At 70.3% G+C, this 56,084-nt stretch carries 52 protein-coding genes and 1 tRNA gene (1 of these 53 only partly in view); 33 read left to right on the top strand and 20 right to left on the bottom strand.

The annotated features are described in order from the left end of the window. The 19 genes from LPC10_RS07585 to LPC10_RS07495 form a co-directional block, all read left to right on the top strand. Window positions 1-498, top strand: the 3' portion of a protein-coding gene (locus LPC10_RS07585) for a DUF2460 domain-containing protein (RefSeq protein ID WP_231346143.1). Its footprint begins 144 nt before the window's first position; 498 of the gene's 642 nt are visible here — the last part of the coding sequence; its start codon lies off the left edge, out of view; its stop codon occupies window positions 496-498. 11 nt (window positions 499-509) lie between these two features. Then, the gene (locus LPC10_RS07580) at window positions 510-1,403 is read left to right on the top strand and encodes a DUF2163 domain-containing protein (protein WP_231346142.1); all 894 of its coding nucleotides are present in this window, start codon (window positions 510-512) and stop codon (window positions 1,401-1,403) included. A 7-nt stretch (window positions 1,404-1,410) separates the two neighbouring features. Further along, window positions 1,411-1,875: an NlpC/P60 family protein gene (locus LPC10_RS07575; protein WP_231346141.1), complete on the top strand. Its 465-nt coding sequence runs from the start codon at window positions 1,411-1,413 to the stop codon at window positions 1,873-1,875. Window positions 1,876-1,903: 28 nt separating this feature from the next. Then, the gene (locus tag LPC10_RS07570) at window positions 1,904-5,812 is read left to right on the top strand and encodes a glycoside hydrolase/phage tail family protein (protein WP_231346140.1); all 3,909 of its coding nucleotides are present in this window, start codon (window positions 1,904-1,906) and stop codon (window positions 5,810-5,812) included. A 31-nt stretch (window positions 5,813-5,843) separates the two neighbouring features. Continuing rightward, a complete protein-coding gene (locus LPC10_RS07565; protein ID WP_231346139.1) occupies window positions 5,844-6,926 on the top strand; it encodes a DUF2793 domain-containing protein in 1,083 nt (360 codons plus the stop codon). A gap of 47 nt (window positions 6,927-6,973) precedes the next feature. Then, window positions 6,974-7,534: a lysozyme gene (locus LPC10_RS07560; protein WP_231346138.1), complete on the top strand. Its 561-nt coding sequence runs from the start codon at window positions 6,974-6,976 to the stop codon at window positions 7,532-7,534. Between the two features lie 50 nt (window positions 7,535-7,584). Further along, the gene (locus LPC10_RS07555; protein WP_231346137.1) at window positions 7,585-8,157 is read left to right on the top strand and encodes a hypothetical protein; all 573 of its coding nucleotides are present in this window, start codon (window positions 7,585-7,587) and stop codon (window positions 8,155-8,157) included. A gap of 62 nt (window positions 8,158-8,219) precedes the next feature. Then, a complete protein-coding gene (locus tag LPC10_RS07550) occupies window positions 8,220-8,573 on the top strand; it encodes a hypothetical protein (protein WP_231346136.1) in 354 nt (117 codons plus the stop codon). Window positions 8,574-8,593: 20 nt separating this feature from the next. Beyond that, window positions 8,594-8,821, top strand: coding sequence for a hypothetical protein (locus LPC10_RS07545; protein ID WP_231346135.1), 228 nt, complete (start codon window positions 8,594-8,596; stop codon window positions 8,819-8,821). 195 nt (window positions 8,822-9,016) lie between these two features. Further along, a complete protein-coding gene (locus LPC10_RS07540; RefSeq protein ID WP_231346134.1) occupies window positions 9,017-9,388 on the top strand; it encodes a PepSY domain-containing protein in 372 nt (123 codons plus the stop codon). 49 nt (window positions 9,389-9,437) lie between these two features. Continuing rightward, complete coding sequence (locus LPC10_RS07535) at window positions 9,438-10,115, top strand: response regulator transcription factor (RefSeq protein WP_231346133.1); 678 nt, start codon at window positions 9,438-9,440, stop codon at window positions 10,113-10,115. Window positions 10,116-10,191: 76 nt separating this feature from the next. Continuing rightward, on the top strand, window positions 10,192-11,607 hold the full coding sequence (locus tag LPC10_RS07530; RefSeq protein ID WP_133087882.1) for an ATP-binding protein: 1,416 nt from the start codon (window positions 10,192-10,194) through the stop codon (window positions 11,605-11,607). Between the two features lie 147 nt (window positions 11,608-11,754). Beyond that, entirely contained in the window at window positions 11,755-13,305 is a 1,551-nt protein-coding gene (gene ccmI, locus LPC10_RS07525) for a c-type cytochrome biogenesis protein CcmI (protein WP_231346987.1), read from the top strand. A gap of 160 nt (window positions 13,306-13,465) precedes the next feature. After that, the gene (ccmE, locus tag LPC10_RS07520) at window positions 13,466-13,975 is read left to right on the top strand and encodes a cytochrome c maturation protein CcmE (protein ID WP_231346132.1); all 510 of its coding nucleotides are present in this window, start codon (window positions 13,466-13,468) and stop codon (window positions 13,973-13,975) included. 58 nt (window positions 13,976-14,033) lie between these two features. Further along, window positions 14,034-16,034 carry a heme lyase CcmF/NrfE family subunit gene (locus LPC10_RS07515; RefSeq protein ID WP_231346131.1) on the top strand — a complete coding sequence of 667 codons (2,001 nt, stop codon included), beginning with the start codon at window positions 14,034-14,036 and terminating at the stop codon, window positions 16,032-16,034. After that, complete coding sequence (locus tag LPC10_RS07510; protein ID WP_108939403.1) at window positions 16,031-16,489, top strand: cytochrome c-type biogenesis protein; 459 nt, start codon at window positions 16,031-16,033, stop codon at window positions 16,487-16,489. The genes LPC10_RS07515 and LPC10_RS07510 overlap by 4 nt, the downstream gene beginning before the upstream one ends. 230 nt (window positions 16,490-16,719) lie before the next feature. Further along, entirely contained in the window at window positions 16,720-17,385 is a 666-nt protein-coding gene (locus LPC10_RS07505; RefSeq protein WP_231346130.1) for a DUF1007 family protein, read from the top strand. Beyond that, the gene (locus LPC10_RS07500) at window positions 17,376-18,389 is read left to right on the top strand and encodes a nickel/cobalt transporter (protein ID WP_231346129.1); all 1,014 of its coding nucleotides are present in this window, start codon (window positions 17,376-17,378) and stop codon (window positions 18,387-18,389) included. Before LPC10_RS07505 ends, LPC10_RS07500 begins: the two co-directional genes overlap by 10 nt. Before the next feature lie 64 nt (window positions 18,390-18,453). Beyond that, window positions 18,454-19,176 (top strand): hypothetical protein, encoded by a 723-nt coding sequence (locus LPC10_RS07495; RefSeq protein ID WP_231346128.1) that lies wholly within the window; start codon window positions 18,454-18,456, stop codon window positions 19,174-19,176. Here the strand turns inward: LPC10_RS07495 and LPC10_RS07490 are convergent. After that, a complete protein-coding gene (locus tag LPC10_RS07490; protein ID WP_231346127.1) occupies window positions 19,167-19,775 on the bottom strand; it encodes a histidine phosphatase family protein in 609 nt (202 codons plus the stop codon). The two genes, LPC10_RS07495 and LPC10_RS07490, sit on opposite strands and share 10 nt — an antisense overlap. 244 nt (window positions 19,776-20,019) lie before the next feature. Between LPC10_RS07490 and LPC10_RS07485 the strand changes: the two genes are divergently transcribed. Together LPC10_RS07485 and LPC10_RS07480 are read left to right on the top strand one after the other, a co-directional pair. Further along, window positions 20,020-22,191, top strand: coding sequence for a marine proteobacterial sortase target protein (locus tag LPC10_RS07485; protein WP_231346126.1), 2,172 nt, complete (start codon window positions 20,020-20,022; stop codon window positions 22,189-22,191). Further along, window positions 22,188-22,835 carry a class GN sortase gene (locus LPC10_RS07480; protein ID WP_231346125.1) on the top strand — a complete coding sequence of 216 codons (648 nt, stop codon included), beginning with the start codon at window positions 22,188-22,190 and terminating at the stop codon, window positions 22,833-22,835. Before LPC10_RS07485 ends, LPC10_RS07480 begins: the two co-directional genes overlap by 4 nt. Window positions 22,836-22,967: 132 nt before the next feature. Here the strand turns inward: LPC10_RS07480 and LPC10_RS07475 are convergent, their stop codons facing one another. Then, window positions 22,968-23,360: a hypothetical protein gene (locus tag LPC10_RS07475; protein ID WP_370644673.1), complete on the bottom strand. Its 393-nt coding sequence runs from the start codon at window positions 23,358-23,360 to the stop codon at window positions 22,968-22,970. 538 nt (window positions 23,361-23,898) lie between these two features. Here LPC10_RS07475 and LPC10_RS07470 point away from each other — a divergent pair. Continuing rightward, on the top strand, window positions 23,899-24,690 hold the full coding sequence (locus LPC10_RS07470) for a helix-turn-helix transcriptional regulator (RefSeq protein WP_231346124.1): 792 nt from the start codon (window positions 23,899-23,901) through the stop codon (window positions 24,688-24,690). A 9-nt stretch (window positions 24,691-24,699) separates the two neighbouring features. On the opposite strand, the gene sugE is transcribed toward LPC10_RS07470, so the two are convergent. The 3 genes from sugE to LPC10_RS07455 form a co-directional block, all read right to left on the bottom strand. Then, window positions 24,700-25,020 (bottom strand): quaternary ammonium compound efflux SMR transporter SugE, encoded by a 321-nt coding sequence (gene sugE / locus LPC10_RS07465; RefSeq protein WP_231346123.1) that lies wholly within the window; start codon window positions 25,018-25,020, stop codon window positions 24,700-24,702. 153 nt (window positions 25,021-25,173) lie between these two features. After that, on the bottom strand, window positions 25,174-27,375 hold the full coding sequence (gene pbpC, locus LPC10_RS07460) for a penicillin-binding protein 1C (protein ID WP_231346122.1): 2,202 nt from the start codon (window positions 27,373-27,375) through the stop codon (window positions 25,174-25,176). Window positions 27,376-27,379: 4 nt separating this feature from the next. Further along, window positions 27,380-32,704, bottom strand: coding sequence for an alpha-2-macroglobulin (locus LPC10_RS07455; RefSeq protein ID WP_231346121.1), 5,325 nt, complete (start codon window positions 32,702-32,704; stop codon window positions 27,380-27,382). A gap of 223 nt (window positions 32,705-32,927) precedes the next feature. Between LPC10_RS07455 and LPC10_RS07450 the strand changes: the two genes are divergently transcribed. Then, a complete protein-coding gene (locus LPC10_RS07450; protein WP_231346120.1) occupies window positions 32,928-34,397 on the top strand; it encodes a serine protease in 1,470 nt (489 codons plus the stop codon). Window positions 34,398-34,415: 18 nt separating this feature from the next. On the opposite strand, the gene LPC10_RS07445 is transcribed toward LPC10_RS07450, so the two are convergent. The 3 genes from LPC10_RS07445 to LPC10_RS07435 all read right to left on the bottom strand — a co-directional run bounded on the left by LPC10_RS07445 (window position 34,416) and on the right by LPC10_RS07435 (window position 36,020). Next, window positions 34,416-34,568, bottom strand: coding sequence for a DUF3309 family protein (locus LPC10_RS07445; protein WP_012453303.1), 153 nt, complete (start codon window positions 34,566-34,568; stop codon window positions 34,416-34,418). Window positions 34,569-34,674: 106 nt separating this feature from the next. Next, window positions 34,675-35,721, bottom strand: coding sequence for a cysteine synthase A (locus LPC10_RS07440; RefSeq protein ID WP_231346119.1), 1,047 nt, complete (start codon window positions 35,719-35,721; stop codon window positions 34,675-34,677). Between the two features lie 68 nt (window positions 35,722-35,789). Then, a complete protein-coding gene (locus LPC10_RS07435) occupies window positions 35,790-36,020 on the bottom strand; it encodes a hypothetical protein (RefSeq protein ID WP_231346118.1) in 231 nt (76 codons plus the stop codon). Window positions 36,021-36,233: 213 nt separating this feature from the next. Between LPC10_RS07435 and LPC10_RS07430 the strand changes: the two genes are divergently transcribed. Next, window positions 36,234-36,443 carry a hypothetical protein gene (locus LPC10_RS07430; RefSeq protein ID WP_231346117.1) on the top strand — a complete coding sequence of 70 codons (210 nt, stop codon included), beginning with the start codon at window positions 36,234-36,236 and terminating at the stop codon, window positions 36,441-36,443. Between the two features lie 96 nt (window positions 36,444-36,539). On the opposite strand, the gene LPC10_RS07425 is transcribed toward LPC10_RS07430, so the two are convergent. The 4 genes from LPC10_RS07425 to dctP all read right to left on the bottom strand — a co-directional run bounded on the left by LPC10_RS07425 (window position 36,540) and on the right by dctP (window position 40,062). Continuing rightward, window positions 36,540-36,728: a hypothetical protein gene (locus tag LPC10_RS07425; RefSeq protein ID WP_231346116.1), complete on the bottom strand. Its 189-nt coding sequence runs from the start codon at window positions 36,726-36,728 to the stop codon at window positions 36,540-36,542. Between the two features lie 240 nt (window positions 36,729-36,968). Further along, window positions 36,969-38,321 carry a TRAP transporter large permease gene (locus tag LPC10_RS07420; RefSeq protein WP_231346115.1) on the bottom strand — a complete coding sequence of 451 codons (1,353 nt, stop codon included), beginning with the start codon at window positions 38,319-38,321 and terminating at the stop codon, window positions 36,969-36,971. Then, on the bottom strand, window positions 38,318-39,043 hold the full coding sequence (locus LPC10_RS07415; RefSeq protein WP_231346114.1) for a TRAP transporter small permease: 726 nt from the start codon (window positions 39,041-39,043) through the stop codon (window positions 38,318-38,320). Before LPC10_RS07415 ends, LPC10_RS07420 begins: the two co-directional genes overlap by 4 nt. After that, window positions 39,040-40,062: a TRAP transporter substrate-binding protein DctP gene (gene dctP, locus LPC10_RS07410; protein ID WP_231346113.1), complete on the bottom strand. Its 1,023-nt coding sequence runs from the start codon at window positions 40,060-40,062 to the stop codon at window positions 39,040-39,042. Before dctP ends, LPC10_RS07415 begins: the two co-directional genes overlap by 4 nt. 177 nt (window positions 40,063-40,239) lie before the next feature. On the opposite strand from dctP, the gene LPC10_RS07405 reads away from it, so the two are divergent. Beyond that, window positions 40,240-40,899: a GntR family transcriptional regulator gene (locus LPC10_RS07405; RefSeq protein WP_231346112.1), complete on the top strand. Its 660-nt coding sequence runs from the start codon at window positions 40,240-40,242 to the stop codon at window positions 40,897-40,899. A gap of 149 nt (window positions 40,900-41,048) precedes the next feature. Continuing rightward, a complete protein-coding gene (locus LPC10_RS07400) occupies window positions 41,049-42,521 on the top strand; it encodes a carbohydrate porin (RefSeq protein ID WP_231346111.1) in 1,473 nt (490 codons plus the stop codon). Between the two features lie 126 nt (window positions 42,522-42,647). On the opposite strand, the gene LPC10_RS07395 is transcribed toward LPC10_RS07400, so the two are convergent. The 3 genes from LPC10_RS07395 to LPC10_RS07385 form a co-directional block, all read right to left on the bottom strand. Then, a complete protein-coding gene (locus LPC10_RS07395) occupies window positions 42,648-44,495 on the bottom strand; it encodes a caspase family protein (RefSeq protein ID WP_231346110.1) in 1,848 nt (615 codons plus the stop codon). Window positions 44,496-44,801: 306 nt separating this feature from the next. Further along, a complete protein-coding gene (locus LPC10_RS07390; protein WP_231346109.1) occupies window positions 44,802-46,976 on the bottom strand; it encodes a TonB-dependent receptor in 2,175 nt (724 codons plus the stop codon). Window positions 46,977-47,018: 42 nt separating this feature from the next. Continuing rightward, on the bottom strand, window positions 47,019-47,369 hold the full coding sequence (locus LPC10_RS07385; protein ID WP_231346108.1) for a hypothetical protein: 351 nt from the start codon (window positions 47,367-47,369) through the stop codon (window positions 47,019-47,021). Window positions 47,370-47,646: 277 nt separating this feature from the next. Here LPC10_RS07385 and LPC10_RS07380 point away from each other — a divergent pair, with 277 nt between their 5' ends. Further along, a complete protein-coding gene (locus LPC10_RS07380) occupies window positions 47,647-47,919 on the top strand; it encodes a hypothetical protein (RefSeq protein ID WP_231346107.1) in 273 nt (90 codons plus the stop codon). After that, window positions 47,906-48,502 (top strand): hypothetical protein, encoded by a 597-nt coding sequence (locus LPC10_RS07375; RefSeq protein ID WP_231346106.1) that lies wholly within the window; start codon window positions 47,906-47,908, stop codon window positions 48,500-48,502. Before LPC10_RS07380 ends, LPC10_RS07375 begins: the two co-directional genes overlap by 14 nt. Window positions 48,503-48,693: 191 nt before the next feature. Here LPC10_RS07375 and LPC10_RS07370 read toward each other — a convergent pair whose 3' ends face one another. The 4 genes from LPC10_RS07370 to LPC10_RS07355 all read right to left on the bottom strand — a co-directional run bounded on the left by LPC10_RS07370 (window position 48,694) and on the right by LPC10_RS07355 (window position 51,523). Further along, window positions 48,694-49,338, bottom strand: a complete 645-nt coding sequence (locus LPC10_RS07370) for an SCO family protein (protein ID WP_231346105.1) — start codon at window positions 49,336-49,338, stop codon at window positions 48,694-48,696. Beyond that, window positions 49,328-49,861 (bottom strand): copper chaperone PCu(A)C, encoded by a 534-nt coding sequence (locus tag LPC10_RS07365; RefSeq protein ID WP_231346104.1) that lies wholly within the window; start codon window positions 49,859-49,861, stop codon window positions 49,328-49,330. The genes LPC10_RS07370 and LPC10_RS07365 overlap by 11 nt, the downstream gene beginning before the upstream one ends. A gap of 188 nt (window positions 49,862-50,049) precedes the next feature. Continuing rightward, entirely contained in the window at window positions 50,050-51,075 is a 1,026-nt protein-coding gene (locus LPC10_RS07360; RefSeq protein WP_231346103.1) for a DUF1775 domain-containing protein, read from the bottom strand. 49 nt (window positions 51,076-51,124) lie between these two features. Further along, complete coding sequence (locus LPC10_RS07355; protein ID WP_231346102.1) at window positions 51,125-51,523, bottom strand: hypothetical protein; 399 nt, start codon at window positions 51,521-51,523, stop codon at window positions 51,125-51,127. A gap of 342 nt (window positions 51,524-51,865) precedes the next feature. Between LPC10_RS07355 and LPC10_RS07350 the strand changes: the two genes are divergently transcribed. The 5 genes from LPC10_RS07350 to LPC10_RS07330 all read left to right on the top strand — a co-directional run bounded on the left by LPC10_RS07350 (window position 51,866) and on the right by LPC10_RS07330 (window position 55,686). After that, on the top strand, window positions 51,866-53,170 hold the full coding sequence (locus LPC10_RS07350) for a murein L,D-transpeptidase (protein ID WP_231346101.1): 1,305 nt from the start codon (window positions 51,866-51,868) through the stop codon (window positions 53,168-53,170). Window positions 53,171-53,405: 235 nt separating this feature from the next. Beyond that, window positions 53,406-53,981: a sigma-70 family RNA polymerase sigma factor gene (locus LPC10_RS07345; RefSeq protein WP_231346100.1), complete on the top strand. Its 576-nt coding sequence runs from the start codon at window positions 53,406-53,408 to the stop codon at window positions 53,979-53,981. An 81-nt stretch (window positions 53,982-54,062) separates the two neighbouring features. After that, window positions 54,063-54,833: an anti-sigma factor gene (locus tag LPC10_RS07340; protein ID WP_231346099.1), complete on the top strand. Its 771-nt coding sequence runs from the start codon at window positions 54,063-54,065 to the stop codon at window positions 54,831-54,833. Between the two features lie 296 nt (window positions 54,834-55,129). Beyond that, window positions 55,130-55,417 carry a hypothetical protein gene (locus LPC10_RS07335; protein ID WP_231346098.1) on the top strand — a complete coding sequence of 96 codons (288 nt, stop codon included), beginning with the start codon at window positions 55,130-55,132 and terminating at the stop codon, window positions 55,415-55,417. A gap of 53 nt (window positions 55,418-55,470) precedes the next feature. Continuing rightward, window positions 55,471-55,686: a hypothetical protein gene (locus LPC10_RS07330; protein ID WP_231346097.1), complete on the top strand. Its 216-nt coding sequence runs from the start codon at window positions 55,471-55,473 to the stop codon at window positions 55,684-55,686. A 73-nt stretch (window positions 55,687-55,759) separates the two neighbouring features. Here LPC10_RS07330 and LPC10_RS07325 read toward each other — a convergent pair. Continuing rightward, window positions 55,760-55,836 (bottom strand) — tRNA-Arg (locus LPC10_RS07325). Window positions 55,837-56,084 lie beyond the last annotated feature (248 nt).

The following is a 56,084-nucleotide window of genomic DNA, read 5'->3' as shown; positions in this document are numbered from 1 at the left end:
TACGATGCCGGGCTCGGCATCCGCACCCTCGACGCGCTGCATGCGGTGCTCGGCTTCTTCGAGGAGCGGCGCGGGCGGCTCTACGGGTTCCGCTACCGCGACCGGGTCGATCACCGCTCCGACCCGCCCTCGCGGACGCCGACACCGACCGACCAGCGGATCGGCACCGGCGACGGCACGACCCGCGTCTTCGGGCTCACCAAGACCTACGGAAGCGGGCCGGAGGCCTACCGCCGGACGATTGCCAAGCCGGTGGCCGGCAGCGTGCGCGTGGCCGTGAACGGCGTCGAGGTGGCCGCCAGGACGGTTTCCGTCAATCCGGCGACGGGGCAGCTCACCTTCGCCGTGGACGCGGTGCCGCCGGTGGGCGCCGCCGTCACGGCCGGCTTCGAGTTCGACGTGCCCGTCCGCTTCGACACCGACGAACTCACCGTCGATCTCGCCGCCTTCACCGCCGGCGAGGTGCCGCGGATCCCGCTGATCGAAATCGTGCCTTGAAGGGAAAGCCGATGCGCGCCGTCCCGCCCCGCCTCGCCGCCCGCCTGGAGGGCGGCGCCACGACGCTCTGCCGCTGTTGGGCCCTGCGTCGCCGCGACGGCCTCGTCCTCGGCTTCACCGACCACGACCGCGATCTCATCCTCGGCGGTGTGACCTACGCTGCCCGCAGCGGGCTGGAGGCGGCCGAGGCGAGCGCGGAACTCGGCTTTGCCGTCGGCGGCGGCGAGGTGGCCGGCGCCCTGACCTCGGCCGGGATCACCGAGGCCGACGTGGCGGCCGGGCTCTATGACGGGGCCAGGGTCGAGACCTGGCTGGTCGATTGGGCCGAGCCCGAGGCGCGCCTGCTCCTCGACGTGGCGACCTTGGGCGAGATCCGCCGGGAGGGCGGCGCTTTCGTGGCCGAGCTGCGCGGGCTGATGCACCGCCTCGATGTCACGGTGGGGCGCAGCTACCGCGCCGCCTGTGACGCCGATCTCGGCGACGCCCGCTGCCGTGTCGATCTGAGCGATCCGCGCTTCCGCACCGCCGGCACGGTGCGGGCCGTACCCGAGCCCGGCCGGCTCGCCGTCGCGCTGAGCGGGAGCTTTCCCACGGGCTGGTTCTCCGGCGGGCGCCTCACATGGGAGACGGGCGCCCATGCCGGACAGGCCGCCGACCTCCGCTTCCACCACCGCGACGGAGAGAGCGTGAGCCTCGACCTGTGGGACCCGCCGCCGCGTCCGAGCGCACCGGGCGACGCCTTCACCCTCGTCGCCGGTTGCGACAAGAGCTTCGCCGCCTGCCGCGGGAAGTTCGCCAACACCCTCAACTTCCAAGGGTTTCCCCACATGCCCGGCAACGATTTCGTGCTGCGCGCCGGTCCCGAGACCGGAGCCCGCCTCGACGGCTCCAGCTTGTTCCGGTGAGGCGGTCATGGATGAGGATGCATCCTCGCTGCCCGAGCGGATCGTGGCGGAGGCCCGCGCCTGGGCCGGAACACCGTATCGGCATCAAGCCTCGCTGAAAGGCGTCGGCTGCGACTGCCTCGGCCTGTTGCGTGGGGTCTGGCGCGGGGTACTCGGCCCCGAACCGGAAAAGGCCCCGCCCTACGCCGCCTCTTGGGCCGAATCGGTACTTGCCGGCAGCGACCCGCTGCTCGACGCGGCGCGCCGGCACCTCGTGTCGATCGCGGAACCGCTGACGGCCTATCGGCCGCACGCCGGGGACCTCCTACTCTTCGCCTTCCGCGCACATTTGCCGGCAAAGCACTGTGCGATCGCCACGGGCCCGGAGGCGATGATCCATGCCCATGACGGGGCATCGGTAACCGAAGTTGCACTGACGCCCTGGTGGCGGCGCCACCTCGCCCACGCCTTCCGCTTTCCTGATCCGCCCTAATGATTCTCGCGCCTGCCGGAGGCCCGCCATGACCACGCTCGTCCTGCAAACCGCCGGCGAGGCGGTCGGCAACGCGCTCGGCGGTCCCATTGGCGGGATGATCGGGCGCGTGGCCGGCGCGGCCGGGGGCGCGGCGCTCGACGATGCCCTGTTCGGCACCGGCACGAGCCCGCGCTTCGTCGAGGGGCCGCGGCTCTCCGAGCTCGGCGGCCTCGCCTCCACCGAGGGCGCGCCGGTACCCCGCGTCTACGGCCGCGCCCGCATCGGCGGCACCCTGATCTGGGCGACGCGTCCGCTCGAGGTCGCTAACACCAAAGTGGAGCGCTCCACCTCCGGCTCGAAAGGGGGATCGGGCGGGCAGAAGACGGTGCGCACCACCTACAGCACCTTCATCAATCTCGCGGTCGGGCTCTGCGTCGGCGAGATCGCCCTCGTGCGCCGGGTCTGGGCCGATGGCAGCGAGCTCGACCTGACGACGCTCAACGTCCGGGTTCATACCGGCTCGGCGATGCAGGCGCCCGACCCGCTCATCGTCGCCAAGGAGGGCGCGGACAACGCGCCGGCCTATCGGGGGCTCGCCTACATCGTGTTCGAGCGGCTGCCGCTCGCCGCCTTCGGCAACCGCATCCCGCAATTCGCCTTCGAAGTGATCCGCCCGGTCGCGGGGCTGGCCGCTAAGATCCGCGCGGTCTGCCTGATCCCCGGCTCCACCGAGTTCGGCCTCGACCCCCTCGCCGTCAGCGAGGATGCGGGGTTCGGCGCTACAAAGCTGGCTAATCGGATCCAGTTCCAGGGAGCGAGCGACGTCATCGCCTCTCTCGACGCGCTCCAGGCCCTGTGCCCGCGGCTCGAACGGGTCTCGGTGGTGACGAGCTGGTTCGGCGACGATCTGCGCGCCGGGCATTGCACCGTGACCCCGCGGGTCGATTCGACGGCAAAGGCGACGACCGGCGAACCATGGTCCGTCGCCGGGCTGAGCCGCGCCGCGGCGCGGGCCGTCTCACAGGACAGCGGCACGGCGGCCTATGGCGGCACGCCGTCCGATGCCGGGCTCGGGCGGCTGGTGGCGGAGCTGACCCGCCGTGGACTCGCGGTGGTGCTCTATCCCTTCGTGATGATGGATGTGCCGGCGGGCAATGCCCTGCCGGACCCGTACCGGCCCGGCGAGACGCAAGCTGCCTATCCCTGGCGCGGGCGCATCACCTGCGACCCCGCCCCCGACCGGCCCGGCAGCCCGGACAGCACCGCCGCCGCGGTCGATCAGGTGGCGTCCTTCTTCGAGGGACCGCAGGGCTACCGGGCGATGATCCTGCACTATGCCGGCCTTGCCACCGGCTGGGCAGCGGCGGGAGCGCCGCTCGCCGGCTTCATCCTCGGCAGCGAGTTCGTCGGCCTCACGCGGGTGCGCGGACCGGGCAGCACCTACCCGGCGGTCGCGGGGTTTCGCCGCCTCGCCGCCGAGGTTCGCGCCCGCCTCGGCGAGGGCGTGAGCCTCGTCTACGCCGCCGACTGGACCGAGTACGGCGCTCATGTCCGCGAGGGCGGCGCCTCGGTGCGCTTTCCCCTCGATCCGCTCTTCGCCGACCCGGCGGTCGCGGCGGTCGGCATCGACTACTACCCGCCGCTCTCGGACTGGCGCGACGGCCCGGACCACCGCGACGCGGCCGAGGCCACGAGCCTCTACGACCGCGCCTATCTCAAATCCCGCCTCGGCGCGGGCGAGGCCTTCGACTGGTATTATGCGAGCCCCGAGGACCGTCTCGCGCAGCGCCGCACGCCGATCACCGACGGCGCCCACGGTCAGCCGTGGATCTACCGCGCCAAGGATCTCGTCGCGTGGTGGTCGAACCCGCATGTCGAGCGCGAGGGGAGCGTCGAGACCGGGCCGACCGCCTGGGTGCCGAAGGGGAAGCCGATCTGGCTCACAGAGATCGGCATTCCGGCGGTCGACCGCGGCACCAACGGACCGAACGTCTTCCCCGATCCGAAATCGTCGGAGGACGCCCGCCCGCCCTTCTCCCGTGGCACCCGCGACGACCTGATCCAAACCCGCGGCCTCGACGCGATCCTGACACGCTTCGATGCCGCGGCGGAGGGTTTTGAGCCGGCTCACAATCCGATTTCGTCGGTCTATGGCGCCGGGATGATCCCGGCCAACGGCATCTCTGTCTGGGCCTGGGATGCGCGGCCCTTTCCGGCCTTCCCCGACTTCACCACTGTGTGGGCGGATGGCGACAACTGGGCGCTCGGCCACTGGATCACCGGCCGGATCGAGGGGGTCGAACTCGATCGGCTGATCGCGGCGATCCTCACCGATCTCGGCATCGACGCGAGCCTCGACATCGACGCCGCCGGTTTCCTCGACGGCGCCGTGCTCGACAGGCCGCTGTCCGCCCGCGAGGCGCTGGAACCGCTCGCCCGGTTGTTCGGCCTCGACGTCGCGGTCTCGGCCGGCACGTTGCGGATCCGCGACGGGCGCATGAGCGCTCCCGTCCCGCTGGAGGCGGGCGAGTTGGTTCTCGGCGAGGGCGAGGCGGCCTCCCTGCGCCGGGTGCGGGGGCAGGAGAGCGAGCTGCCGCGTTCCGTCGCGGTCGGCTTCTCCGACGGCGAGAGTCCGGATTATCGCCGCGCCACCGTGTCAGCTGCGCGCCCGGCCGGAGCGCGGCGGCAGGAGGCGCGCGTCGAGGCGGCCGTCGTCACCCGGCGCGAGGCCGCGCAGGCGCTGGCGGAAGCCGTCCTCGACGCGGCGCTCGCGGGCCGCGACACGGCCACCTTCAACGTGAGCCCGCGCCGGATCGATCTGGAGCCCGGAGACCTCGTGGCCCTGCCGGGTGAGACCCGCGACGCGCTCCACCGGATCACCCGTATCGACGATGTCCCCTCGGGGCGCCGGATCGAGAGCCGGGCCGTGCCGCTGCCCCGGCCCGATCCCGCACCGCCCGCGCCGGTTGCGCGGGCCGGCCGGACACCGCCGGCGGTGCCGGGGCCGGTCTTCGCCGTGCCGCTGGTCCTGCCGGTGGAGCGGGGCGATCCGGTGCCGCTCTCCTATCTCGCAGTCTCCGCCGATCCCTGGCCCGGCGCGGTCGCGGTCTGGCGCGCGGCCGGCGAGGGGGCGCCGTTTGCGCTCCACCGCACCCTCGACCATCCGGCCTGTCTCGGCCGCACGCTGACCTCGCTGGCGCCGGGCCCGCTCTGGCGCTTCGACCGCACCGCCCGCCTCGATGTCACCCTGCGCCACGCGGAGGGTTTGAGCGCGATCGGCGAAGCGGCGGCGCTGGCGGGCGGAAACCTGTTCGCCGTGACCGGCGCCGACGGGGCGGTCGAGATCCTGTCCGCGGCGCGAGCCGAGCTGATCGGAGCCGCAACATGGCGGCTCTCCGGCCTGCTCCGGGAACTGGCTGGCAGCGAGGCGGCCGCGGGCCGGCCGGCAGGGGCGGGCAGCCTGATCGTGCGCCTCGACGACGGGGCCGTCCGGCCGCTGGTCGACCGGCTCGACGAGGCCGGCCGCCGCTTCCTCTACCGCGTCGGCCCGGCCGAGCGCGACCCGGCCGACCCCGCCTTCGTCGGCTTCGCCGCCACGGCCGATCTGACCGCCTTCGTGCCGTTGAGCCCGGTCCATCTGCGGGGCCGGCGCATGGCCGAGGGCATCCGCTTCGACTGGGCCCAACGGGCGCGGCGTGACGCCGATGCCTGGGAGCCGGCCGACGTGCCGCTCGGCGAGGAGAGGGAGGCCTACCGCCTCGACATCCTCGCCGAGGATGGACGCACCCTGCGCAGCCTGAGCGCCGCCACGACGAGCGTCCTCTACGCGAGCGCCGACGAGATCGCGGATTTCGGCACGCGCCGCACCGAGATCGATGCCGCGGTGGCGCAGATCGGCACGCTGGCCGGCCCCGGTCCCGCCCGCCGGGCGCGGGTGAGCCTGCGCATGGTCTGACACGTGATCCTCGCACGCGACGGAGTGGCCCATGGCCGACACGACCCCGAGTCTCGCCCTGCCGCTGATCGCGGGAGGGCAGGCGCAGAAGCACGTCACCCATAACGAGGCGCTGGCCCTGCTCGACGCGCTGGTGCAGCTCGCCGTCCTCGACAAGGACCGCACTGCGCCTCCCGCGAGCCCCACCGAGGGTGACCGCTACCTGATCGCCGCGAACGACCCGAGCGGGGCCTGGACCGGCTGGGCCGGCCGCATCGTCCGGTTTCAGGACGGGGCGTGGCTGTCCCTGACGCCGCAGGCGGGCTGGACCGCCTTCGTCGCCGACGAGACCGAACTTTATACCTTCACCGGCTCGGCTTGGCGGCCGTTCCGCGCGACGCTCACCGCGCTCGACGGTCTGACCCGTCTCGGGATCGGCACGGGGGCGGATGCGGACAATCCCTTTGCGGCCAAGCTCAACAAGGCGCTCTGGACCGCGCTGACGAGCGTCGAGGGCGGCAGCGGGGATCTGCGCTACACCCTCAACAAGCAGGCGGCCGGCAACGTCCTCTCCCTGCTGATGCAGACCGGCTTCTCCGCCCGCGCCGAGATCGGGCTGACCGGCGACGACGACCTCCGCGTCAAGGTTTCCCCGAACGGCGGCACATGGTTCGAGGCGCTGCGGATCGACCGCGCGACGGGGCAGGTCGCCTTTCCCGGCCGCGTCACGGTCGCCAACGTGCCGGTGCTGACCGCACAGGTGATCGCGGGCAACAGCGGGCCGGGGACCGTGACGGCCGGCGCGACGCGGTACTTCACCAACGCTCTCGTCGGCAGTCATCAGAGCGAGGTCTGCGCCGCCGCCGGCCGGCGCGGGCGCTTCCGGCATCTGCGCATCGTGACACAGAGCGCGCCGGGCGCCGGCCAGAGCTGGACCTTCACGCTCCAGAAACTCTTCACCGACACGGCCCTGACCTGCTCGATCTCGGGGACCGGCTCCAATCAGGCGGCCGACCTCGTCAACAGCGTGGTCTTCGAGAGTTCGGACCGCTGGTGCCTCAAGATCGTGTCGAGCGGCGGGGCGGCGGCCACGACCAACATCCTGTTCTCGCTGCTGTTCGAGGGCTTGGATTAGGCCGCTCGTCCCTCACGCCCCAACCCCCTCGACATCGGAGAACGACGATGGACCTCAGCGCCGTCGGCCGCACCGTGCTGATCGCCCGGGAGGGGCGGCGGCTGGAGGCCTATCGCGACAGCGTGGGCATCTGGACCATCGGCGTCGGCCACACCGCCGCCGCCGGACCGCCGGTGCCGCGGGCGGGCCTGCGCATCGGCGCGGCGGAGGCGGACACGATCTTCGCCCGCGACGTGGCGGCCTTCGTCCGCGCGGTGGCCGAGGCGATCCCCGAGCCGCTGCCGCAGCACGCCTTCGACGCGCTGGTCTCACTCTGCTTCAACATCGGCCCAGCGGCTTTCCGGCGCTCCACGGTGCTGCGGCGCCTGCGGGCTGGCGACCGGGCGGGCGCGAGCGAGGCGATCCTGATGTGGAACCGCCCGGCGGCGATCATCGCCCGCCGCCAGGGCGAGTTCGACCAGTTCCTTACCCCCTACGAGACCGCCCTGCCGCGGGCCCGGCGCGGTGATGCGCGGCCGGTCTCGGCGCCCGTCGCCCCGGCCTCGCCGGTCGCGGCCCGATCTGGCTGGCGCGCCCGCCTGCGGGACTGGCTGCGCGCTGCCCGCTGAACGCTTCCCTTGAACGCGTCCCTTGCCGCCCTCTGAAAAGGACCACAGTCATGGCGCCCACCCTCGTCTTCGCCCGAACCGCCGCCAGGGTCTTTCTCCTCAGGCCGGTCCTGCCGCCGCTTCTCCTGCTCGGCTGCTGCGCACCCGCGCACGCGACGCCGCTCCCTGCCGACGCCGCCGCGTTCGTCCTGCCCTGGGGCGATGCCGTGCTGGCGCTCGTCCAGGGTGCGACCGCGCTGCTGACACCGGTGCTCGTCGCGGCGCTTGCGGCGGCGCTCGCCCGCTTCAGCGGCCCCTTGCGCCTTCTCGTCACCGACGCGCTGGTCGAGCGCCTCGTGCGCAACGCCACGGATTACGCCCTGAACGCGGTGGCCGGCGCCGTCCATGGGCGCCGGCTCACCGTCTCCGTCGGCTCGGCGGTGATTGCCCGCGCCGTGCAGCGGGCCCTCGATCAGGCGCCGGGCTGGCTGCTCCGGGCGGCCGGCGGGGGCGAGGGGGTCGCGGAGAAGGTGTTCCGGTCCTTGCCTCTCGAGGCGGCGGCGACGACCGGAAACACCCTCGCGCCGGCTCTGGAGCACGCCCTGGGGCACCGGCCCGCGCGCGGGGCCCGCGAGACGGCCTGACCCTCCGGTGTCGCACACCACCGGACGCGATGATCCGGGTGTTCGTGCCGGGAGTGGGACCCATGGACAAGATCGCCGCAGAAGCCGCGCGCCTCCTCTTCGCCGATGGAGGCGCCGGTTGGATCGTCGCGGTGTTGCTGGGGGTGGCTTGCCTCCACCTTTACCGCGACGGCCTGCGGGTGCTGGAGGCGCGCATCGCCGAGACGGGGGCCACCGCCGCCGCCCTGGAGCGCGCGTCCCAGACCAACGCCGCGGTGGCCGCCGCCCTGGAGAGCCGCACCCGCGTGCTGGAGGATCTGGTCCGGCTCACAGGCGAGACCGCCCGCGCCGTCGCGCGCAGCGACGAGCGCGCGCGGGAACGGTTCGAGGATCTCCTGCGGCGCATCGGTGAGCTGCAGAACCGGCCAAGCCTCTGAGCTGTCAAAGGAAGTCTCCCATGTTTGCTCCCGCTCCCGCCGCCGGCCCGGACCGGCCCGCACGGTGGTCCTCGCGCCGAAGCCGGTCCCGTGCCGCCGTCGGACGCCTGGCGGCGGCCCGCCACGGCTTCGAGCGCTCGCTGATCGCCCTGCGCCGGGCCGCGCTCGACGCCGTCGACAGCGGGGATCTCGCGTGCCTCGCCCTGCGCGTCTGCGGCGAGCGGCGCCTTCGCGCGAGCGCCGAGTGAGCACTCGATACGGATGGGCCGCGCGCTCCCGACGGGGAACCCCAGGGCCGATCCCGCCTTGTCCTCGGCAACATCGCCGACCCGGACATGCCCCTCGACCGTAAGACAGAATTCGCGCCGAGCGCATCACCGAGAGCGTCTGCGCTCGCGAACATTCAGGGCGCATTCAGTGCACTGGCGCAACAGTCACTCCCGATGCGCCAAGCTCTCGCCCTGTTGATCGTCGTCTCGACCGCCGCGGTTCTCGCGGCGGGGGCGGTCGGCCCGCTCGCCGAGGAGACCGGGGCGCTTGCGCCCGCGCCGGTGCGTCAGGAGCCCCTGAACCGCGGCGATGATTGCCTTTCGCCCGCCGATCTGCGCGAGGCGGTGGCGGAGAAGCGCGTCGTGCCGCCCATCGCCGCGATCCGCGCGGCGCGCCAGATCATCCCCCGTGCCGAGATCCAGCGGGCGAGCCTGTGCCGGCACGAGGCGGGGCTCGTCTACCTGCTGACGGCCTTGCGCCGGGACGGGCAATTCATGCACGTCATGGTCGATGCCCAGTCGGGGCAAGTGAGCGGGCAATGGTAAGGTGGTCGGTCAGGGCGCCCTTCGCCGCCCCGGATAAGGAGTAGCGACCGTGCGTCTGCTCGTGGTCGAGGATGACCGTGACATCAACCGACAGGTCGTCGCCGCGCTGGAGGAGGCCGGCTACGTCGCCGACAAGGCGTTCGACGGCGAGGAGGGCGGCTATCTCGGCGAGAACGAGCCCTACGACGCCATCATCCTCGACATGGGCCTGCCTAAGGCCGACGGCGTCACCGTGCTTCAGAACTGGCGCCGGGCCGGGGTGAAGACTCCCGTCATCATTCTCACCGCCCGTGACCGCTGGTCCGACAAGGTCGACGGCTTCGATGCGGGCGCCGACGATTACGTCACCAAGCCCTTCCACATGGAGGAGCTGATGGCCCGCGTGCGCGCGATTCTTCGGCGCGCGGCCGGTCACGCCAGCAGTCAGATCTCGTGCGGGCCCGTCACCCTCGACACCCGCTCGGGTCGCGTCTTCGTCGACGGCGCCCCGATCAAGCTGACGAGCCACGAGTACCGCTTGCTCTCCTACCTGATGCACCATACCGGCCGCGTCGTCTCCCGCGCCGAGCTGACCGAGCACCTCTACGACCAGGATTTCGACCGCGATTCCAACACCATCGAGGTGTTCGTCGGGCGGCTTCGCAAGAAGCTCGCCGTCGATCTGATCCAGACGGTGCGGGGCCTGGGCTACCTGATCGATCCGAACCAGCCGCCCGCGCGGGGGTGAGGACTGCAAAGCTGGCGAACTCAGCGCTAAGCGCCTTGGCAGAGGCAAACGCCCATCTCCAGACGAAACCTCGCCGATGACCGACCGCCTCGCCTGGCTCCCCTTGCGCCGCCGCTCCATCGCGGTGCGGCTCGCGGTCTCCTCGTTCCTGTCGAGCACCGCGATCCTCGTCATCGCGGCCTTCATCCTCACCACGCTCTACCGCGAGAACACCGAGCGCGCCTTCGACAGCCGCCTGCTCGTCTTCGCCAACAACCTCGCCACCGATCTCGTCTCCCCGAGCGAGCCCGAGACCCGCTCCTTCTCGCTCGGCGACCCGCGCTTCGATCTGCCCTTGTCGGGCTGGTACTGGCAGGTCGGACGCGCCGACGCCAAGCCGCGGGATCTGCGCACCTCGCGCTCGCTCGTCGGCGTGCCGCTGAAAGGGCCCGATCAGGCCGGTACCGCCACCATCGGCCAGATCCGCCAGGGCTACGGCCGCGGCCAGGACGACCGGACGCTGCGCATCGTCGAGCGCGACGTCGATGTCGGGGCCGACGGCCGCTACACGGTGCGGGTGGCGGGCCCCGCCGACGAGATCGTCAACGACGTCGAGCGCTTCCGCTTCTCGCTGTTCATGACCTTCGGCCTGCTCGGCTTCTCGCTCGCGGCCACCGCGCTGCTGCAGATCCGCTTCGGCCTCGCCCCCTTGCGCAAGCTGCGTACCGCGCTCGGCTCGATTCGCCGCGGCGAGGCCGACCGGATCGACGGCGAGTATCCCCGCGACATCGCCCCGCTGGCGGGCGAGATCAACCTCTTGATCGAGACCAACCGCGAGATCCTGGAACGCGCCCGCACCCAGGTCGGCAACCTCGCCCACGCCCTGAAGACCCCGCTCTCGATCATCGTCAACGAGGCCGGCGGCAGCGACGCCCCGCCCGAGTTGTCCGAGAAGATCCGCGAGCAGGCGGCGGTGATGCGCGATCAGGTGAACTATCACCTCGATCGCGCCCGCGCCGCGGCGCTGGCCGGCACGCTCGGCACCTCCACCGAGGTCGAGCCGGCGCTGGCCGGCTTGGTCCGGACCTTCGGAAAGATCTACCGCGACAAGGACATCGCCTACGAGGTCCACGTGCCGCCGGGCCTGCGCTTCCGCGGTGAGAAGCAGGATTTCGAGGAGATGATCGGCAATCTCGTCGACAACGCCTCGAAATGGGCGACCGGCCGGGTCTCGATCTCCGCCGCGCCGACGGGCGAGCACGATTATCCCCACCTGCTGGTGGCGGTGGAGGATGACGGACCCGGTCTGCCGGAGGAGGACCGCGCCGCGGTGCTCAAACGCGGCCGGCGTCTCGACGAGACCAAGCCCGGCTCCGGCCTCGGCCTGTCCATCGTCGCCGATCTCGCCGCACTCTATCGCGGCCGCTTCCGGCTTGAGGCAGCGGCGTTGGGGGGGCTGCGCGCCGTGATCGAGGTGCCGGGCGACGCGCCCGCCGGGGCGGGGCAACGTTGAGTGGCGGCGGACCGGCGAAGGTTACGCCGCATCCCGCCTGTGTTATGGCCCTGCTTCGCCCCCGCGTGACGACGTGTCACCCGGAATCGATGTCGTGCGGGCCCCGCTCGGGCTCTACACGGGGCCGAGCTTAAATTTTTGGGTCTGATGACGGCGATCTGGTTCATCCTGGCGGCCATGACCGGCGCAGCCGTGTTCGCGCTGCTCTGGCCGATGTCGCGCCGCCGCCGGCACGGTGCCGCGCCCGAGGCGGAAGGCAGCGACGGCCTCGCCACCGAAACCGGCTTCTACGAGGATCAACTTGCCGAGATCGAGCGCGATCTCGGCCGCGGCCTCATCGCTCCGGCCGAGGCCGAGGCGGCGCGCGCCGAGGCCGCGCGCCGGCTGCTGCGCGCGAGCCGCGAGGAGCGGGCCGAGGCGTCGGGCGCCGCGCCGATCGCCGAGCCGCATCTGCGCCAGCGCCGGGCAGCCTCCGCCTTCGCGCTCTCAACGATCCCCCTCGTCGCGCTCGTCGTCTACGGCCTCTACGGCTCGCCGAACCTCCCCTCGCAGACCGACGCCGACCGCAAGGCGACGCGGGCCGGCGCGCAGGATCTGATGACCGCCATCGGCCAGATCGAGGCGCGGCTCGCCAACCACCCGGACGATGCCCGCGGCTGGAGCGTGCTCGGACCGGTCTACATGCGGCTCGGGCGCTTCGACGACGCGGCCCGCGCCTACGCGGCGCTCGCCCGCCTCAAGGGCGAGGATGCGCAGGCTCTGTCCGATTGGGGCGAGGCCCTGGTCGCGGCGGCCGACGGCACGGTCTCACCGGAGGCGCGCAAGGTGCTGGGCCGGGCGCTCGCCGCCGATCCCAAGGCGGCCAAGCCCCAATTCTATCTCGCCCGCGGCGACGAGCAGTCCGGCGACGTGGCCGGGGCCGTGCGGCGGCTCGAGGCGATGGCGGCCTCCGCCCCCGCAGATGCGCCCTGGCTGCCGACGGTGCGGGACAACCTTGCCCGGCTGAAGGGCGAGACCACCGCCGCGCCGAAGGCCGACGGGAGCGGGGAGGGGGCCAAGGACGGTCCGATGTCCGAGGCTCCGGTGGCCGGGCCCGGCAGCAACATCCAGGCCCTGCCGCCTTCCGAGCGGATCGACGCGATCCGCGGCATGGTCGAGGGGCTGGAGCGGCGCCTGGCCAAGCAGGGCGGTTCGGCGGACGAGTGGCTGCGCCTCGTGCGCTCCCACGCGGTGCTCGGCGAGCGCGACAAGGCGCTCGACGCCCTGGAGCGGGCGCGCAAGGCCTTTCGCGACGATCCCGAGGCGCTGGCCCGCCTCGACACGCAGGCCCACGAACTCGGCCTGCCCGGAGCCGGCGCGCCGCCGAAGCCGGAGGCTGGAGAAAAGATTGGCGACAGGTCCGGTGAGAAGCCCGCCGAGCCCGACGCCGCGGCCGCCGCGATCAAGGCGATACCGCCGGCCGAGCGCGAGGCGGCGATCCGCGGCATGGTCGCAAGTCTCGACCGGCGGCTCGCGGCCAAGGGTGGCTCGGCGGACGAGTGGATGCGGCTCGTGCGCTCCTACGGCGTCCTCGGTGACCGCGCCGCCGCGGCCCAGGCGCTCGACCGGGCCAAGATGGCGCTTGCCGCCAACCCGACCGCGGTGGAGCGCCTCGACGCGCTCGGCAAAGAGCTCGGCCTGAACCCGGCCCAGCCGTAGCCCGCCGTATCCCCTGACAATCGGTCCCGCCCGCCCAACCTTGACCCGGCGGGCGGTCGGGCCGAAACCGGTCTTGATCAATCGCAGACGTCGGACCGCCTTCAGACATGCGTCAGCCTGAAGGGTCGAGAAGAAGCCGACGAACCGGGACGGAACCGTCGTGACCCGCAAGAGCCGCCGCCTGATCCTCATCGCCGCCTGCGGCGCCGTGCTGGCGCTGGCGCTCGGGCTGATCCTGTCGGCCATGAGCGGCTCGATCGTGTTCTTCCGCTCGCCCGCCGAGGTGGCGGCGCAGGGCGTCGCGCCGGGCACCCGCTTCCGCCTCGGCGGTCTCGTGACAGAGGGATCGGTCAAGCGCGGGCCCGACCAGAACGTCGAGTTTTCCGTGACCGACACCAACGCCACGGTTCCGGTGCAGTATCGCGGCCTGCTGCCCGACCTGTTCCGTGAGGGCCAGGGCATCGTCGCCGAGGGCACGCTCGACGCCGGCGGCGTGTTCCGGGCCGACACGGTGCTGGCCAAGCACGACGAGAACTACATGCCCCGCGAGGTCGCCGACGCCCTCAAGGCGCAGGGACGCTGGCAGGAAGGCGGGGGCAAGGAAGCCCCCAAGGATGCGGCGAAACCGGCCTCGGCCGATGCCGCCCTCGGCCAGCGCAGCGAGCGGTGAGAGCTTCGGTGAGGAATTTCATGACCATCCGGACCGAATCCGCGCGAGGGAGCCGCCGGTGATCGTCGAGATCGGCCATTACGCCCTGGCGCTCGCGCTGGCGCTCTCCCTGGTGCAGGCGGTGATGCCGGCCTGGGCCGCCCGCTCGGGCGATGCCGCGTTGCGCGAGGTGGCGGGGCCTGCCGCGCTCGGCACCTTCGCCTGCATCCTGTTCGCCTTCTGCGCGCTCACCTACGCGCACGTGACCTCGGACTTCTCAGTCCAGAACGTCGTCGAGAACTCGCACACCGCCAAGCCCTTGATCTACAAGATCTCCGGCGTCTGGGGGAATCATGAGGGCTCGATGCTCCTCTGGGTGCTGATCCTCGCCCTGTTCGGCGCCTGGGTCGCCATCGCCAAGAATTCGGTGCCGCCGGTGCTGCGCACCAACACGCTGATGGTGCAGGCGAGCGTCACTTTCGTGTTCGTGCTGTTCATCATCATGACCTCGAACCCGTTTGCCCGCGTGGCCCCCGCGCCGCTGGAGGGCAACGACCTCAATCCGCTGCTGCAGGATCTCGGCCTCGCGATCCATCCGCCGCTGCTCTACCTCGGCTATGTCGGCTTCTCGGTCACCTTCGCCTTCGCCGTTGCGGCCCTGATCGAGGGGCGCATCGACGCGGTCTGGGCGCGGGCGGTGCGGCCCTGGGCCCTGATCGCCTGGAGCTTCCTGACGCTCGGCATCGCCATGGGCTCCTACTGGGCCTATTACGAGCTCGGCTGGGGCGGCTGGTGGTTCTGGGACCCGGTCGAGAACGCCTCGCTGATGCCCTGGATCGCCGGCACCGCGCTCCTGCACTCCATCGTCGTCATGGAGAAGCGCGACGCGCTCAAGGTCTGGACGGTCCTGCTGGCCATCCTCACCTTCTCGCTCTCGCTGGTCGGCACCTTCATCGTCCGCTCGGGGCTGCTCACCTCGGTGCACAGCTTCGCTTCGGATCCGAGCCGCGGCGTGTTCATCCTCGGCATCCTCGCCCTGTTCATCGGCGGCGCGCTGAGCCTGTTCGCGTGGCGCGCCCCGAGCTTGCGCCAGGGCGGCCTGTTCGCGCCGATCTCCCGCGAGGGGGCCCTGGTGATGAACAACCTGTTCCTGGTGGCCGCCTGCGCCACGGTGTTCGTCGGCACGCTCTACCCGCTGCTTCTCGAGATGCTGACGGGTGAGAAGATCTCGGTCGGCCCGCCCTTCTTCAACTGGACCTTCATCCCGCTCGCGCTGCCGCTCCTCGTGATCGTGCCGTTCGGGCAGGCGCTGGCCTGGAAGCGGGGCGATGCCGCCGCGGCCGCGCAGCGCCTGCTCGCGGCCTTCGCGGTGGCGCTCGTCGTCGGGCTCGCCGCCGCCGCCTGGACCTGGGGTGGTCCCGTCATGGCACCGGTCGGCCTCGGCTTCGGCGCCTATCTCATCATCGGCTCCGCGCTGGAGATCTGGGCGCGCGCCCGCGGCTACGGCCAGAACCGCACGCACGACCTCGGCACGACCTGGCGCCGGGCGATCGGCCTGCCGCGTTCGGCCTGGGGCACGGCGCTGGCGCATGCCGGCGTCGGCGTCGTCGTGCTCGGCATCGCCGGGCAGGGTTGGGCGACGGAGGGGCTGGCCACGATCCGTCCGGGCGGACAGGTTGCCTCCGGCCCCTACGTCGCCACCCTCGACCGGGTCGGCCCGACCAAGGGCGCGAACTACGAGGAGACCACCGCCTTCCTGACGCTGCGCAACCGCGCGGGCGACTATGTCGGCACGACCGAGACCGGAAAGCGCTTCTACCCCTCTCGCCGGATGACGGTGACCGAATCCGGCCTGAAGACGGTCGGTTTCAGCCAGATCTACGCCAGCCTCGGCGAGGTGATGCCCGATGGCTCGATCGGCATGCGGCTCTACTACAAGCCGCTGGTGCTGCTGATCTGGATCGGTTCGCTCATCATGGCGGCGGGCGGCGGCCTCTCGCTCACCGACCGGCGCATGCGCGTCGGCGCCCCGGTCAAGGCGCGCGCCAAGCTGCCGCCCTCAGCGGTGCCCGCCGAATGACCCGGCTGCGCTCTCCACTCTTCGCGCTCACACTGAGCCTCTTCGCTCTCCCGGCGCTCGCTGTGCAGCCGGACGAGGTGCTGAAGGACCCTGCCATGGAGGCGCGGGCGCGGCAGATCTCGGAAGGTCTGCGCTGCCTCGTCTGCCAGAACCAGTCGATCGACGATTCCGACGCGCCGCTCGCCAAGGATTTGCGCGTGCTGGTGCGCGAGCGGCTGAAGGAGGGCGACAGCAACGGCCAGGTCGTCGATTACGTCGTGGCCCGCTACGGCGAGTTCGTGCTGCTGCGCCCGGTCTTCGGCTGGCACACGCTACTGCTCTGGCTGAGCCCGTTGCTCGCGGTGGGCCTGGGCGCCTTCGGCATCTGGCGCCTGTCGCGCCGCCGCACGCCGAAGGCCGACGACCTATCCGCCGCGGAGAAGGCCGAGGTCGAGGCGCTGCTCAAGCGGCCATAGTGCATCGTCCCGAAAGGTGGCCACCGGCTTTCGGAACAAGACGATGCAAAGACAAGGAGCGTGCGCATCGTCCCGAAAGGTGGCCACCAGCTTTCGGAAGAAGACGATGCAGAGACAGGAAGCAAGCGCATCGTCCGGGCCGGCACGCCCTGCTTTCGCCCGATCGTCCGGGCAGGGTCATCGGCAACGTCGTCACCGTCCGACCCGCAGCGAGCCTCACCCCGCGCGCCATGCCGATCGCCGCCCTCCTCAGACGTCTCGCTCTCACCGCCGCACTCGGCCTCGCCGCCGTGGCGCCGGCCTGGGCCCACCCTCATGTCTGGATCACGGCGAAGGCCGAGCTCGCTTACGAGGCGGGCCGCGTCACCGGAATCCGCCACGCCTGGACCTTCGACCCCGAATACACCGCCTTCCTGACCCAGGGGCTGGATGCCAACGGCGACGGCAAGCTCTCGCCCGAGGAGCTTCAGGGCTCGGCCAAGGAGCAAGCGGCCAACCTCGCCGAGTTCGCCTACTTCACCAAGCTCAAGGTGGCGGGCAAGGAGCAGGTCTTCGCGGAGCCGCAGGAGGCGCGGATGGCGATGGAGGGCGGCAAGCTCACCCTCAGCTTCCTGCTGCCGCTCAAGACCCCCGTTGCCCAGGGCAGGGGCGTCGCGGCGGTCGAGGTCTATGATCCGACCTACTTCATCGCCTTCAGCCTTGCCGAGGGGGCCGATGCGGTTCGCCTCGCCGGCGCCGCCCCCGGTTGCAGCATGACGGTGACGCGGGCCAAGAACGCCGAGCCCGCGGTCGCGTCCGCCGGCCAGTCGATGACGGAGGCGATGTTCGAGGCGCTCACCACCGCCTCGAATTACGGCGAGCAATTTGCCAACCGGGCCATCGTCGCATGTCCCTGACCGCTGCCCTGCGCCCCGGCGGGGCAGCGGTCAGCCGGTGGCCGCTCCGGCTGGCGCTCGCCGCCGCGGCGGTGCTGGCCGCCGCTGGCTTCCTCGCCGCCATCGCCGCGGCGCTCGGGCCCGTCGCCGCCCCGCCGCCGCGCTCGCCCTTCGGCATCGGCTTTCGCGAAGCGGCCCCCGCCGCGACCGGGCTCGGCGGCTGGCTGCTCGCGGTGCAGTCCAACTTTTCGAGCCATCTTCGCGCCGCCGTGACGGCCCTGAAGGCCGGCGGCCCGTGGACGCCGCTCGTGGTGATGGGCTTCGCCTACGGCGTGTTCCACGCCGCCGGACCCGGCCACGGCAAGGCTGTGATCGCCGGCTACATCGTGGCCGGGGAGCGCACGCTCCGACGCGGCTTCGCCCTGAGCGCCGCCGCGGCCCTGCTCCAAGCTCTCGTGGCCATCGCCATCGTGGGGGTCGGCGTCTTCATCCTCAAGGCGACCGCCTCGGGGATGACGCGGGCCGGCACCCTGATCGAGACCGTGAGCTTCGCCCTCGTGGCGGCGCTCGGCGCCGCGGTGACGTGGCGCAAGGCCGGGCGGCTCGCCGGTCTCGTCACCGATACCCCGGCCGAGGCCTGCGGCCCCGGCTGCGGCCATGCCGGTCTGACGGATGCCGCTGCCCTCGACCGGCTCGGCGGCTGGCGCGAGCGGGCGGGCGTCGTCCTTGCCGCGGGCTCGCGCCCCTGCGCCGGGGCGGTGCTGATCCTCGTGTTCTGCGCCGCGCAGGGGATGCTCGCCGCCGGCATCGCCGCGACCTTCGCCATGGCGCTCGGCACCGCGCTGACGACCGGCGCGCTGGCGAGTCTCGCCGTCTTCGCCAAGGCGCTGGCGCTGCGCCTCGCGGGCGGACGCGGGCAGACCGGGGCCGTCGCGGTAGGCGGACTGGAGCTTCTGGCTGGGGCCTTCGTCTTGGTGCTCGGGGTCGCGATGCTCTCCGGACTGGCCACGGGCTTGGGTGGCTAAACGCCCCCTCGCCAAGTCTCGTGAAGCCGTGCAAGCTTCCCTCCCGGATCGGGAGGAGCCCTGCTTGAGCGACCACGCCCTCGACGCCTTCGCGCCCATCCTCAACTGGCGGCTCTTGAAGGGGTCGCACAGCTTCCCCGGACCGGACGGCGGCACCTGCATCAACGAGGCGGCGATGGTCGCCGCGGGGCTGCCCTACCGGGCGATCACGGCCACCGAGGATTGCCCGCCCTGCTTCTCGCGTCCGCTCGCGGCCTACGCGCTCGGACTCAACGATGCCATGCCGGAAGCCGAGCGTCAGGGCTTGATGGCCTTCGTACTGCGGCTCTCCGGCTCAGCGGATGCGCCCGCGATCGAGGCCGCCCGCACCGCCTTCCTCGCGCTCGAGAGCGCCCGCCGCATTCTGCCCCCGCTCCTCGACGCGGCCGGCCTGCCGGCGCTCGCTGCCCGCTGCGAGACAGCCTCCGACGCGCGATCGGCCATGGTCGCGCTGCGCGCAGCGGAGATGCAGGGCGGCACGCTCGCTCACGCGGCCGCCGGCCGCCACGCCTGGATCGCGGGCGCCCGCGCCGCCGCCGCATCGCGCACCGCCACGGCGGCCCTGCGCGCCTTCACTGATCCCCGCAGCGCCGCTGAAGTAGCGGAGGGCGCCGCTCCCTTCACGGAGGGGACATGGCGGATCGCGCTCGACATCCTCGACGGGGCGCTCGGCATCGGCCGGCAGGCCCCCGCGATCGATCTCGTCTGCGCCCGCGACCGCCTGGAGGCGGCCCGGACTCAGCCGTAGGCGCGCGGGAGCGGTTCGTCCGTGAGATCGACGTCGAGCGACTCGCAATTGGCGAGCCAGCGCCCGGTCAGGTGGTAGAAGAAGGTGCAGTGGCCGACGACCGCGATGGTCCGTTCCGGTCGCGCCCGCAGCCAGTCGCGGAACCCCGAGACTCGCCGGTCGAACAGGGTTCGCGGCTCAACGTGCCAGCCCTCGGGCCCGGCCTCTCCATCCGCGTACCACCACGTCTCGGGCAGGTGATCGACCCGGAAGGCCGGAAACTCCCGCGCCAGCACCGAGGCGGCCCGGCCGATGTCGCAACTGCTCTCCTGGCATTCCCGGTGCAGCACCTCGACCAGCACGTCGGGCCGGGCCGGGTGGTCGGAGAAGATTCCGGCGGTGGTCTGGAGCGCCCGGGTCAGCGGCGAGGTGACGACGAGTTCGAAGGGAATGTCGCTGAGCCGCTCGCGGGCCGCCGCGACCTGGGCGTGGCCGCGTTCTGACAAGCGGGCATCGATATGGCCGGGGTCGCGCCCCGTGGCCTCGTGATGCGCGTTGAAGGTCGATTCGCCGTGGCGAATGCAGACGATGCGGGTGGACGGCGTGGAGAAGCGGGACATCGGCCCGAAATAGGCGGTTCGGGCCTGCCGAACAGCGGGCCGCGACGCCGCGCCCGGTTCCCGTACCGATCCGGACGAAGCGTCACGGGAGGCGGCGAACTGCGCCGCTTTCCGGACATCGGTCGCAAGACCGGTGCGGGGCGGGGCCGAAGCTGGGCAAAGCGTCCCGTGGCGGCGCGGCCGTCGCTGGAGGAGCCTTGGCAGGAACCGGCCGCCCGGCCGGCACCTGCCGATGGAGGTTCTCATGCTCCCGCTTCCGCTGTCCCCGCACCATCCGACTCCGCTCGCGCGCCCCGCGCCGGGCCTGACGCGCAACCTGCTGCTCGGACCGCTGATCGCCCTTCTGCTCGCCCTCGTCGGCGGCATCGCACCCGCCCGCGCAGGGGACGGCAGCGGCACGCTCCTGCTGCGCTCCGAGGGCGGTGCGCCGGTCGAGGCGCCCCGCCTCAAGGCGGACGCCGCGATCACCGTGAGCGGCCCCACCGCGCGGGCGACGATCACCCAGGCCTTCCGCAACACCACCGCCGAATGGGTCGAGGGCACCTACCTGTTCCCGCTGCCGGAGGATGCGGCGGTCGACACCATGAAGCTCGTGGTCGGCGACCGGGTCATCGTCGCCGAGATCCGCGAGCGCGAGGCGGCGCGGCGCGCCTACGAGGCGGCCAAGGCCGAGGGCAAGGCCGCCGCATTGACCGAGCAGCAGCGGCCCAACCTTTTCACCAACGCGGTCGCCAATATCGGCCCCGGCGAGACGGTGCTGGTGCAGCTCGAATATCAGCAGCCGGTGCGGTCCTCCGCCGGCACCTACGCGCTGCGCCTGCCGACCGTCGCCGCCCCGCGCTACAGCCCCGCTCCGCCGGCCGTGAGATCCGTCGCGGAGGGCGTCTCCGCCGCCGACCCCGTCCCCGATCGCGACAAGATCGCGGCCCCGGTGCTCGATCCGGCCCGCCACGCGCCGGTCAACCCGCTGACGCTCACCATCGATCTCAAGGCCGGCTTTCCGCTGGGTCCGGTGCGCAGTGCCACCCACGCGATCCGCGTCGAGGAGGTGTCGGAGGCCGAGCGCCGGATCACGCTGGCCGACGGCGCTACGGCTGCCGACCGTGATTTCGAGCTGACTTGGACCGCCGCCCCCGGCGAGGCCCCCACGGTTGGCCTGTTCCGCGAGCGCGTCGCGGGGGGCGAGGCGGTGCTCGCCGTGGTGACACCGCCGGACGCGGCGAGCCTGGCCGCCTCCGTGCCCCGCGACGTGGTGTTCGTGATCGACAATTCCGGCTCCATGGGCGGCGCCTCGATGCGCCAGGCCAAGGCAAGCCTGCTGATCGGCCTCGACCGGCTGCGCGCGGGTGACCGCTTCAACGTGATCCGCTTCGACGACAGCTTCGACACGCTGTTCCCCGATGTGGTGCCTGCCGACGAGATTCATCTCGACCGGGCCAAGCGCTTCGTCGCGGGCCTGGAGGCGAGCGGCGGCACCGAGATGCTGGCGCCGCTGCGGGCCGCTTTGCGGGACACGACGCCGGGCGAGACCGGCCGCCTGCGGCAGGTCGTGTTCCTCACCGACGGCGCCATCGGCAACGAGGCGCAGATCTTCTCCGCCATCGCGGCCGAGCGCGGGCGCTCGCGGCTGTTCATGGTCGGCATCGGCTCGGCCCCAAACGGCTACTTGATGAGCCACGCTGCCGAACTCGGACAGGGCAGCTTCACCCAGATCGGAACGCCCGACCAAGTGACCGAGCGGATGCGCGCGCTTCTGGTGAAGCTGGAGAATCCCGCCGTCACCGACCTGACCGCGACCTTCTCCGAGCCCGGCGTCGACGCCACCCCCGCCCGCCTGCCCGACCTCTACCGCGGCGAGCCGCTCACCCTGCCGGCCCGGATGGAGCAGGCGCGCGGGACGCTCACCCTCGCCGGGCGGATCGGTGGAGAGCCCTGGCAGGCGGTGCTGCCGCTCGACGCGGCGCAGGCCGGCACCGGCATCGGCAAGCTCTGGGCGCGGGCGAAGATCGCCGAGGCTGAGACGGCGCGGCTGACCGGCCGGCTCGCGCCCGATGCCGCCGATGCCGCGATCCTGCGGCTCGCCCTCGATCACGGGCTCACCACCCGCCTGACCTCGCTGGTGGCGGTGGACGCCACCCCGCGCCGTCCCGAGGGCGCGCGCCTCGTCAGTACCGAGCTGCCGCTCAACCTGCCGGCCGGATGGGATTTCGCGAGCCTGTTCGGCGAGGGCGACGCGCAGCCGCTTGCCCTGCCGCCGCGCCAACACCGCGCGAACGCCCCGGCTCCCCAACTCGCCGCCGCCCAGCCGGTCGCGCTGCCACAGACCGCCACGGATTTCGAGATCCGCGCTTGGCTCGGCGGGCTGCTGCTGGCGCTCGGCCTGGGCCTGTCCCTCCGCCGCCGGGCCGCGGCGTGAGTGGGATCGCGAAGCGGGACGCCGTCGCGCGGCGTCCCGGCCAGCGGGGCCCCGAAACCTCGCCAGCCACTTTGCCAGCCCCTTGGCCAGCTCCTTGGCCGGCCCTCCTCCTCGTCGCGGCGGGCCTCGTCCTGCTCGCGCAGGCCGCCTGGATCCCGGCCAAGGCCGCCCTGGCGCAGGCGCTTCTGGAACGCGCCTTCGCCCGAAGCCTCGCCGAGGGGACGGGTCAACGCCCCTGGCCCTGGGCCGACACGGTGCCGGTCGCCCGCATCGTCTTTCCGGGTCTGAACGAGCGCTACGTGGCGCTCGCCGGATCGAGCGGGCAGGCGCTGGCCTTCGGGCCCGGCCATGTCGAGGGCACGCCGGAGGCGGGCGAGCCCGGCATTGCGGTCTATGCCGCCCACCGCGACACCCAGTTCCGCAGCCTCGGCCGGCTCGCCGTCGGTGATCTCGTCGAAGTGGTGCGCCGCGATCGAGTCAGCGTCCGCTTCCGCGTCACCGGGAAGCGGGTCGTGCGCTGGGATGCGTCCGGCCTCGATCCGGACGCGCCGGGCCGCCGCCTCGTGCTCACCACCTGCTGGCCGCTCTACGCGGTGACGCCGGGGCCAGAGCGGTTGCTGGTGGAGGCGGAGAGGGAGCGTTGATCGAAGGCAATCGCTCGTCGAGCGCGTGCCGTTCGCGTGGGCGCAAGCCTTTCGATCCAAAACAGCGCGGCCTGTGGCCTCTCAGCTTTTTATGCGGCCCGCGCTTGCTCAGTATGGATTCGGCAGCTTCTCTCAGGGTCTTGCGTTCCACGTTTCCATGAAGGTGCACGATGCTTCCGCGAATGCATGCGTGCCTGGGCACATCGCTGCAACGGCTCGCTGAAGGTCGCGGTGTCTCTGCTCCAGCGGCAGGTAAAAAATCGGCTCGTGGTGAGCGATCCGATTGCGAAGTGTGAGCAGCTCATCGCAAATCGTCCAGGCTGACCGCATGTCCAACGCGCGGTCATGCGGAAAGATGCGCGCCAGATTATGCCGCCATGCGTAGGGGATTTCGTAGCTCTTTGAGATCTGAGAGACCCAGAAGCCGGCCGATAAGTCGGCGACGATCGCGGGTAATGGAGCGGGTTTGACGCCCCTTGTTTTTTCCTGACGTGTGATCGTGTCTTGCAGGCGGCTCTGATCCATGCGTGTTAATTGCCTCCTTGCCCTGCGTTCATCATAGGGCCAATTGCAATTATACTTCCAGCATAGGAACTCATTCGTGCGATTTCGGAAGTAAATCTCCCAGGCTTGAAGATAGATATAAAGTGCCTGCGAGAGCTTAGCATTCCACTGGTAGAGCGCTATGGCTCTAAGGTCGTCCCCTTTGCAGCGGCGCTATACCTGGCGAACCTAGGAGAACTTAAAGAGGCTTTCAGAGACTGCTTAAGCACTGCATTTTTGCCGAAAATCTCTTGCATGGCCCTGCGGGGTGCCCTATGTTGGCTGAGTGAGCCTCGGGAAACGGTCACTGCGCTTCGGTGCACACCCCCCCTGGACGGGACTACGGCTGGGGCGGGCTCGAAAGAGTCCGCCCTTAGCTGTTTGGCGGCGATTTTCTTCTTATCGGGTCTGCGGTTCCCGGCAAACGGGGGAGCCGAATCCGTCGGAGCCACAAGATCGTCGAAGCTTGACGCTCCCCTCACCTGTGCGGTTCTGTGCGGATCCGTCCGGAACCCGCATCATGCCGCCGATCGAGGCCGATTTCCCCGAGACCGAGCTGCCCGATGCGCAGAGCCGTCTCATCGCCGCGGCGGTGCGCGAGGCGCTGGCCCGCCGCCGGATGTCGCGGCAGGCGCTGGCGGACGCGGCCCGCATCAGCATCTCGACCCTGGAGAAGGCGCTCTCCGGCCGCCGGCCCTTCACCCTCGCGACCACCTTGCGCCTGGAGGAGGCGCTGGCCCTCCCCCTGAGGGTCCCGGCTGCCGCGCCGCCGGTGGCGAGCGCGGACAAGGCGCTCCACGCGCCGGAGGAGTTCGGCTCCTACACCCGCGAGGCGGTGGCCTTTCTTGAGGGACGCTACCTGACGCTGCGTCCCTCCTTCGGGCAGGCGGGTGCGATCTTCGCCTACCGCACCGAGATCGTCTGGGACAGGGAGAGTGCCCGTCTCGTCTTCCGCGAAGCCGAGCGGCTCGATGCGCCGTTCGCTCAGTCCGGCACCGTCTCGGTGCCGAACCAGTCGGGCCAGATCTACCTCGTTACGAACTTCCAGGGGCAGTACCGGCTCGCCGTGCTCGGGCGACCGACGATCCAGGGCGAGATGTTCGGCATCCTCACCACCCTGTTCTCCGGCCGCGGCACGCAACTCACGCCCGCCGCGACCCCGCTCGCCCTGGTGCCGGAGCGCGGGGCGCTCGCCGAGGGCGCGCAGTACGGGCGCATCACCGCCGGCATGGCCTGCGAACCGGCCTACCGGCAGATCCTCACCCGCGTGCGCGAGGATGTCTTCGCGGTGTTTCCTGGCTGCGAGGGCTGATGCCCGTTTTCAGGTCGTGCTCGACAGCTTCATCAGCACGAGACCACTGACGATCAGCACCGCCGCCAGTATGCGAGTCGCGTTCATCGCCTCGCCGAGGAAGGCGATGCCAACGATGAAGGCGCCGACGGCGCCGATACCGGTCCAGATCGTGTAGGCGGTGCCGAGCGGCAGGCTACGCATCGACCATGCGAGGCAGACGACACTCAGCACCATGGCGATGAGGGTGATGACGCTGGGCCAGAAGCGGGAAAACCCTTCCGACTGCTTCATCGTGAAGGCCCAGACGACCTCCAGCAAACCGGCGACGACGAGAACGATCCAGGCCACGGTAGCCTCATGCGGTTCATGGGCCGGGCCGTCCCGGACTTGGGGCCCGCCGCATAGAAGGGGCGGCAGACGAGGACGTTGCCTCTCCCGCTTCCAGCTAAAGTCCGCGGTGCGGGAGTCACGTGTGCCATCGCACGGCGGCGAGGCGCTGCGCTATTCCAGCCGCACCACCACGCTGTCGCTGGCGCCTGCCGCATCCATCACCGAGATGCGGGCGAAACCGGCGCCCTCCGGCCTCCATTCCGACTGCCGGCGCATCGCCTCGGCCACGGGCAGGCCGTCGACCATCCAGGTCAGGGGCGGCTGGCCGCCGAGGGCCTTGAGGGCGAGGCGGGCCTGCGCGCCCTCGCTCAGGCCGAGATCGACCCGGGCGCCGTCCGGCGGGTAGGCGATCTTGAGCGGCACGCCGAGCGTCGCCGCGAACGTCTTGGGCGCGTCCCGCCGGATGTGGCGCAGGGGCGGGGGCAGAGCCATGGTCGCGGCGACGAGGGCGTCACGGGGGCGGGGCAGGGCCTCCGGCTCGCCGCCGAGCCGAGCGAAGGCGTCGAACAGGATCGGCGCGGCGTGGGTCCGCCCGACGAGACCCGGCACCGAGGCGCCGTCGGGGCGGCCGATCCAGACGGCGATCGTCACGCGGGCATCGAACCCCACCGCCCAGGCGTCGCGATAGCCGTAGGATGTGCCGGTCTTGAAGCTGATCCGGCCGGGCAGGGCGTTCTCCGGCGGCGGGGCGCCGCGCAGGATGTCAGCGACGTACCAGGCCGCGACCGGATCGGCGATCCGTCGCTCCGGCTCGAGTGCGGCCGGCGGCCCGTCGAGGCGCCGGGTCAGCGCCGGCACGCTGCCCCCGCGGGCGAGTCCCGCATAGAGCCGGGCGAGGTCGGTCAGCGTGATGCCGAGACCGCCGAGCGCCACCGGCAGGCCCGGCGCGGTGTCGCGCGGCAGCAGGATCGTCGCCCCGGCCCCCCGCAGCCGTGCGACGAAGCGGGCGGCGCCAACCGCATCCAGAAGATCGACCGCGGGCAAGTTCAGCGATTGCTGGAGCGCGACCCGCGCCGTCACTGTGCCGCGATACCCCATGTCGAAGTTTTCCGGAGCGTAGCTCGCGGCAAAGCGCGCCGGGCGGTCGTCGAGCAGCGTCTCGGGATGGGCGAGCCCGTTCTCGAAGGCGAGCGCGTAGATGAAGGGTTTCAGCGCCGAGCCCGGTGAACGCACCGCCAAGGTGGCATCCACCGCGCCCGCGCGGGCGGCGTCGAGATAGCCCGCGCTGCCGACATGGGCGAGCACCGCGCCGGTGCAGTTATCGAGGGCGAGGATCGCCGCGGAGAGCGCGGGGCCGGCGGCGGCCGCGCGCTCGGCTGCCAGTGCCTCAAGGCTCGCCTGGAGGCGGGCGTCGAGGGTGAGGTGCTGCACCCGTGCCTCCGGATCGGCGGCGTGGGCCTGCTCGGCGGCATGGGCTGCCAGCATCGGGAATTGTTTGCGCGCAACCGGCATCGGCTCCGCCTTGGCGGCCTGCGCTTCGGCGGCGGTGAGCACGCCGCGCTCGGCGGCGATGTCGAGCACCCGGTCACGGGCGCGCCGAGCATTGGCGGCGAAGCGGTCGGGCCGGCGCGCCTCGGGTGATTGCGGTAGGGCGACGAGGAGCGCGCTTTCGGCGAACGACAGCCGGGCCGGCTCGCGGCCGAAATAGGCGAGGCTTGCCGCCCGCACACCCTCGACCGGGCCGCCATAGGGGGCGAGCGCGAGGTAGAGGTCGAGCACGCCCGATTTGCCGAGCGTGCGCTCCAGCTCGACCGCGCGGACCATCTGCCGGAGCTTGGCGGCAAGCGAGCGCTCGGCCCGTGGTTCGACGAGGCGGGCCACCTGCATCGACAGGGTCGAGCCGCCCGACACGATTTTTCGATGGGCGAGCCACTGCCACGCGGCGCGGGCCGTCGCCGCCGGATCGATGCCGGGATGGCTGTCGAAGCGGCGGTCCTCGTAGGCCTTCAGCATGGCCAAGTAACGCGGATCGATCGCGTCCGCGGTGACGGGCAGGCGCCAGCGCCCGTCGGCGGTGGCGAAGGGGCGCAGCAACTGGCCCTTCCGGTCGAGGATGACGGTGGAGCGGAGATTTGCCTGGGTGAGGTCGAGGGGCGGGAGGGTGGCGGCGTAGCGCCAGAGGGCGCCGGCCAGCAGAAGCGCGACAGTGAAGCAGAGGGCGAGAAGGACCCTCCCCCCCCTGCGGGGGAGGGTGCCTGCGGAGCAGGCGGGAGAGGGGGCGACGTGTCCGGAGAGGGCGTTCCCCTCACCCGACCCGCTTCGCGAGCCACCCTCCCCCGCAGAGGGGGGAGGGAAGGCGGTGTCGGTGCTCATACCCCTACTTCGCCGAACTCACCTCAACCGACCCGAACGCGGTGCGTCCGAACCGCTCGGGGCGGTACATGTCCTCCACGCTCGCGCCCGGATGGACATAGGTGCCGGGCGAGACCACGCGCACGGTGTAGGCCGCCGAGAAGAAGGCCGATTGCTCCGGCGTGCGGTCGTAGGCGGCCACGAACCGGTCGTCGCGGAACTCCGTGTGGACCGGTGCCACGTCCGATTTGGCGAAGCTCAGCCCCGAGAGCGCGTCGGCGTCGAGGAGCTTCGGGTTGTCGATCTCCAGCCCCGCGGGCAGGCGATCGACCAGCAGCAGGCGGCCGGCGCTGGCCTTGGCCTCGGTCACCTTCAGAACCACGACGAGGCGGTCGTTCTGGCGAAGCGGCTTCCCCAGATCCACCGGGCTGCCGTCGAGCCGGTAGACGTTGCGCTCGACCGTGAAGCCGTGCGAGGCCGCCGGCTCCGGGGCGATCGGGTTGCCCTGGACGCCGATCGCGACCGGCACCGCGTCGCGGCCCGCGTTGACGATCCGCACCGGCCGCGCCTCCAGGGCGGGGGCCCGGTAGAGCCGCGAGAGCGGTCCGGTCTCGGTCTTGCCGTCGATGGTCAGCGCGAGGCTGTCGGACTCCTTGGCGAGGCTTTGGGCCGCCAGCACCATCCAGGCGTTCTCCTGGGTGCTGGTCGAGCGGCCGTCCGCCCGCTCCTGGCCGAGCACGGCGGCGACCGGTTGCAGCGTCGCTTGAGAAAACCCAGCCTCGGCCGAGAGCGCCAGCAGGGCGGCGCCGTCGCGCAGTCGCGAGCCGTAATCGGCGCGATAGGTGCCCCGATCGCGCTCGGCTTGGAGCGCCTGCACCGCCGCCTCGAAGCCTTTTTGCGCCCGGCCGCGATCTCCCAGCAAGGCCAGGGCTGCGGCGAGCTGCCCGCGGCCGAGCGGTGTCGCGAAATCGGTGAGCTTGGTGTCGGCGAGGTAGCGCAGATCGCCCATCACCGGCCGGCCGTTGCGAGCGAGCACGTAGGCCGCGTAGGCCAGATCCATCCCGCCGTTCTCGACATTCGTCGTGTTGGCCACCGTGTTGCGCAGGCGGTCGAGCGCGCTGTTGAAAGCGGTCTGCGGCACGGCGAATCCGCGCTCGCGGGCGCGGGTGAGGAAGTCGGTGGCGTAGGCCGTCAGCCACGTATCGCCGGCATTCTCCGTGGACCACGCCCCGAAGGCGCCGCTCGAATCCTGGCGCGCCAGCACCCGCTCGATCGCCCCACGGATCCGCTCGTCGAGCCCGCCGTCGAGGCCGAGCTTTTCGCCGGCCGCGAGCGCGTTGACGTAGAGCAGCGGCATCGCCCGGCTGACGATCTGCTCCGAGCAGCCGTAGGGATAGCGGTCGAGCGATTGCAGCAGGGCCGCGACGTCGATTCCCCCCAAGCGGTTGGCCGAGACGGAGACCGCCCCGGTGCCGGGCAGGATGTCGGCGAGCAGGTCCGGCGTCAGGTCAAGGCCGGCGCCGGGCTCCAGCGGGCGCACATCGCGTCGCACGAGGGCGCCCGTGCCCGGATTGATCCCGAGCGCGAAGGACTGGCCGGCGCTGCCCTGGATGCCGGGGCCGGTCAGGCTCAGGTCGAGCCGGGCGGTGCCGGGGCCGGCGGCGGTGATCGGGATCACCAGCTGACCCTTGGCACCGGCCTCCAGCCGCATCGTCGAGCGCACCGCCTCGCCCGCCACCACGACGGGGCCGGTGAGGTCGAGATCGACGGTGTAGTCGCCGGCCGCCCCCTCGACGTTGTCGAGGGCGACGAAGAAGCGCGAGCGGTCGCCGACATTGAGGAAGCGCGGCAGGGTGCCGGTGAGCACCACCGGATCGCGCACGATCACATCGGCCTGCGCTTGGCCCACCCTCGCCTTGGTCCAGGCGGTCGCCATCAGCCGGGCGGTGCCGTTGAAGGCGGGCAGTTCCAGCGGGATCTTGGCCGTGCCGTCGGCGCCGACGGTGACCACGCCCGAATAGAGCGCGAGCGGCGCTTGCGTCGGGGGAGCATCGGCGAGTTCGGTCGCGCCGCCGTCGCCGCCGGAGCGGATTGCGCCGAGCGTGCCCTGCATGCCGTCGATCAGGTAGCCCCAGAGGTCGCGAATCTCCGGGCCGAGCGCCTTCTGGCCGAAGAAGTAGGCAAACGGGTTCGGCGCCTCGTAGCGGGTCAGGTTGAGGATGCCGACATCGACGGCCGCGAGCGTCACCCGCGCCTCCTCGCCGGGGGCGAGACCGGCGAGCTTGACCGGAACGGTGAGGGTGCCGCGGGGACGCACCTTCTCCGGCGCCTCGATCGAGACAGAGAGACCGCGCTTCTCCTTGTCGACCGAGAACCACGCCACCCCGAGCGCCCGGCCGGGCATCCGTTTGGCCGCTTGGTCGAGCGGGCGGTAGGCGGTGGCGACGAGGTACGCACCCGCGCCCCATTCCGGCTTGACCGGGATGTCGACGCTGGTGCCGCCTTCCGCCACCGTCACGTCGCGGATCTCGTGGACTCGGTCGCTGATGATGGCGAGCGTCGCCGTGCCAGCGAATTTCGGCGCGAGCCGGGCGCGCAGCCGCTCGCCGGCCGCGTAGGCCGGCTTGTCGAGGGTGAGGTCGAGGAGGTCGGGCACGTCGGCGGTCTCCGAGCCGCCCCAGCCGACGGTGAAGGAGACGCTTGCCGCCGCCTGCGGCTGGCCCGCCACGCTCGCCTCCAGGCGGTACTGACCCAAGCCCACCGGCGCGGAGATGCGCGCGGGCCCGTCGGCCGTGGTCGCCACGCGCCCGTCGGCGACACGGCGGCTCGACTTCACCGGCTCGAAGCTCCAGCGCCCGTCGGCGCGGTACCATTGATAGGTCCGCTCGACCTTCGCGAGCGTCCAGGCCACGCCATCCTGCGCGAGGCGCCGCCCGTCGGGGGCGGCCATCACGACGTCGAAGGTCGCCGTCGCGTTCTCGGCGAGATCGCCGCCGAAGTTTTTCCGGATCGCCAGCACCGGTTGGGCCGGCAGGATCGGCAGGGTGACGCTGCGGCTTAAGCCCCGGCCGCCCGGTTCGCCGACGGCGAGGGTGATTTTGGCCTCCAACGCGCGGGGGGCGGCCACCTCCTGCACCGGCACCGTGATGCTGGTCTTGCCTTGCGTGTCGGTGGTAGCCTTGGCGTCGATCTCGGCGGTCGTCGCCTCCACCGCCTCGTCGTCGAGGCCGATCGAGAAGCCCTCTAACCCCTTGATGCCGGGATTGGCCGCCGCCTGCACCGCGACTGAGCCCGAGACATCGAGCCCCGAGCCCGGCGCGCCGTAGAGGTAGCGCGCGGCGACATCGATGACCGCCGGCTCGCCGCGGGTGAGCGTCGGCGTCTTCGGGGTGAGGCTCACCTCCAACCGCTCGGGGACGTAATCCTCCACGAGCCAGCTCGCCTCGCCGACGGGCGGCGCCTTCGGGTCGGTATAGGCCGAGACGCGCCACGTGCCGTGCATCGCGCCCGCCATCAGCGGCAGGGCCAGCGAGCGCCCGCCGAGCCCCTCGTCGGCCACCGCCGCGCGGCGGTACTCCACACCGTCGGGCCGCTTCACCACCAGCGTCAGCGGCAACCCACTGACCGCCGCTCCTTGCGGATCGCGCAGGAGGGCTGTGAGCTGCACCGTCTCGCCGGAGCGATAGACGCCGCGCTCGGGGAAGAGGTAGGCCTCGGCCCCACCGGGCGCGGGGCGACCCTTCACACCGCGATCGGAGAGATCGAAGGCGCCGAGCGCCAGATCGAGGAAGCCGTAATCGTCGCCGACCTGCGCCACCACGAGGCCGGGCGCCAGCCCGCCCTCGCCACGGGCGAGGCCGGCGGGGAAGGCGGCGTGGCCCTGGCCGTCGGTCTTGGCGACGGCCAGCACATCGTTGTTGCGAGCGATCAGCCGGATCTCGGCGCCGGAGACCGTCTTGGCGCTGGCGAGCGAGCGGGCGAAGACGTGGACGCCGTCGCGGCCCTTGAAGGCGGTGAGCCCCAGGTCGGAGACGACGAACCACTGCGTCGCCTGGCTCTCGTAGCCGCCGTACTCGTCCTCCGACGAATCCGTGGTGCCGGTGGGCTTGGCCAGCATCAGGTAAAGGCCGGGCTCCAGCTTGCCGACCGCCTGCAGCACGGGGAAGGCGGTCACCGCCTCGCGGTTGGTCTCGGCCTTCGCCGTGTCGAGGGTGCCCTTCCAGACCCGCTGGCCCTTCTGGTCGGCGATGGTTTTGGCCGTCGAGCCGCTGAGCTGGCTCAGGAATTCCTCCGAGCGGAGCGCCGGCAACAGGCCGCGGTCGCCGATGCGCAGCACCTCGACGTCGAGCTTGGCCGCGTTGACCGAGATCAGCGGCACACCGGCCTGACCGGTGCGCGGCAGGACGTAGTTGCGGCCGGTGAAGCGCACCTGGGGCGAGCGGTCGCGAACGTAGACCTCGTAATCGGCCGATTTCAGCAGGCTCTCGCCCACGGAAGAAGGCAGGCCCTGGCGCACCACGAAGGCGTAGCGCTCGGAATGCTTGAGCCCATCGACGCAGACCTGGGAGCCCTCCGCCGTGACGGCGGCGTTGGTCGCGCCCGAGACGGCGATGTAGGGGCTGTAATCGGTCTTCGGTACGAGGCTTTCCGAGAAGGTGAAGCAGACCCGCGGCGCGGCGGCGTCCGAATCGACCTTGTAGTCGAGGATGCGGAAGCCGTGCTCCTCCCGCAGTTTTTCGTAAGCCGCGCGGGTCTGCGCCTCGTCCCGGATCGCGAGGCTCGCGCGGTAGGCTTCCAGCGCCGGCCGCCACTCGGCCTGCGCCGCCTGGATCTCGCCGAGCCGGGCCAGCGCCCGCGCCTCGTCCGCCGGATTTCTGGCGCGCAGGTAGCCCTGATAGGCGGCGGCGCTCGCGCGGCTCTTCAGCTTGAACCGGGCGGAATAGTCGGCGCGCTCCTCATCGTTGCCCGCCGCGTTCGCAGCGCGCGCGTAGTCGAGCCAATTACGAAGATCGTTCGGGTCGGCGGCCACCGCGGCGGCATAGGCGTTCAGCTCGGCATCCGGCTCGGCCCCCTCGCTGCGCGCCGCGCTCTCCGCCTCACGGCGCCACTGGGCCGCCGTCTTGGCGCCGGGCGGTGCCTCGCTCCGGAGCGCGGTCTCCAGCCGGACGCCCGCGCTCGCCAACGCCTCGCGTTGGAAGGTTTTCGTGACAGGGGCGGTCGCCGATCTCGGGAGCGGGGCTTGTGCGGGGGCTTGGACCAGGGTGGGACCTTGGGCCAGGGCGGGCCCACCGAGCAGCGTCGCGCCGATCAAGGCCGCGCCGAGGCGCCCGAGACTCTTGCCTTGGGACATGCGCTCGTCTCCTCCGACCGGCGCCCGAAGCAGGGGCGTCCGCGGCCGGCAAGCTACCACTTGCCGCGCTGGCCGCAACGCTTGCGCGGCGTGAGAGCGAGGGATGGTTCGGACGGCCTCACGAAACCTCCGGTCACCGGCCGATCCGCAGCGACTTGTGGACGGCCCATCCCCGCTGGCATCATTGCCGGCACTTCGAATCGAGCGGCGGGCGACAGGACGGATGGACGCATTTCGCACCGGCCTGACGGCCCTTCTCGCCGCCGGCCTCGCGACGGGGGCGCTCGCCCAGGTGCCGGCCCCGCCCGCCCCGCCGCGGCCGAAACCCGCCGCCCCGGTTCCGCCCACGCCCGATCCCGCCTTCGAGGCGGCGCGAGCGGCCTTCGAGTCCCTGCCCGAGGCGGAGCGGCAGGGCCTGCAGGACGCGCTCGTCTGGACCGGCGACTACAACGGCGTGACGACCGGTGCCTTCGGCAAGCGCAGCTTCGAAGGCATCCGGACCTACCAGACCCGCACCGGCGCTGCGCCGACCGGTCTGCTCACGCCGCCAGAGCGGGTCGCACTCAAGCGAGAGGCGGAGGCGGCACGCCGGGCCGCGCGCTTCAAGGTCCAGCCCGATCCGGCGAGCGGCGCGGTGGTCGGCGTGCCGGAAGCGCTGCTGCCGAGGAAGACCGCGATCCCCGGTGGCAGCCGCTGGCAGAGTGCCGACGGGCGGGTGACTCTCGACACCAAGTCGTTCCCGCAAGGGGAGACCAGCCTCGACGCATTGTTCGAGCGGGCGACCGCAGCGATGCCCGGCCGCAAGGTCACCTACAAGCTGAAGAAGCCGGATTTCATCGTCATCACCGCCGAGACGGCGGGCGGGCGCTCCTACATCCGCTACGCCGAAGGTTCGGCGGGCATCCGCGGCTTCACCCTCGGCTACGACCGGTCGCTGGCGGATACGGTCGATCGTCTCGTCATCGCGATCGCCAACACTTTCACGCCGTTCCCCAATGAGGCACCCGCTGCCGCTGCGCCGACGGCCACCGCGCCCGCTGCTGCCGGCCCGACAGCGCGTCCGGCCGCCCCCGGCCTGGCGGCCGCGCCCGCCGCACCGCCGCCCGGCGCGCCGGCCGAGACGCGTCCCGCCGCGACCGGACTGCTCCTCGGCAGCGGGCGAGTGCTGACGGCGGCCTCTGCCATCGATGGCTGCGCTGCGCCCCGCATCGGTGGTGCGGTGGCCCGAATCGAGCGGCGCGACGCGGCCGGCAGCCTTGCCCTGCTCTCGGCCGAGGGCGTGCCGGGCGGCGCAGCGCCGCCGCTTCGCTCCGACCCGGTGAGTGAGGGCGAGGCGCTGCTCGTGCTCGGCGCCCAGGCCAGGGGACGCCCGAGCGTCGCCCCCGCCTCTGCCGCGGTCGAGGGCGTCTACGCCCCGCTTCAGCCCGGCGCGGGCGGCGCGCCGGTGCTCGACCGGGCGGGCCGTCTCGTCGGACTCGTCGCGCGGTTTCCTAGTGCCCCCCGCCTGATCGCCGGGGTGATGCCGCCGACGCGCTACGGCATCGTGCCCGGAAAGGCCGTCGCGGCCTTCCTGGCGGAGAGCGGCGTGCCGGCCGGGGCAGGTCCGGGTCCCGCGAAGGCCGCCGCGACCACGCTGGGCGGGGCGGCGGCACCCGTGCTCGGTGCCGTCGTCGCGATCACCTGCGCCCGGTGAGCGACGGCGCGCCGGGCCTCAGATCCGGCCCGTCGCCAGCAGGACGATCAGGATGATGAGCAGGATGCCGCCGAGGCCGAAGCCGGGTCCGCGGAAGCGTCCGCCGCCGTAGAAGTTGCCGCCGCCGAACAGCAGCAGGATCAGCAGGATGAGGAGAATGGTGGTGAGCATGGACGCGACGTCTCCGGACCGCTCAAGCACCCGCGCTTGAGCAGCACAGCAACGCTTCCTCCGGCGATTTCGTTGCCGGCTCAGCTAGGACCGTGCGGTCGGCGGTTCAGGCTCGCCAGTCGGGCAGGGCGTCGGCGGACGGGCCGAGCCAGTCCGGCACCGGCAGGCCGCGCTCGCCCAGGAAGGCGGGGTTGAACAGCTTCGAGGCGTAGCGCGCGGCTCCGTCGCAGAGGATCGTCACGATGGTGTGGCCGGGCCCGAGTTCCCGAGCGAGCCGGATCGCGCCCGCGACGTTGATGCCGGACGAGCCGCCGAGCGACAGACCCTCCTCGCGCATCAGGCCGAAGATGAGGCCGAGCGCTTCCGCGTCCGGAATCCGGAACGAGAGATCGGGGGTGAACCCTTCGAGGTTCTTCGTCACCCGCCCCTGGCCGATGCCCTCCGTGATCGAGGAGCCCTCGGCCTTGAGCGTGCCGGTGCTGTAATAGGCGTGGAGCGCCGAACCCTCGGGATCGGAGAGCGCGATCTTCACCCCCGGCTTGGCCGCCCGCAGCGCCTCGGCCACGCCCGCCAGCGTGCCGCCCGTGCCCGCCGCGCAGACGAAGCCGTCGACCGCGCCGCCGGTCTGCGCGAGGATCTCGGGGCCGGTCGCCTCGATATGGGCGCGGCGGTTGGCGGTGTTGTCGAACTGGTCGGCGAAGAAGGCGCCGGCCGCTTCCGTTTCCGCCAGCCGCTCGGCGAGGCGGCGGGCGGCGTGGACGTAGTTGTTCGGGTTGGCGAAGGGGACGGCGGGCACCTCGACCAGCCGGGCGCCGGCCAGCCGCAAGGTCTCCTTCTTCTCCGCCGACTGCGTCTCGGGGATGACGATGACGGTGCGGTAGCCGCGCACGGACGCTACCAGCGCCAGCCCGATCCCGGTATTGCCCGCCGTGCCCTCGACGATGGTGCCGCCGGGCCGGATCAAGCCGCGCGCCTCGGCATCCCGCACGATCGAGAGCGCCGCCCGGTCCTTCACCGACAGGCCGGGATTCAGGAACTCCGCCTTGCCGAGAATGGTGCAGCCGGTCTCCTGCGAGGCGCGGCGCAGCCGGATCAGGGGCGTGCCGCCGATGGCGGCGAGCACGTCGGGAGAGACGGCGGAGGAGCGGGGCATGCGGGACAGCGGCCTTCCTGGACGTCCGCGCGGGGCGGCGGATCAGGCAGGCTTACACCAACGGATTTTCAGGAATCCAGGTAGCCCGCCTCCCGCAGGGCGTCGGCGACCGCAGTAAAGAAGGGATCATCCGCCTCAGCCTCCTCCGGTGACCGATCTCTTCCCTCGGCCAGCGGTGTGTCGTCATCCGCGGAGAAGTCGGGGAGGGCTCGCGGCCCTGCCGTGCCGGCCGATGCCGCGGAGACGCCGAGACCGAACAGGCCGGCGGCGGTGAGGAGGGTCTCGTTCAGGGAGATCATGGCCGGATCCTGTCTCGAAACGGGACGTCGCGAGCCTAGTCCATTAACCAAATCTTGGCAATATTGCGGGGCGGGCGGAAAACAGTGAACCGTTTTTCTGCAAGCCGGCGACTGTGGCCGCACGGCAGCCTGTGACGACGCTCGGTTCAGGACCGGTTCAAGCGCGGCCATGCAGGATGGGTTCTGTGATCTTCCTGCATCGTTTTCGGCGAATTGGGTCGCGCCGCCGCCGCATTCGGGCGGGATGAGCACTCCGTCAAGCTTCTCTCGCTAGACGCTCTCCACGCGGCGGTATCCGCCGCCCTCGACGCCTGCCCGATTTCCTCTCAGCCGCGAAGTTCATCCATGACGGTCGTCGTCCTCATCGCCTGCAACCTGCTGCTGGCCGGCCTGTTCTCCCTGGTCGCCGTCGCCCTCGACTGAGCGCGCCGTCGCTCACCCCAATCCGCACCGCGAGGTCTGAACGCCCCGGCTGCCCCTTCGCGGCCGGGGCTTTCGGCGTGCCGGGATCGTGCGAAATCAGGGTCGGGTCGCCCGGTCCTGCGTCGCGTCCAGGCGGCCGATCAGGGTTTCGAGGCGTTCGCTGACCGGCTCGGTGAGGCTGTCGGCGTAATGGCTGCGCAGGCTCTTGCCGAGGTGGCGGCGCACGCTCGGGCTCAGCGGCGGCACGGCGCTCGCGGGTTTGGTCTCGGCGGCTGGCTTCGTCACGGATCGTCTCCCGTCCGGTGCCGGAACCGGCTGTGAGGCGACGATCTTGGGCGCCGGAAGGTTAAGGCGAGTTTTACTGCCGCGATAAAGAAACGATTCAGCCAACAAAGAGCCCTCCGTGCCCAGGGCACGGAGGGTTTTTCTCGTCGCCAGCACCGCTCCGGGCGCGGTTGCTCTCATCCCCCCTGTCGGCGCATCGCCTTTTTCCGAAAGCCGGCAACCACCTTTCGGGGCGATGCCCTACCGCGTCGTCGGCAGCAGCAGGTCCGGCAGCCAGAGGGCGATGCCCGGCACGAGGCAGAGCAGGACGATCGCCACGCCCATCAGGAGCACGAAGGGCAGGGTGCCCCAGATGATGTCCTTCAAGGGGATGTCGGGGGCGATGTTCTTGATGACGAAGATGTTGAGGCCCACTGGCGGGTGGATCAGGCCCATCTCCATAGTGATCGTCATCACCACGCCGAACCAGACGAGGTCGAACCCGGCGGCCTTGAGCGGCGGCAGGATGATCGGCGCCGTCATCAGGATGATCGAGACCGGCGGCAGGAAGAAGCCCAGCGCGATCACCAGCGACAGGATGGTGGCGAGCAGGACCCAGGGCGAAAGCTGCATCGCGACGATGGCCTGAGCCGCCGCCTGGCTGATGTGGAGGTAGCTCATCACGTAGGCGTAGAGGAGCGACATGCCGATGATCAGCATCAGCATGGTCGATTCCCGCAGCGTCGCCGTGAGGATCGGGTCGAGATCGCGGAAGCGCCAGACGCCGTAGATCACCGCGATGAGCGCCAGCGCCAGCAGGCCGCCGAGGCCCGCGGTCTCGGAGGGCGTGGCGTAACCGCCGTAGAGCGCGACCATGACGCCGGTCAGCAGCACCACGAAGGGCAGCACCCGCGGCAGCGTCGAGAAGCGCTCGCGCATGCTGTAGCTGTCCTCCTTCAGGATCGGGTGCTCCGTCCCCGTCCGCTCGTAGGCGAGCTTGGCCGCCGCGAACTCGGAGCGGAAGCGGAACACCGACCAGCCGGCGAACAGGGCGACCAGGAGGAAGCCCGGCCCGATCCCGGCTAGAAATAAGCGCCCCAGCGACTGCTCGGCGGCCACCGCGTAGAGGATCATGGTGATCGAGGGCGGCAGCAGGATGCCGAGCGTGCCGCCCGCGGCGATGATCCCGGCGGCGAAGCCCGGCGAGTAGCCGCGCTTGCGCATCTCCGGGATGCCCGCCGAGCCAATCGCCGAGCAGGTGGCGGGCGAGGAGCCGGCCATCGCCGCAAACAGCGCGCAGGCGAACACGTTGGCGATGCCGAGCCCCCCGGGGATGCGGTGCATCCAGGCATGCATCGCCGAGTAGAGATCCTGGCCGGCCCGGCTCCTTCCGATCGCCGCGCCCTTCAGGATGAAGAGCGGGATCGAGAGCAGGGTGATCGAGGCCATCTCCTCGTAGACGTTCTGCGCCACCGTATCGAGCGAGGCCGCGGGCATGAACGCGTACATGAAGGCCAGCGCCACGAAGCCGAGCGCGAAGGCGATGGGAATCCCTGAGAGCATCGCCCCCAGCGTCGCCCCGGCATAGAGGAAGCCGATCGCGGCGGTGCTCATGCCTTGCCTCCCGTCCTCGTGGCCGGCCGAATCGAGGCCGCCTTCGGTGTGATCGTGCTCTCCAGGATGTCCGGCCCCTCGGGCGTCAGATCCGGGCGGCCGCGCAGGTCGCGGTTGACGTCCGCCCCGATGCCGATCTTGGGCTTGGCCCATCCGGCGGTGCGGGGGCCGTAGAGCACCGCCTCCGCGATCTGCAGCACGAACTGGACGGCCAGCAGGCTCATGCCGGCCGACATCAGCAGGTAGGGGATCCAGAGCGGCGGCCCCCAGGTCGATTGCGAGATCTGGCCGTCCTCCCAGGCCTCGTGGAACAGGCTCCAGCTCTTCCAGGCGAAGAAGGTCACGAAGGCGAGGCTGATGATGTCGACGAGGACGAGACGCGCCCGGTTGGCCGCCGGCGGCAGCAGGCCCGTGAGCGCCTCGATGGCGACGTGGCCGCGCTTGGCCTGCACCCCCGCCGCCGACAGGAAGGTGGCGCCGACGATGAGGAATACGGCGGTCTCGTCCTGCCACTCGGTCGGCTCGTGCAGGACGTAGCGGATCAGCACCGAGTAGCTGAGCACGAGGCAGGCAGCCACCAGCGCGAGGCCGCCCAGCACCAGGATGAGGTGGTTGAGCCGGCGCGTGGCCCGGTCGAGGATGCCGAGGAGGCCCGGAACCCGCGCCTCCTCGACCTTGTGCGTCTCGGAAGCGGCCGAGGCCGCGTCGAAGGCGTGGCTCATGCGACCTTCTCCGCCAGCTTGAGCAGCTCGGCGCAGCTCGCGTTCTTGTTGGAGAAATCCTTCCAGGCGGTGTCGCGGGCGATGTCGCGCCACTTGCCGAGATTGACCTCGTCGAGCTGCATGACCTTGGCGCCGGCCTTGCCGAACACCTCCTCGACGCGGGTGTCGTCGGCCTTGGCACCCTCCTGGCCGAAGCTCTCCAGCTCGGCGCCGACCGCCATGATCAGATCCTGCTGGTCCTGGGGCAGGCCGGAGAACACGATCTTCGACATCATGATCGGCTCCAGCATGAACCAGTAGGAGCGCTCGCGGCCCGAGGTCAGGGCCTTGGAGATCTCCTCCAGGCGGAACGAGATCAGGCTGGTCGAGGAGGTCAGCACCGCGTCGCAGGCGCCGGTCTGCATCGCGGCGTAGGATTCGTTCGAGGGCAGCGAGAGCGTGGCGGCGCCGGCCTGCTTCATCATCAGGTCCATCTCGCGCGAGCCGCCGCGGACCTTCATGCCCTTGGCGTCCTCGGGCGTCAGCAGCGGGCGCTCGCGGCTCGCGATGCCGCCGGCTTGCCAGACCCAGGAGACCAGCACGATGCCCTTGGCCTCCAGGATCTCGGTGAGCTTGCGGCCGACCGGCGCGTCCTTCCAGGCCACGGCCTGGGCGTAGGAGGAGACGAGCGCCGGCATCAGGCCGATATTCATCTCCGGCACCTCACCACCGGCATAGGGCGAAGGGTAGAGCGAGAGGTCGAGCGCCCCTTTGCGCATGGCGCTGAACTGCGCGTTGGTCTTCATCAGCGAGGAGCCGGGATAGACCTGCACCTCCATCGCGCCCTTCGAGCGCTCCTTGATGGCGGCGGCGAACTTCCGGCACATCCGATCGCGAAAGTCGCCCTCGTCGATCGAGCCACCGGGGAACTGGTGCGACAGCTTCAGCGTCGTGGCGGCCTGGGCCGGGCCGGTCCCGAGCTTGAGCAGCGCAGGCGCGGCGAGGCCGGCCGCGAGGAGGTGGCGGCGGTTCAAGGTCATGGCGTTTCCTCTTCGAATGCCGCATTCGCGGATTCTGATCGAGTCCGTTGCTTCGGACTTTTGTGCGGCGCACAATATACGTTTCACCGCAGCATTTAATGCAAGATCGCGTCATCTTGCATATTTTGTCAACGCCCTTGAATATGCGTCGGCAGGGATCCGCCGATGATTCGAACGATGAACCAGACCCAGCGCCTCCGGCAGACGATCGAGGACGAGATCGTCGAGGGGCGTCTCGCCCTCGGTGCGCGCCTCGACGAGACGCAGCTCGCCGAGCGCTTCGGCGTCTCGCGCACGCCGATCCGCGAGGCGCTGCTGCAACTGGCGGCCACCGGCCTCGTGGAGACCAAGCCGCGTCGCGGCATGGTGGTGAGCGCCCCCGAGCCGGGGCATCTCCTGGAGATGTTCGAGACAATGGCGGAACTGGAGGCCGCCTGCGGCCGGCTCGCTGCGCGCCGCCTCACGCCGGAGCTCGAGGCGGAACTCAAGGGCGCGCTCGAAGCCTGCGCGCGGGCCGCCGCGACGGGCGATCCGGAATCCTATTACGGCGAGAACTACGTCTTCCACACCGTGATCTACCGCGCCTGCCGCAACGATTTTCTGTGCGGGCAGGCGCTGGCGCTGCACCGCCGCCTCTCGCCCTACCGCCGGCTGCAACTGCGCACCCGCCACCGGGTGGCGCAATCGCTCGCCGAGCACGAGTCGGTCGTTGCGGCGATCTTCGCCAGTGACGGCGCCGCGGCGGCCGACCAGCTCCGCCGCCACGTGCTGATTCAGGGGGACGGATTCTCGGAGCTGGTGGCCAACCTGCGGGCGCTGGATCACAGCGCGGCGTAAGTGCGCTTTCAGGGTCCGTCATCCCCCCATCTTGAATTTCAAGTGCCGGCTCCGGAACTGCGAAGCTGCAACCTTGCCTCGACCACTCTAGCGGGGCCGAGAACGAGGTCATAAAGTCGAGCTTCACGACTTTCCTCAGGTGTTCCGTCTTGTCCCCCCGCCCCGTTCCAGGCGTTCTTTCCGTCGCGCTCGCTCTGACGGCTCTCGCCGGACCGCCCGCCCTCGCACAGCCCACCGGACGGCCGGTCTACGAGGGCGCGGGCGGCGATCCGCGGATCTCGGTCTCCCAGCCGGAATCGACGAGCCAGGCCTCGGGCGGCTACGTGCGCTCGATCGAGCCCTCGCTCGGACCCTTCGGCGATCCCCTCGGGCTGCGGCCCCTGCTGAGGCAGCGGGGCATCGAATACAGTCTCACCTACATCGCCGAGACGCTGGGCAATCCCGTCGGCGGCCTCCGCCAGGGGGCGATCGTCGAGGATCGGCTGAACCTGCGGCTCAACCTCGACCTGCAACGGCTCGCCGGCTGGGACGGCGCCACGGTCCACGCCAACGCCTACTTCATCCACGGCACCGGCCTCTCGCGCTACTATGTCGGCAACCTGCTGGCCGCCAGCGTGATCGAGGCGCTGCCGTCTTCACGCCTCTACGTGCTGTGGCTCGACCAGCAGCTCTTCGAGGGTCAACTCGGCATCCGCATCGGCCAGCAGGCGGCCGACACCGAATTCTTCGTCAGCCAGACCGCAACCCTGTTCGTGAACTCGACCTTCGGCTGGCCGGCGATCACCGGGCTCAACCTGCCGAGCGGCGGCCCGGCCTATCCGCTCGCCTCGCCCGCGATCCGCGCCAAATGCGTGCCGGGCAACGGATTTTCGCTCCAGGCCGGGCTCTACAACGGCGATCCGGCCGGCGCCAACCGCCCCGGCGACGACCCGGAGGCGCAACGCCTCGACCGCACCGGCACCAACTTCCGCACCCGCGACCCGGCCCTGGTCGTCGCTGAGGCGACCTATGCCTTCAACACGGAGGCGGATGCCAAAAGCCTGCCCGGTGACATCACGCTGGGTGGCTGGCAACATTTCGGGCGCTTCGAGAGCTTGCGCCTCGACAACACCGGCTTGCCGCTCGCCGACCCGAACGCGTCGGGCGTCGGCCGCCCTTTGCGCGGCAATGCCGGGATCTACGCGATCTACGACCAGACGCTCTATCGGGAAACCGGCAAGGACGACGAGGGGCTCGGCTTCTTCGTGCGCGCGGCGTGGTCGCCGACCCGCTCCAGCCTCGTTTCCGCCTATCTCGATGCCGGGCTCGCCTACAAAGGCCTGCTTCCGGGCCGCGACGACGATACGCTCGGCCTCAGCCTCGCTTATGCCCGCCTCTCCGATGATGCCCGCCGGTCCGACATCGACACCATCATCCTGACCGGCACGGCGATGCCGCGGCGGCGGGCCGAGACGGTGATCGAGGCGACCTATCAGGCCGTGGTGGTGCCGGGCTTCACCGTGCAGCCCGACGTGCAACTGATCCTGCATCCCGGCGGCGGCATCGCCAATCCGCGCGACCCGGAAGGGCGCCGTGTGCGCAACGCCGCCGTGCTGGGGCTTCGTGCGACGGTTCAGTATTGAGGTCGCTCCTTCGCGGCTCGGAAGATTCTCTCACGCTCCCCGCGATCGGCCGTCGCTTGCCGGCTGCCCTTACCCGAGGGCCGGGCTCGTCTACCCATGGCGGCCCTTTGCGGAGTGCCCGGGTCATCACCCGGAGGTCCGCGGCGTCGCCGAGCCGGGCAGGTTGCCGGCGGGCGCCTTGCCGCCTCGCCCTGTCTCGAACGGCACCTTCGCATCGAGATCGATAGCCGGCCCCAGAATTTGCGGCTTCTGGTTATAGCCGAGCCGTTCCAGCCGCTCCGTCGCACGCTGCACGAGGTCCCAGAAGGTAATGTTCTTCTCTTTGCGCAGAATGGACGTGAGACAGAAGGTGAAGGCGCCGTAGCTGGTCGCGCCGTGACGGTACTCGTAGGAATACTGCTCCTCTCCACAGGCTTCGATGATGACAGGGAGGAATGGGCCTGTCGGTGCTCCGCTCGCCTTTTTGGCCTTATCGTAACTCTTCTGGTCGCTGACGCGGAGCAGGGCGGCGCGTCCCAGGCGGACCGTGGCGAGGTTGGTGCCGAAAAAGGCCTGCCGTTTCGCCGCTTGGCTCGCAAAAGCCTTGTTGAGTGGGGTGAAGTCACGCTCGACCCACATCTCCTCCTCGCGATTCCATCGGAGCTGGCGGTGCCGGATGTCGTCCGGGGGCGTGATCCCGCGCGCGCGACCAGCGCCATCGCGATGCATGCTGCCGGAATGACAGCAGTCGAAGATCATCAGGAGCTGGGTGTCGTAAGGGAGTTGCGCGTAGAAGCCGTTGATCTGCTCGTCGGACACACCGCGCTCCGGCGTCCAGTCGAAGTCATACGGCACGAGCGTCTCGGTGAGCCGGTCCGGCTCTTCCTGTTGGCCGTATTCCGGCACACGCGCGCCGTGCCCGGAGTAAAAGAACACCAACTGGTCACCGGCTTGCGCACCGTCGACCAGCCATTCGAGCCGGGAGAGGATGCCGTCTGCGGTGGCGCGCTCGTTCAGGCAGACGCGAATCTGCTCCGGCTCGAACCCGCAATCCTGCAGGGTCGCGCTCATCGCGAAAACATCGTTCATGCATCCCGACAGCCGATTGCTGGGATCGGGGTAATCATCGATGCCGATCAGCAGCGCCTTGCGCCGTGTGGAGGGGGGCGTGGCCGGAAGCGACCGATTCCAAGGACTGGCCTCCGCCGTCGCCGCAAGCCCCACCGCCCTGGGACGACGGGCCGCGAGATCGACCACCGGCGTCCAGAAGGAGGTTTGCGTCACGGTATGCGTGAGGTAGCCGGCGGCATCATGATCGCCGAAGCCGGGAAGATCGAACGGCGTGAGAAGCTGATTGAAGTTGTCGACGCCCTGAACTCTCAGGGGCGCGGTGAAGACATCGTCGTGCTCATTGTAGAGATGATGCCAGTGCCGGACGGCAAGACGTTGAACGCGTCCATATGTCAGATTTCCCAGGACAAAAGGATTGCCGATCTGCGATCCGAACGTCACGTAATGCGTGTTGGCGAGCGCCTTGGCCGCCTCGCTTTCCGCCGCATCCGCGTGTGAGAAGGCGTTGTAAGTGACGAGAGAGCCCAGGCTATGGGCGAGGACAATGTCGGGCTTGTAGTCGCGCACCGTATCGAGCACGAGCGTACGGGTTTCCTGCTGGAACCGTTCATCCTCCACCCAGGCGACGACGTAGCCGGCGGTCCAGCGGAGACGGTCCGAGATATTGCTCACAGGGCCGCGCGGCTGGCGAAACAAGCCGCCGAGACCGCTGCGCGCCAGCTTCCAGAAGGCATTGAGCGTCTCCGCAAAGCTGATGTCGGTCTGCTCGAAGATGGGATCGTAGGTCAGGAACCGGAAATCCAGTTCAACACCGGCGTTCGCCCCGACAGCGCGCTTGATCGCGCTCGACCAATCTGCGTCCCAATTGCTTTGGCGCTGATCGCCAAGACCGTGCACACAGAGGATACGCAGTGAATTTGGCATGATCCATGCTCCCGCATTGATGGGATGTCTGCCTGAAATCTCAAATTTTCCAAAGACCGAATACAGTAAGTCTGCTGTAGGGCTTTGATGAAATCAATCCATCCGATTTGCGAAATGTGATTAGGGGCGTCCGAGCCGTCCGCGCTCGTTTCGCAAATCCCGCTGCCCGCAGGGCGCCGTCCGTCTCACGGGCCCCGAATCGTTGTTTCGATGCACCCTCAGGCTTGGGCGAGGGCCTCCGAGCGCCGGATGACGAGTCGCGAATCGCCGCCGGCCGTCAGCCGGCGGCGGGGGAAATTCGGGCCCTCAGAACGAGGCCCGCACGCCTCCGAACACGCTGCGGCCGTTGCCCGGAAAGAACGCCACCGGTCCGCCCGCCACGGTCGCGGCGTTGGTCACCACCGAGATGTCGGAGACATAGCGTTCGTCCGTCAGGTTGCGGGCATCCACGAACAGCGAGACGCCGTTGGTGAAGTCGATGCCGGTCTGGAGGCCGAGCAGGGCGTAGCCCGGCACCTTCAGAGTGTTGGCGTGGTCCGCAAACGCGCCCTCGGGCACCCAGTCGAGGGTGGGTGAGAGGTAGAAGCCGCTGGGATGCCGGTAGCCGAGCACCGTGCGCAGCACGTTCACCGGCACGCCGGCGATGCGGTTGTTGCCGAAGACCGGGTCGCCGACGAAGCGGAAGTCGTTGTGGGTCCAGATCTGGGTCAGGCTGAGCCCGTCGCCGATGCCGGTCAGATCCGCAGCGAGGTCGAGGGTCACGGCGGCCTCGACGCCCTGATGGCGGGTGCGCGGGGCGTTGAAGGTCGCCGCCGGGATGTTCAGGCCGGGATTGGGCGTGAAGTTGATCAGTGCGTCGCGCACCTCCGCCCGGTAGAGCGTCACGTCCCAGGCCAGCCGGTCGATCCGGCCGCGCGAGCCGACCTCGTAGGTCCAGGCGCGCTGGGCCTCCAGCGGCACGAAGGTGGTGCGCAGCAGGTTGGTCTGCACGAGGTCGGAGAAGTCCGGCACGTCGCGCGAGCGGGTGATGTCGGCAAACACCTGGATGTCCGGCAGCGGCTGCCACAGCAGTCCGATCTTCGGGTTGATGCCCTCGTAGGTGATGTTGGCAAAGCGCGCGGCGGGGTTGGCGGCCAAGCCGCCCCTGTCGCTGAAGGTGCGGTTTGAGGAGAACAGCTTGGCGCCGGTCATCAGCGCCATGTCGGGCCGGAACCAGAACCGGTTCTCGGCATAGGCCTCGATGTTCGAGGCGCTCTGGCGCGCGTTGAGCGTCTGGGCCCCGCGCAGGCCCGCCACGTTCACGAATTGCCGGGCCTCGTTGATGCCGGCAAACGCCCGCAGGCCGAGGATCAGGTCGTTGCGGAAGCCGCCGAGATCGAACGTGCCGGCCCAGCGCGGCGCGACGCCGTAGGTCCAGCCGTCTTGGTCGATCACCTGGAAGATCGGGTGGTTAAGGTTCTTGTGAATCGCCCAGGAATCGATGTCGAGGCGCCCGATTTCGAGTTCGAATGAGGTGCGATTGGCGATGCGCTCCGTCGTCACCTTTCGCGATTGGTTGCCGGTGATAGCCACCGGGTTGGCGAGAAGGGGATTGTTCAGGGCGTTGAACAGCGAGAGCGAGCCGGGCAGCTTCTGGTCGGTGTCGTAGAAGCCGAGGTAGAACCGGGTTTCGACCCCCGGCGCGAGCCGGTAGCCGATATTGGCGTTCACGTTGCGGGTGCGCTGCGTCTCGTGATCGCGGAATCCATCGGAATTGGTCGCCGTGCCGGAGATCAGGACATCGGCGGGGCCTGAGATCCGCGAGACCTGGAAGTGCTCGCGGATCGTGTTGAAGCTGCCGCCGTCGATGCGGGCGATGTTCGGCGCCAGGGCCGTGTAGGCGGTCGGCGTCACGAAGTTGACCGCGCCGCCGAGCGTGGTCGCGCCGAAGGTGAGCGCATTGCCGCCCTTGTAGACCTCGACCGAGCGTAAGGAGAGCGGGTCGATCTGGTAGAAGTCGCCGCTCCCGTCGGCGAGGTTGAGCGGGATGCCGTCCTGCAGCAGCTCGATGCCGCGGACATGGAAGCCGCGGGCGATGCCGGAGCCACGGATCGAGAGGCGCATCTCCTGGCCGTAGCGCTCCTGCACGAACACGCCGGGCACGTCTTTGAGCACGTCGCGCACGGTGTTGGCGTAGCGGTTCTGGAAGTTCGCAGCGTCGACGAAGGCGACGGAGCCGACGGTGGCGTTCACCGCCGCCCGCTGCGCGGCCACGCTCGGCACGGTCAGCGAGCCGGCCGTCTCGCCCGGAGCGGAGGCGCGGCCGGTGCCGGAAACGCTGATCTCGGCAAGTGTGGTCGAGGAAGGGGTCGCGCTCTCCGGCGAGTCAAGGGACTCGGCAAAGGCCGGGGCGGCGAGGGTGAAGCCGGCGGCGAGCAGCGTCGAGGCGAGCAGGCGCGAGGACAGGGCGGCGCGCGGCACGGCCCGTTGACGGGAAGGCATGAGGAAAGGTCCGTGGTCTGAAGGATCGGGAGGTGCGATCGATCAGGCGACGGGTGGGGCTCGCGGGCTCGGGCGCGTCCCGGGCGGGGCGCGGGGCAGGGCGACGACCTCAGGCCGCCATGCGGGCGGCGCGATCCGCTCCGGCGGCCAGGCGACGACGGCGTGGGCGGGGTCCGGAACGTCGAGGCTCGGCAGGACGTGCGCGGCCTGGCAGCAGGGCAGGTGCGCCGTGTGCGCCTTCGTGGGCGCGTCGGGATCCGACGCATCGGGCGCGCAGAGGATGTGGACGAGGCCGCCATCGGGGCCGACGGTTCCGGCCAGCGCCGCCGCGCCGAGGACGACCTGCAGGGCAAGCGCGTAGAGCGCGGCCACGGCGATGACCGCGCGGCACACGGTCCATCCCGGCAGGCGCCCTCGCATGGCCGCCAGCTACGGCCAAGCTCGCGCGGAGGTCAATGGATGCGGGATCGGGACCGGGCTGTTTTCCGGCTCGGACGGCGGAAGGGGGGCGTGCCGTTACGGGGCTCGATGGACGCCGGGCAGTGTCTCCGTTTTGAAATTTGACGCTACTTTAGCCGTTCCGGCGTTCCCGTCTCGTACCCTCGCATGGCTCCTTCCGGAGGCGTATGCTTGGCGCCAAGCAGAAGGATAAAGCCTAGTAAAATGCGCCGTGAGAGACAACGGAGGTGGACAACTCGGCAAGTACGAGTTTGAAGGCATCAAGAACCACGCTCAAATGGTGGCGCTCTACACCGACTGGTACAACTTCGTGAAGCCGGACGAGAAGCATCGGAAGAGTCCGACTATGGCAGCGGGGATCTCGGATTGGCTGTGGAGCATGGAAGATATCGCCGCGCTGGTCGGGGTGGCTGCGCTAGCGCCGGGGAAGCGTCGGCCTCAAAAGACGCGCGTAGCGCAAGGGGGATCGAATGACGGCGACTAAAGCGTCAGTTTTAGCCCGCATCAAAGAATACGATCAAATTGGAAAAGAGCAATTTTTGAAGCGGTATGCTTCCGGGCGCTCTGCAAAAAGCTATTATCTCATTTACAATAGCAAATATTACGATCTAAAAGCAATCTACGCAGCTTCAAAAAATCCACCAACGAAGCCATCAGAAAAAAATTCCAGGGACTCAAAATATGAATTAGAAGAATTGGGATACGTCTGCATAATCGACAAGGACGAAGATAAAAAGGAATACAACGAAGGCGAGCGGCGGCTAACAGAAGTACAGATACTTACGCGCAACAAAGGTTTGGTAGCTGCCGCAAAGGAAAAATACAAATCGATTTGCCGGGCGTGCGATTTTGACTTTTCGAAATTTTATGGTGAAATCGGGATCGGCTTCATCGAGTGCCATCATCTCAACCCAATTTCAAAAGTCACACCGAAATCTCCACCAGTAACTGTGGATGAGGTAACCGTCCTCTGCTCGAATTGTCACCGTATGGTCCACACGAGCAGCCCGCCTCTGACCGTCGAAGCGCTGAAGGCACTAATCGCTGCGGCTAAAATTTCAAACTGAGACACGACCGGACGCCGAGCCGGCTCGACCCGGTTTCTCCGGCAATCTCCTCATGCCGAGGCGCCGAGCGCAAGCCCGGCCTCGAAGCACGTCTGGACGGTTGATCCAGACGGGGTGCTTCGGGGCTGCCGGTGCAGCTCTTCGGCATGTGGACCGTCGCTGTTGCCAGAACGAACCGGCCAAACCGACATTCAGCTGCTGCGGCCGTCGGCGACCAGTTTCCGCAATTGCTTCAGGGCGAGCGCGTGGCCGGCATTCAGGTCGAGCGGTCCGGCGAAGCCGCCGTCGCGGTCCATCATGTAGACCATCAGCGTGTGCTCCAGGGTGTAATCGCCGCCGGGCAGCGGCACGCGCTTCACGAAGGCACGGTAGTCGCGGGTCACCGCCTCGATCTGCTGTGGCGTGCCGGTCAACCCGGTAATCCGGTCGGTGAAGGAGGCCATGTACTCCTGCATCACGGCTTGCGTGTCCCGCTCGGGGTCGAGGGTGATGTAGTAGGCCTGGAGGTCGCCGCCTTCGGCCGCGAACGCGTCGAGCAGGGTGCCGAGATCGGCCAGCGTCGTCGGGCAGACGTTCGGGCACTGGGTGAAGCCGAAGAAGACGAGGAAGGGCTTGCCCTTCAACGCCTGCGAATCGACGGTGCCGCCTTTCGAGGATTCGAGCCGGAACGGGCCGCCGACCACCGACACGGCGGAGGGTTTGTCTCCCCGCGGCAGGAAGGCGACCGTCGCCGCCACGATGCCGACGAGGGCCAGCGCGAAGGTGATCAGGATCAGCGTGCTCCCCCGCTTCGGGGCGGGGGAGGGGGCTCGGTCCGGGCGAGGTTCAGTGGCCATGGTCGTGCCCCGCATGATCGTGCCCGGACGGGGCGGCCTTGCCCTCCGGTGCCTTGGCCGCGAGGCTCTCCACGGCGAACTCGACGGAAACGCGGCCCGCCCGCTCGAAGCTCAGCGTTCCCTTCACCCGCTCGCCCTTCTTCAGCGGGGCTTTCAGGTCGAGGAACATCAGGTGGTTGCCGCTGGGGGCGAGCGTCACCGTCTGGCCGGGCGGGATCTCCAGGCCGTTGGCGAGCGGCGCCATCTTCATCACGCCGCCCTCCATCGACATCGTGTGCAGCTCGCCGCGCCCGGCCGCCTCGATCATGCCGCCGGTGAGCCGGTCGGGCTCCGCGCCGGTATTGGTGACCGTGAGGTAGCCGCCCGCGACCTTGGCCCCGCCCGGCGTCGCGCGCGACCAGGGATGGCCGATCTTGAGCGAGCCGGCGGCGTAGTCGTGGGCCTGGGCCGGGCTCGTCGCGGCGAGGTTCGTCACGGCGAGACCGAGGGCGAGGAGGGCGGACGGGAAGGCGTGAAGGCGCATGGTCGTGTCTCCATTCGTGGAGGAGAGAGGGCGCGCGGGCCTTGCGCCCCGGACCCCGCCCGCGTCGGCGGTCATCCGGTGAGGCGCGAGCCCGCGCGGCTGATCGAGCATCGTCCCGAAAGGCGGCCGCCGGCTTTCGGGAAAAGACGATGCGAAAACAACAATCTACAGCCGGCCGGCGCGGCCGGTCAGTGGTGGTGCGGATGGTCGCCGGAATCGGGCGCGGTGCCGGGGGCTTGTGGGCCAGGTCCCTGCGCACCGATCGGCGCCACGGTGAAGCGCACCGGCACCGTCCCAGCTCGCTCGAAGGTCAGCGTGCCCGCGACCGTCTCTCCCGCCTTCAGCCCGTCCTTCAGGTCGAGGAACATCAGGTGGTAGCCACCGGGCTTGAGCGCAACGCTTGCCCCCGGCGCGAGCGTGAGGCCGCCCTCGACGGGGGCCATCTTCATCACGCCGCCCTCATGCGTCATCGAGTGGATCTCGGCGCGGCCCGCCTGCGGAATCGCCGCGCCGGTCAGCCGGTCGGGCTCGGTGCCGGTGTTGCGCAAGGTGACGTAGCCGCCGGCGACCTTCGCCCCGCCCGGCGTCGCCCGCAGCCAGGGTGTCTCGATCTCGATCGCCCTGGCTTTCGTGGCGGGCACGGTGGGGGCCCGCTCCACCGGAGACGCAGCGCCTGCGGCAGCAACGATCCGAACCGCCGGGGCCGGCGCCTTCAGCCCTCGCGACGACGCGCCCTCGACCGGGACCTCGCTCCAGCGGTAGCTGCCCTCGGTGCAGTCCTGCTCGACGGGGAAGTGGATCGTCGCGCCGGGCGCGAAGGCGTCCGAGATCCGGGCGAAGAAGGTGAACTCGTCGACCTGATCGTCCGGCAGGCTGCCGCCGGTCCACGTGATCCGGGTGACGCCCTCCGAAACCTGACCATGGAAGGACGGGTAGGCGCGGGCATAGGCCGACTTGACGGTTTCGATCGTCCAGCCGGGCTTCGGCATCGGCTTGGCGCCGGTCACGCCCTCGGGGATGGTGACGCTGACGCGGGTGGTGGGGTGGCCGTCGCAGCCATGCATGATCTGGAGGACGCCGCGATAGGCGGCGTTGGGCGCGGCCTCCTTGCGTTCGAGCACGGCGTGGGCTGCGGCGGACGCGATGAGGGCGGGGCCGATCAGGACGAGCGGCAGGGCTGCGCGAAGAGAGGCGCGAGAACGCGAGCGGGGCATGGGATGGTTCCGGTTGTCTGACGTCGGGGGATCGCGGTGATCGGGCGCGTCAGGCGGCCGGCGGGGCCCGGGCATGGGCGAGGGTGAAGGGCGGCGGCCGGGCGGTCCGGCTCCGGGCACCGGACCAGTCGGCGCGGGCCGCCTCACGATCAGGCCACGTGATCGCGGCCGAGAAGGGCGGCGGAAGGGCGGCGGGCGGGTGATGCGCAGCCGTGCAGCAGCCGGCGTGATGGGAGGCCGGAGCCGGGAGCCTGTCGTTCTCGGCGTCGGCGGAGAGAGCCTCTCCCGCGCCCGAGAAGCAGAGGAAGGCGGGGGCACCCGCGACGGGAAGGGCCGCGATGCCGCCGAGCAGGGCCTGAAGCACCAGCGCATAGAGGGCGGCCACGGCGGTCAGCCCGCGCAGGACGCGCGGCGCTCCTCCGGTCCGGTCGCGGCGTGGGTTCGGCATGGACATGAGCCTTACGCCGCTTCGCGCCGCTCCGGTAGAGGGACCGGCCGGCGCCATTCCGCCGCTCTTCTGCGCGCCGGCACGCCCGCTCGACACCTCCGCGGAAGCGTCTCCGGATCTCCTGGGATCTCTTGCTCGGGATCTCTTGCGCGTGCGCCGTCACACCCGGACGCCACAATATGGCCCGGAACGGCATGGCTTCTTAACCACGAGATCGCAACAACCGCGGCACGAGAACTTGGCCGAGACTTGGCTTTCACGCCCTGGTTTGGACACCGGAGCGTTCGAGCCGGGCGCCTTGGCCGGATTCACCGACCGCACCCTCCATCAGAGCCCGGATCGATGCTGCAGACCGCGCGCCACCCCCACTCCCGTCCCTTCGCTGCCGCTCTCCTGGGGGCGACCCTGCTCGCCGGCCCGGCGCTCGCGCGCGAGGCCGGCTTCGCCCAGGCCGAGTGGGCGCAGGATTACGCCGCGCCCACCACCATGCAGGTGCATCGCTCCTCGACGCCGATTCTCTCGCCCGACACCATCGCGGCGACCGAGGCGATGGTCGAGAAGTACCGCTCGATCGTCTCGCGCGGCGGCTGGCAGGCCGTGTCCGGCGCGGCGGGCCTGCGCATCGGCTCCCGCGGCCCGGCGGTGGCGGCGGTGCGCCAGCGCCTGATCGTCACCGGCGACCTCGACGCCACGGCCGGCGGCGCGGGCACCTACGATTCCTACGTCGCGGCCGGCGTGAAGCGCTTCCAGGCCCGGCACGGCCTTTCCCAGACCGGCCAGATGAGCCCGGCGACGCAGGCCGCCATGAACGTGCCCGCCGACGTGCGCCTGCGCCAGCTCGAGACCAACGTGATCCGCCTGCGCTCCTATTCGGGCGATCTCGGCCGGCGCTTCGTCATCACCAACATCCCCGCCGCGCTGGTGCAGACGGTGGAGAACGGACAGGTCGTGACGCTGCACGCCGCGGGTGTGGGCAAGATCGACCGTCAGTCGCCGATCATGAATGCCAAGGCGGTCGAGATCAATTTCAACCCGACCTGGACGGTCCCGGCCTCGATCGTGAGGAAGGACCTGATCCCGAAGATGCAGAAGGATCCGAACTACCTCACGGACAACAAGATCCGCATCCTTTCGGGCGGCCAGGAGATCTCGCCGCGGTCCGTGAACTGGAACTCGGACGAGGGCACCCGCTACACCTACCGCCAGGATTCGGGCGCCGACTTCAACTCCATGGGCGTCGTGCGCATCAACATCCCGAACCCGCACGGCGTGTTCATGCACGACACCAATTCCCGCGGCGTGTTCGGCGACGATTTCCGCTTCATCTCCTCGGGCTGCGTGCGCGTGCAGAACGTGCGCGAGTACATCACGTGGCTCCTGAAGGACACGCCCGGCTGGGACCGCGCCGCGGTCGAGCGCGCGGTGGAGAGCGGCCAGCGCATCGACGCGCGCATGACGCAGCCCGTGCCGGTCTACTGGACCTACATCACCGCCTGGGCGACCCCGGACGGCACGGTGCAGTTCCGCGACGACATCTACAAGCGCGACGGCGTGAACGTGCCCTCGACCATCGAGGCGCCGACTCCGGTCGCCAGCGCAGCCTCGACCCAGCCCGAGGTGTTCGAGCCGGGCGACGAGGGGAACTGAGAGCGCGCTCTCACACTGCGGCCTCGCCGGCATGACCGGCCGAGGCAGGCCGGAAAGAACACAGCCCCGGACCGGATTCGACATCCGGGCCGGGGCTGTGTTCATTTTGCCGGGGCCGGTTCGTGGGTGGTGAGAAGAAATCCGGCAGGCCCCATCGGCCGAAATTTTTTTCGGGAATTTTCGCCATCGGCGCGGGCCGGGCGGATTAAAGCCTTCAGGCAGACGTCAACGGTTTATGGTGCTCGATAGAACGCGCTCAAAACGCTCCGAGATCGTCGACCTGCTGGTGCCCTTGCGGCGCTACGCACGGTCATTGACGCGGGATTCGCTCAAGGCGGATGACCTCGTTCACGATACCATGGTTCGCGCCCTCGAATCGCGCGCGAACCTGAGGCCCGACACGAACCTGCGCACCTGGATGATGACGGTGCTGCATAACGTCTTCATCGACGAGCAGCGCCGCAAGCGGGTGGAGGCGCGCCACGCCGACGTGCTGGTCCAACTCTCCGAAGAGGTGGCTCCGCCGGCCCAGGAAGGGCAGGTGCGGCTGATGCAGATCCGCAAGGCCTTCGAGAGCCTGCCCGAGGAGCAGCGCGCCGCGCTTCACCTCGTGACGCTGGAAGGCATGGCCTATGCCGACGCGGCGGCAGTGCTGGGCATACCGATCGGCACCCTGATGTCGCGGCTCGGTCGCGGCCGGGCCGCCCTGCGCGCCTTCGAGGAAGGCAACCAGAAGGGCAAGGCGGGTTCTTCTTCCGACGACGGTCCCGAGCGCGGCCGTGCACATCTGCGCGTCGTCGGCGGGAATTGATGGGCCGGGCGAACCGTTAACACGATATCACCGGCGAGCGACGGGCTGGACGGTGGTAGGCAGGGCAGTCGGAGTGGGCTGATGGTCGATCCAGTCACGGAAACCGATCTTATCGCGTATGTCGATGGCGAACTCGATCCGATGCGTCGCGTCGAGGTCGAGGCGCATCTCGCGCGCAATCCCCAGGATGCGCTGCAGGTCATGGCCGATCTGCGCGACCGCGATGCCCTGCGCGAAGCCTTCCTGTCCGTGCCGAGCCTGCCGCCGGAGCGGCTGCGCGCGGGTGCGCGCCGGATCGATCGCGCCTTCGCGTGGCAGAGGGTTCGCTCTCGGCTGCGCCGGGCGGCGGCGGTCGTGGTGCTGGTCGGGGCGGGTTGGCTCGCCCACACCGAGAGCGGCAGCTTCGGCGTGCCCGGTTCCTTCGCCTCGCCGATCGATCCGTCGCTCGCCGAGGAGGCGAAGCAGGCCCGCGAGGCGGTCCAGATCCGTGCCCGCGCGACCAGCCAGCCCGTCGCCTCTGCCTATGACCCGGCCGATCTCGAGGCCGCGACCGGTGTCGATCTGCCGCCCCTGCCGGAAGGCTGGGTGGTCCGGGATGTGCAAATCTTCCCGAGCCGCAAGGGCACCGGGATCGAGGTGTCGATTCAATCGGCCGAGATCGGCGAGCTGGCCCTGTTTGCCAAGAACAGCAGCGGCTTGGCGCTGGCTGAGGGGGGCGAGCCGGTGGCCCGTTCGAGCGACGGGACGACCGCCTATTGGCGCAACGGCAGGACGGCCTACGCGCTGAGCGGCTCGCGTGACGATCCGGCTCTGCACGCCGCCGCCGCCCGGCTCGCCGCCATCCGGGAATAAGGCCGAGCCTCCCTATCAGACCTGCATCGAGGCCTATCGCGGCATTCCCGTTTTCCGCTTCGCCACGCCGCGCGAACGGAACATGGGCTGGCGCCGGTTCAACCCGAGCATCCGCTCGGAATTCGGGTCCTGGCTCGATCGCTTCGAGCCCGACCGCGTTCATGCCCATTGCGTGCAGCACCTGACCGCCAGTGTGGTCGAGGTGGTGCGGGCCGGAGGGAATTCCCTCCATCGTCACCGTTCACGACGTGTGGCGGATCTCGGACTGACAGTTCCTCATCGACGAGGATGGGCTGGTGCAGTTGCCGACGCCCGACATCCTCGCCGACGCGACGAGTCGCTCCGTCACCCCGACAGGCGCCATCGCGCGCGGACGCGGGCTGGCGCGGGTGCTCGACGCGGCGGCGACCGTCACGGCGGTGTCGAAGCCCTTCGCCGAGATCTATCGCAACGCGGGCTTTCCGCAGACGATCGCGATTCCGAACGGCGTCCCGCGCCTGACACCCGTCACGCGACACGAGAGTGAGACGGGCCACGTCCGCCTCTACGCCGAGATGGACGTGCTGCTCGCCCCCTCGCTCTGACCCGAGATTTTCGGGCTGGTGCGCGGGAGGCGCACGCGGCGGGATTGTGGGTCGTGGAAAGCCAGCTCGGCGCCATCGGCGAGGACATCGACGAGGGCGTCACCGGCTTCCGGGTCCATGTCGATTTTCGGAAGGGTTGTGCGCCGTGTTCCAGCGCATTGATGCCGATCCCAAACGGTTCCGTACGAGTCCACCGCCGCCTGCTTTTATCCGCGGCGGATCAGGATGAGGATCTGATCGCGCTCTACGACCGGCTGCTCGCGCCCTGAGGCGACAAGGCCCAATCGGTCCGGCGCCCCTCGCTCGACGTCTGAGCTAAGACCCATCGCCAGCCACAGAGTTTGGCGACCCCGGTAGGGCTCGAACCTACGACCTGCCGCTTAGAAGGCGGCTGCTCTATCCAGCTGAGCTACGGAGTCCGACGCCAGAAGGGCCAAAAGGCACGGGACTGGGCCGGGGTCAAGCCTCACTGCCGGCTCGTCCTTTCCCCTCCGAAAAGAGGCCGGAAGTCCAGGCTCACCAAGCCGGTCCGATGGCACGACTCTCATCGTCCTCGACAATCCTCCGACCGCGGTGAGGTGCAGCCGTTCGAGCGATCCTCCCTGCATCGCGCGGCAGGGGCCAGCGGCTTGCCGCGACGTCGCGGGAAGGCTGCGACGCGATTCGC

The organism is Methylorubrum sp. B1-46, assembly GCF_021117295.1.
GTDB lineage: Bacteria > Pseudomonadota > Alphaproteobacteria > Rhizobiales > Beijerinckiaceae > Methylobacterium.
The sequence above is the reverse complement of the archived record's forward strand: the minus strand, read 5'-3'. Positions and strand labels throughout refer to the sequence as shown.

Excerpts from the sequence above, each read along its gene's own strand:
- LPC10_RS07445 (WP_012453303.1), bottom strand. The coding sequence starts at position 34,568 with ATGCTCACCACCATTCTCCTCATCCTGCTGATCCTGCTGCTGTTCGGC.
- LPC10_RS07360 (WP_231346103.1), bottom strand. The coding sequence starts at position 51,075 with ATGCCCCGCTCGCGTTCTCGCGCCTCTCTTCGCGCAGCCCTGCCGCTC.
- LPC10_RS07505 (WP_231346130.1), top strand. The coding sequence starts at position 16,720 with ATGCCGATCGCCGCCCTCCTCAGACGTCTCGCTCTCACCGCCGCACTC.
- ccmI (WP_231346987.1), top strand. The coding sequence starts at position 11,755 with ATGACGGCGATCTGGTTCATCCTGGCGGCCATGACCGGCGCAGCCGTG.
- LPC10_RS07340 (WP_231346099.1), top strand. The coding sequence starts at position 54,063 with ATGGTCGATCCAGTCACGGAAACCGATCTTATCGCGTATGTCGATGGC.
- LPC10_RS07350 (WP_231346101.1), top strand. The coding sequence starts at position 51,866 with ATGCTGCAGACCGCGCGCCACCCCCACTCCCGTCCCTTCGCTGCCGCT.
- LPC10_RS07485 (WP_231346126.1), top strand. The coding sequence starts at position 20,020 with ATGCTCCCGCTTCCGCTGTCCCCGCACCATCCGACTCCGCTCGCGCGC.
- LPC10_RS07415 (WP_231346114.1), bottom strand. The coding sequence starts at position 39,043 with ATGAGCCACGCCTTCGACGCGGCCTCGGCCGCTTCCGAGACGCACAAG.
- LPC10_RS07545 (WP_231346135.1), top strand. The coding sequence starts at position 8,594 with ATGTTTGCTCCCGCTCCCGCCGCCGGCCCGGACCGGCCCGCACGGTGG.
- dctP (WP_231346113.1), bottom strand. The coding sequence starts at position 40,062 with ATGACCTTGAACCGCCGCCACCTCCTCGCGGCCGGCCTCGCCGCGCCT.
- LPC10_RS07435 (WP_231346118.1), bottom strand. The coding sequence starts at position 36,020 with ATGATCTCCCTGAACGAGACCCTCCTCACCGCCGCCGGCCTGTTCGGT.
- LPC10_RS07355 (WP_231346102.1), bottom strand. The coding sequence starts at position 51,523 with ATGCCGAACCCACGCCGCGACCGGACCGGAGGAGCGCCGCGCGTCCTG.
- LPC10_RS07370 (WP_231346105.1), bottom strand. The coding sequence starts at position 49,338 with ATGGCCACTGAACCTCGCCCGGACCGAGCCCCCTCCCCCGCCCCGAAG.
- LPC10_RS07540 (WP_231346134.1), top strand. The coding sequence starts at position 9,017 with ATGCGCCAAGCTCTCGCCCTGTTGATCGTCGTCTCGACCGCCGCGGTT.
- LPC10_RS07450 (WP_231346120.1), top strand. The coding sequence starts at position 32,928 with ATGGACGCATTTCGCACCGGCCTGACGGCCCTTCTCGCCGCCGGCCTC.
- pbpC (WP_231346122.1), bottom strand. The coding sequence starts at position 27,375 with ATGAGCACCGACACCGCCTTCCCTCCCCCCTCTGCGGGGGAGGGTGGC.
- LPC10_RS07475 (WP_370644673.1), bottom strand. The coding sequence starts at position 23,360 with ATGGATCAGAGCCGCCTGCAAGACACGATCACACGTCAGGAAAAAACA.
- LPC10_RS07470 (WP_231346124.1), top strand. The coding sequence starts at position 23,899 with ATGCCGCCGATCGAGGCCGATTTCCCCGAGACCGAGCTGCCCGATGCG.
- LPC10_RS07510 (WP_108939403.1), top strand. The coding sequence starts at position 16,031 with ATGACCCGGCTGCGCTCTCCACTCTTCGCGCTCACACTGAGCCTCTTC.
- LPC10_RS07365 (WP_231346104.1), bottom strand. The coding sequence starts at position 49,861 with ATGCGCCTTCACGCCTTCCCGTCCGCCCTCCTCGCCCTCGGTCTCGCC.
- LPC10_RS07375 (WP_231346106.1), top strand. The coding sequence starts at position 47,906 with ATGACGGCGACTAAAGCGTCAGTTTTAGCCCGCATCAAAGAATACGAT.
- LPC10_RS07390 (WP_231346109.1), bottom strand. The coding sequence starts at position 46,976 with ATGCCTTCCCGTCAACGGGCCGTGCCGCGCGCCGCCCTGTCCTCGCGC.
- LPC10_RS07405 (WP_231346112.1), top strand. The coding sequence starts at position 40,240 with ATGAACCAGACCCAGCGCCTCCGGCAGACGATCGAGGACGAGATCGTC.
- LPC10_RS07530 (WP_133087882.1), top strand. The coding sequence starts at position 10,192 with ATGACCGACCGCCTCGCCTGGCTCCCCTTGCGCCGCCGCTCCATCGCG.
- LPC10_RS07550 (WP_231346136.1), top strand. The coding sequence starts at position 8,220 with ATGGACAAGATCGCCGCAGAAGCCGCGCGCCTCCTCTTCGCCGATGGA.
- LPC10_RS07570 (WP_231346140.1), top strand. The coding sequence starts at position 1,904 with ATGACCACGCTCGTCCTGCAAACCGCCGGCGAGGCGGTCGGCAACGCG.
- LPC10_RS07395 (WP_231346110.1), bottom strand. The coding sequence starts at position 44,495 with ATGCCAAATTCACTGCGTATCCTCTGTGTGCACGGTCTTGGCGATCAG.
- LPC10_RS07575 (WP_231346141.1), top strand. The coding sequence starts at position 1,411 with ATGGATGAGGATGCATCCTCGCTGCCCGAGCGGATCGTGGCGGAGGCC.
- LPC10_RS07345 (WP_231346100.1), top strand. The coding sequence starts at position 53,406 with ATGGTGCTCGATAGAACGCGCTCAAAACGCTCCGAGATCGTCGACCTG.
- LPC10_RS07440 (WP_231346119.1), bottom strand. The coding sequence starts at position 35,721 with ATGCCCCGCTCCTCCGCCGTCTCTCCCGACGTGCTCGCCGCCATCGGC.
- LPC10_RS07420 (WP_231346115.1), bottom strand. The coding sequence starts at position 38,321 with ATGAGCACCGCCGCGATCGGCTTCCTCTATGCCGGGGCGACGCTGGGG.
- LPC10_RS07565 (WP_231346139.1), top strand. The coding sequence starts at position 5,844 with ATGGCCGACACGACCCCGAGTCTCGCCCTGCCGCTGATCGCGGGAGGG.
- LPC10_RS07455 (WP_231346121.1), bottom strand. The coding sequence starts at position 32,704 with ATGTCCCAAGGCAAGAGTCTCGGGCGCCTCGGCGCGGCCTTGATCGGC.
- LPC10_RS07580 (WP_231346142.1), top strand. The coding sequence starts at position 510 with ATGCGCGCCGTCCCGCCCCGCCTCGCCGCCCGCCTGGAGGGCGGCGCC.
- LPC10_RS07560 (WP_231346138.1), top strand. The coding sequence starts at position 6,974 with ATGGACCTCAGCGCCGTCGGCCGCACCGTGCTGATCGCCCGGGAGGGG.
- LPC10_RS07490 (WP_231346127.1), bottom strand. The coding sequence starts at position 19,775 with ATGTCCCGCTTCTCCACGCCGTCCACCCGCATCGTCTGCATTCGCCAC.
- LPC10_RS07500 (WP_231346129.1), top strand. The coding sequence starts at position 17,376 with ATGTCCCTGACCGCTGCCCTGCGCCCCGGCGGGGCAGCGGTCAGCCGG.
- LPC10_RS07555 (WP_231346137.1), top strand. The coding sequence starts at position 7,585 with ATGGCGCCCACCCTCGTCTTCGCCCGAACCGCCGCCAGGGTCTTTCTC.